The following is a 45,583-nucleotide window of genomic DNA, read 5'->3' on the forward strand; positions in this document are numbered from 1 at the left end:
CTGGAGGTCGTCGGCGAGGCCGCGACCGGCGCGGAGGCCGTGTCCGTCGTCCGTGAGCGGACCCCGGACGTCGTCCTCATGGACGTCCGGATGCCGGAGATCGACGGCATCCGCGCCACCGAGCAGATCCTCGCCACGCTCGCGCACCCGCCCCGGATCGTCGTCGTGACGACGTTCGAGAACGACTCCTACGTGTACGACGCCCTGCGCGCCGGAGCCGCCGGGTTCCTGCTGAAACGGGCCGAAGCCGACGCGCTCGTCCAGGCGGTACGGCTGATCGCGCGCAGCGACACCCTGCTGTTCCCGGCGGCCGTACGCACCCTCGCGACCGAGCACGCGCGGTCCCATCCCGCCCCACCGCCCTGGGTGGCGCGGCTCACCGGCCGGGAGAGCGAGGTACTGCGGCTGATGGCGGGCGGGCTGACCAACGCGGAGATCGCCGGGCGCATGGAGGTCGGTCCGGCCACCGTGAAGTCGCATGTGGCGGCGGTCCTGGCGAAGACGGGCACGCGGGACCGCACGCAGGCCGTGATCGCCGCCTACGAGGCGGGCTTCATGAACACTCGATGAGAAAAGCCCCGCGAGGGAACGATTCACTCCGGTCCGCTCGTCCTGCCGGTGGGATGAACAAGACGATCAGGCGCGCATCGGTCTTCACGCTGCTCCTCGTGTTCGCTCTGCTGGTGAGGGCGACCTGGGTGCAGTTCTACGAGGGCCGGGCACTCGCGGACGACACGGACAACCGGCGGAACGCGATTCAGACGTACGCGGCACCGCTCGGGAACATCATCGTGGCCGGTGAGTCGATCACCGGCTCGGTACGGACGAAGGGCGGCGATCTCGCGTACAAGCGCACGTACACCGACGGCGAGCTGTACGCGGCGGTGACGGGCTATGCCTCCCAGGCGTACGCGCCGACCCAGCTGGAGGGCGTCTACCAGGACGTTCTCAACGGCACGGACAACCGGCTGAAGACCGTGATGGACACGGTCACCGACACGCGGGCCGATCCGGGCAACGTGATCACGACGATCGACCCCGGGGTGCAGAAGGCGGCGTACGAGGCGCTCGGCGACAAGAAGGGCGCGGCGGTCGCGATCGACCCGACGACCGGTCAGATCCTGGCGGTCGTGTCGACCCCCTCGTACGACCCCTCGTCGCTGACGGACGCGAACACGGCCGGGACGGCCTGGAAGAAGCTCACCGAGGACTCCGACAAGCCGCTGACCAACCGCGCGCTGCGGCAGCCGGTGGCGCCGGGTTCGACGTTCAAGCTGGTCGTGGCGGCGGCCGCGCTGGAGGAAGGGCTGTACTCCTCGGTGGACGAGAAGACGAAGAGCCCGGACCCGTACACGCTGCCGGGCACCGTCACGGTGCTGGAGAACGAGAACAAGTCGGCGCCCTGCGAGAACGCCTCGATCCGGGTCGCGCTGCAGTACTCCTGCAACAACGTCTTCGCGAAGATGGCCCATGACCTCGGCCAGGACGAGGTGAGGGCGATGGCCGAGAAGTTCGGCTTCAACGACGACGAGCAGGACGTCCCGGTCCGCGCCTACCCGAGCGTGTACCCCTCCGGCATGGACGAGGCGCAGACCGCGCTGACCGGCATCGGCCAGTTCGACGTCACGGCGACGCCGTTGCAGATGGCCATGGTGTCGGCGACCATCGCCAACGGCGGCAGGCAGGTGTCGCCGCACATGGTGTCGCAGGTGACCGACGGCGGCGGCGATGTCCTCCAGGACCACGACTCCGACGCGGACACCACGCAGGTCGTCAGCTCCACGACGGCCGAACAGCTTCAGTCGGCGATGGAGACGGTCGTCGAGGACGGCACCGGCACGAACGCGCGGCTCTCCGGTGCGACCGTGGGCGGCAAGACCGGCACCGCCCAGCACGGCGAGAACAACAGCGAGACGCCGTACGCCTGGTTCACCTCCTACGCGAAGTCCGACACGAGCGGCGAGGAGGTGGCGGTCGCGGTCCTGGTCGAGCAGTCCGACGCCGCCCGCTCCGAGGTCAGTGGCAACGGGCTGGCGGCGCCGGTGGCGAAGGCGATGATGCAGGCGGCGCTGGCGGACTGAGGGCTACTTGACGCCCAGCACCTGCTCGATCGGGTCGATGGCGAAGTACACCAGGAACAGCGCCGAGGTGCCCCACAGCAGCCAGTGGACCTCCTTCGCCTTGCCGAGCACGGACTTGATGAGGACGTAGGCGACGAAGCCCGCCCCGATGCCGTTCGTGATGGAGTACGTGAACGGCATCACGGCGATGGTCAGGAAGGCCGGGATGGCGATCTCGTACCTGTCCCAGTCGATGTGCTTGACCTGGGTCATCATCAGGAAGCCGACGGCGACGAGGGCGGGCGCCGCGGCCTGGAGCGGGACGATGGTGAGCAGCGGACCGAGGAAGAGGGCGAGGGCGAACAGGCCGCCGGTGACCAGGTTGGAGAAGCCCGTGCGCGAGCCCTCGCCGACGCCCGCCGCCGACTCGATGTAGGAGGTCGCGGAGGACGAGGAGGCCGCACCGCCCGCGACCGCCGCGGCGCCGTCGATGAGCAGCACCCGACCGAGGTTCGGGACCTTGCCCTCCTCGTCCAGCAGGTTCGCCTCGGCGGTGATGCCGACGACCGTGCCCATGGTGTCGAAGAAGTCGGACAGCACGAGCGTGAAGACGAGCAGCACGACCGTGATGACCGTGGTCTCGCCGAACGCGCCGAACAGGCTGAACTGGCCGATGAGTCCGAAGTCGGGGGTGTCGACCAGCTGGTCGGGCCACTCCGGCGTGGTCAGGCCCCAGCTCTTGATGTCGGCGACCGAGTTGATGACGAGCGCGACGACCGTCATGACGACGATGCTGATCAGGATCGCGCCCTTCACCTTGCGCGCGAGCAGCCCGATCGTCAGCAGCACCCCGAGACAGAACACGAGGATCGGCCAGCCGGTGAGGGTGCCGGTGCCCCCGAGCTGCACCGGAACCGTGGTGTTCGCCGCGTCCGGGATGCGGCTGACGAAGCCGGCGTCGACGAAGCCGATGAAGGCGATGAACAGGCCGATGCCGACGCTGATCGCCTGCTTCAGGGGTTGCGGGATGGCGTGCATGACGGCCTCGCGCAGGCCGGTGACGACCAGGACGCAGATCAGCAGGCCTTCCAGGACGACCAGGCCCATCGCGTCGTCCCAGCTCATCAGCGGGGCGATCTGGAAGGCGACGACGGCGTTCAGGCCGAGGCCCGCGGCGAGCGCGAGCGGGAGGTTGCCGCCGACGCCCATGATGACCGTCATCACGGCGGCCACCAGGGCGGTGGCGGTGGTGAGTTGGACCGGATCGAGCGTCTCGCCGAACTTGTCCTTCGCGCTGCCCAGGATGATGGGATTCAGGACAAGGATGTAGGCCATGGTGAAGAACGTGGCGAAGCCGCCGCGTATCTCGCGGCCGAAGGTGGACCCTCGTTCGGAGATCTTGAAGAAGCGGTCGACGCTGTTCGCGGCGGGCGGTGGGCTCCCTGGCCGGTCGACGGTCTTCTGGGTCTCGGACATGGCTGCGGCTCCTTGATGCCTGACTGCTCGATGTGCGGATGCTGGCTGGATTGTTCCCCTGTTGAACCGGGTTCAGGTTTTCCCCGTGTTACGGAATCAGCGCTGTTCACGTGCGATGGACCACACGTCGTTCGAATCCCCGTACACGTCAGGTGTTCGATCACTGCTACGCTTCCGCACCTCGACCGGATGATCTCCGTAACACCCCCACCCCCTCGCATGTCATTCACATGTCACTCACAGGCAGGAGAGGTCGCCCGTGGGCACAGTCGTCGACGACGCGGCCGCCGTGGAGTTCCATGCCTTCTTCGAACGCCACTACGCCGAACTCTCCCGGCTGGCGCATCTGTTGACGGGCGAGGCGGACGCCGCCGACGACCTGGCCGCGGACGCCCTGCTGGCGCTGTGGCATCGCTGGGACCGGGTCCGCGCGGCCGACCACCCCGTCGCCTACGCCCGGGGCGTGGTCGCCAACCTGGCCCGCACCCGGGTCCGCGGCGCGGTGCGCGAGCGGCGCCGGATCGCCCTGTTCTGGTCGCAGCGCGAGGAGAAGACCGAGAACCCGGACGTGGCCGGAGTGGTCGACGTCCAGGAGGCGCTGCGTAGACTGCCGTTCCGCAAACGGGCCTGTGTGGTGCTCCGGCACGCCTTCGACCTCTCGGAGAAGGACACCGCGCTCACCCTCGGGGTCTCCGTCGGTACGGTCAAGAGCCAGACCTCGAAGGGGATGGCGGAGCTGCAACGGCTGCTCGGCTCCCAGGGGGCATCGCGCAAGGTGCACGCGGCGATGGCGCGCACCGGCGACACCGCGGAAGGGGACCGATGACGATGCGGCGGGACGTGCACGACGAACTGCGCGCCCGGCTGCACGAGGCGGCCGAGGCGCACGAGCCGAACCGCGCGCGCATCCTCGCCCGGATCGAGCGCGGTATGGAGACTCCGGGGCGGATCCGTTCCGACCACCGATCGACCCGCCCGCCGGTGTTCGGCTGGGTGCGCGTGGTCGGCGCCACCGCCGCGGTCGCGGGCGTGCTGGCGATCGGCGGGTACGCGGTGGCGTCGGCCGTGAAGGAGGACACCCCGCAGCAGACGGTGGCCACGTCGCCGACGCCCACCCCCTCGCCGGACGCGACCAGCCGCGCGCCGGTCCGGCCCGCTCCCCCGGCCGACCCCAGCCCGGAGTCGTCGAAGGAGGCCACCCGCGAGCCGAGCGGCTCGCCGACCACGGCGGGGCCGACGCACACCGGGACGCCGCCCGCCGCCGGTGCGGAGGACGGTCCGCTGTGGTCGGACGGCTCGGTCGACCCGCACAGCAACGAGTTCTGGGCGCAGAGCAATGTGACCCTGAAGACCGACGAGCAACTCAGCGAGCTGACAGTGAAGTTGAAGGTCGCGCAGACCGGCGGGGTGACCTCCTCCGGCGCCTGGCGCTCGCTGCCCGAGGGCGACTTCACGCTGACGGTCGACGAGCGGGACGGCTTCCTCGTCTACACCTGGGTCCTCAAGGACGGCCGGACGGTCCCGGCGGGCGAGTGGGTGTTCGCGGGGCAGTACGACCATGACCGCGGTGGCCGGGACGCCCAGGCCGACGGCTACTCGGCGACGGCCCACGCGGGCGACGAAGAACTGTCCGTGGCGGGCGACTTCGCTCCCCACGAGGACGACGAGGCGGACGCCGAAGGCGGCTCGTAGGAAATTCCCGAAGCAGCGGCAACCCATTCCCGACCGGCGGCGACCAGGTAGCGCAAGGAACAACTCCCCACGCAAGGAATGGGCATGACTGCACCAGCTGAACAGCGCGTCCGCCACCGCCGCCGGGTCACCAAGCGGCGGGCCGTGATCGCCTCAGCCTCGGCCCTCGGCATCACCGGCGCGGCGATCGTCACCACGACGATGCTGTCCTCCGCGGGCGCCGCCTCCTCCTGGCCGACCGCCAAGGGCAGCCAGGCCGTGACCAGCACCATCAAGGTGTCGGGCACCTACGACGGCGGCTACAAGAAGTTCTACGGCAGCGGCGCGCTCGGCGGCGACAGCCAGGACGAGGGCCAGGACCCGGTCTTCCAGCTGGCCGACGGCGCGGTCCTGAAAAACGTGATCATCGGCACCCCGGCCGCGGACGGCGTGCACTGCCTGGGTTCCTGCACGCTCCAGAACGTGTGGTGGCTGGACGTCGGCGAGGACGCGGCGACCTTCAAGGGCAAGTCCGCCGGCTCCGTGTACACGGTCTACGGCGGCGGCGCGAAGAACGGCTCGGACAAGGTCCTGCAGTTCAACGGCGCGGGCAAGCTGGTCGTGAGCAAGTTCCAGGTCGCCAACTCCGGCAAACTGGTCCGCAGTTGCGGCAACTGCTCCACGCAGTACAAGCGCACGGTCATCATCAACGACGTGGATGTCACCGCGCCGATGAACTCGATCGTGGGCATCAACTCCAACTACGGGGACACCGCCTCGCTGCGCAAGGTCCGTGTCCACGGGGACAGCGGCAAGAAGATCAAGACGTGCGTCCGGTTCAAGGGCAACAACACCGGCGCCGAGCCGACGCAGCTCGGTGTGGGCCCGGACGGAACGTCATGCCGCTTCACCGCGTCTGACATCACGTACCAGTAACCCCAAGGGCCTGCTGACCTGAGCCCCCCTCGGTCAGCAGAAGAAGCGCCCCCCACCGGTGACGACCGGTGGGGGGCGCTGCGCTCCGACGCGCGGAACCCGATCAGCAGTCCTCCTTCCAGGGCTGCCAGTCCCCGAGATACGAAGCCCGCGTCACCGACTCCGCCTGCTCGGGCGTGAGTTGGGGGCGGTTCTCCGGGACCGTGATCTCGGCGCCGGGGCCGAGGTTGCGGTGTTCGGCGAACCGCTGCCGCTGCCACGGGTAGGCGTCCGACATGTTGGCGTAGGGCGCGACCGCGTCGACACCGGGGCCGAGCCAGGTCTCGCGGACGGTGAGCATCGGGCTCGCGGTCCGGTCGGAGCTGGGCACCCAGGGGCGGGCCAGTTTGTAGTAGGCGTCCGGGGCCTCGCTGGTGACACGGCTCCTGGTGACCAGGTAGCCGCGCGGGTTGGCGCCCGCCGTCGAGGGCGCGAAGACGAAGCCGTACGGGGCGGCGGTCAGGTCGGTGCGGGTCAGCGTGCGGAAGTGGCAGTGCTCGAAGACGGCCGTGGCCCGCCCGAACACGAAGTCGACATCGCCCTCGGCATAGCAGTGCGCGAAGTACTGCCGGGCGAAGACGGTGAGCGCGCCGGTGTCGGCGTACAGGGTGTCCTGGTGGCCGAGGAAGCGGCAGTGGTGGAAGGCGGAGCGGTCGCCCATGACCTTGAGGGCGACGGCCTGCGTGCCGCTGATCCGGGGGTGATCGGCGCGCAGCCAGTCATTGGCGAACGTGATCCGGTGGGCGGTGAAGCCGTCGGCGCGCACGGTCGTGGTGGCCGAGCCGGTGGTGCCGTAAGGGCCGGAGCCGTCGGGCTTGGGGGTGCCGGCGGCGTTGTCGTAGACGATGACCACCTCACGGGGGCCGTCTCCGGCGCCGAGCCAGGTCATCTCGGTACGGGAGAGGTCGACGGTGACCGTCTCCCGGTAGGTGCCGGGCGCGAGGACCAGCGTCCAGCCGCTGCCGGTGGTGGCGTTCACCGCGGACTGCACGGTGGTGTGGTCACCGCGCCCGTGCGGGTCGACGTAGAGCGTGGTCGGGGTGAGCCGGGCGGCGGGCGAGCCGTACCGGCCGAACGGGCGGGGGCCGGGGGCGGCCGGTGCGGGGGTGGCGCCGAGGGCGACGGCCGCGCCCGCGCTCGCCACCAGGAAACCCCTTCTGGACAGGGGGACATGCATGCGCGTGCTCTCCTTTCCGGGAGCGGCCGGGGCGAGTGCGGGCGCCCCGGCCGTGGCGCGGGTCAGCAGATGCGGCCGGCTCCGGCGCGGTGGTCGACGATGCCCGGGACGGCCCGCGGGTGATCGACCCTGGTGCGCAGCGTGGGCGTCCAGCCGACGCCGGACTGGAGGGTCTCGGCGGGGATCTCCGCGTTGTGGACGGCGATCAGATCGGTGAGCCTGCCGTTGACGTAGTTGTTCTCGGCGGTCAGCGGAGCCTCGTTCCACTTCTTCAGCAGCTTGCCGGTGCTGATCCCGGAGGCCAGCGAGAAGGCGTTGTCGGTGGCGTGCAGCTGCGAGGAGGCGCCGATGCCGAAGACGTAGCCGAACTTCTGGCCGCCGGTCACCACGAAGTGGTTGTTGTACACGTCGACCTGCCCGAACCGCACGCGCGGCGCCCGCTCCACGATGCCCTCGAAGCGGTTGTGGTGCAGGGTGACCCTGAGCTTGCCGGAGTCGGTCGAGCCCGCGCCGTCGCTGTTGCCGATCAGCATGGTCTTGTCGTGATCCCGGAAGGAGTTCCAGGACACGGTCACGTGGTCGGCACCGCGCACCACGTCCACCAGCCCGTCGTGCTGCTGGTAGACCTTGCCGAAGTACTCCGGCAGGGAGCTGTCGGGATACCGGCCGTCGGTCAGGGTGTTGTGGTCGATCCACACATGGGTGGACCCGTAGACGACGACCCCGTCGTACTCGGAGTTCCAGGCGCCGGTCTTGTTGTCGTCGGTCGGGTCCCACTGCGGGAAGCAGTCGAGAGGGGCCTCGATGGTGAGGTTCCGGACGATCACGTTGTCGACACCCCGGATCTGCAGGCTGCCGCCGCGGATCCCGGAGTCGCGCCCGACGCCCACGATCGTCGTGTTCGCGGGCACGCTCGCCTTGATCATCTTGTCCTGGTTCGCGGCGGACGCGGCCCGCAGATCCTCCTGCTCCCCGCTGACCGGGGTGTCGTGCCCCCACACCGCGGGGTCGTAGTCGGCGAGGTACCGCTGGAAGTCGTACCCCTCGGCGGCGAGCGAGTCACACCCCTCCGAGACGGCGTCGATCACGCCCTTGACCGCGATGATCCGGGGCGCGGTCCCGCCGTCGGCGAGGGCGGCCCTGAACTCGGCCCAGGTGGAGACGGTGTGCACGTGCGCGGCGTCGGCGGCGGCGCCCCCGGTGGTCCCGGCCCCCTCCGAGGCCCATCCGTCCCCGGCGGCGAGCACCTCACGGCCCAGGTCACGGGAGGAACCGGCCTGGGCGGCCCCGGTCACCCCGAGCACGAGCGCGGTACAGCCGATCAGCACGGCGCCTCTGGTAATGGCATGCCCATGCCACTTCTCTGTGTTCATGGTGCGGCTCTCTTCTCTCACGTGGTCAGTGGTTCAGGCGGCGGCCTCGGGCCAGGTGATCCAGGCGTCCGGGATCACCTCGTCGAGCCGCCGCAGATCCCGCGGGCGCAGCACCCGCGTACGCAGCAGCTCCCGCGCCACGAGCCGGGCCACCTCGATGGCCCCCGGCGGATTGAAGTGCGTGTTGTCCTGCTCGGTGGCGGTCCAGTTGAAGTACTTCTTCGTCTCCTCGACCCCGAGCGACTGCCACAACGCGAGTGACAGCGCCTGAACGTCGAGCAGGGCCACCCCTTCCTCCTCGGCGAGCGAACGCATCGCCGCCGGGTAGTCGCCGTGGCTCGGCGAAGCGTTGCCGTCGGCGTCGAACCTCCGCCGCTCGACGGCGGTGGCCAGCACGGGCCGGGCCCCACGGGTCCGGGCCCCTTCGACGTACCGCCGCAGACAGTCCTTGTACGTCGTCCAGGGCTCGGTGTACCGGGTCGGGTCCGTGGCCTTCTCGTCGTTGTGGGCGAACTGGATCAGCAGGAAGTCCCCGGGCCGAATGGCCCCGAGAATGACCTCCAGCCGCCCTTCGTCGACGAAGCTTTTGGAACTGCGCCCGTTCACAGCGTGATTGGAGACGACGAGCGCCTTCCGGAGGAAGAAGGGAAGGGCCATCCCCCACCCGGTCTCAGGAGCGGCGTCGGCGTATTTCTGAGCGGCGGTGGAATCCCCGGCGATGAAGACGGTGCGCGAGCGCTGCTCACCGGCGTGGGCAGTACCGAAGGTGACAGGCAAAGCAGCGGCGAAGGCGGCGACCTGTCTACGGGACATCGACAACTGACGTGACCTTCCTTCCCTGGGGGCGCGGGGCTGCGTCGATGTGCGGCTCTGCCGCGTGGGCGCGACCAGCCACGACAGGCCGGCAGCCCCCCACGCGACAACAGCCCTCGAATGCTCAGGAACTCTGTTCCTTCCACTCGGCCTGTGCCTCATTGAGCTGCTCGGCCAGGGTGTCGAGGAACTCCTTCGCGTCCAGGTCCCCGAGCAGCACCTTCTGGAAGTTCGGCTCGTTGTCGGCCTTGGAGATGGTGTTCCAGTCCGGCAGGTAGTACGGCAGCTGGACGATGGTCGTGGAACCGTCGGTCAGCGCCTGCGCCGCCAGCTTCGTGGGCTCGGCAGTGGAGACCCACGCGTCCTTCGCCGCGTCATTGTTCGCCGGCACCTGCCCCGCGGACTCGTTGAACTTCGAGTTCTCCTCGTGCGACACGGCGAACTCGATGAACTTCCAGGCCGCTTCCTTGTTCTTGGAGCTCTGGAACACCCCGAGACCGTCGACGGGGTTGGACACCTGGACCCGCTTGCCGCCGGCACCCACCGGCTGCGGAATCCCCCGGAACTTGTCGGTGCCGAACGCCTTCACATGGTCCTGGTACGAACCCAGGTTGTGGTTCAGCATCCCGATGGTGCCGGAGTCCCACTGCGCGACCATCTTGGTGAAGTCGTTGTTGAGGTCGGCGGCGGGGGTGACCTTCTTGTAGAGCGCCGCGTACTTCTCCAGCGCCTCCACGTTCTTCGGGTCGTTCACGGTGGTCTTGTCGCCGTTCCAGAACGAGGTGATCCCGCTCTGCCCGTACATCGCGTCCAGCGCCTGGGCGATGGATCCGGCGCCGCCCCGGATCGTGTAACCGAACTCGTTCTTCTTGGAGTTCGTCAGCTTCTCCGCGGCCTCGTAGAAGGCGTCCCAGGTCGACGGCTCGTCCAGACCCGCCTTCTCGAACAGGTCGGTCCGGTAGTAGAGGACACCGTTGTTCGCGGAGGTCGGAATGGAGTACAGCGCATCGTCGCCGCCCCCGGCCGCCTTCAGCGAGGTGACCATGTCCTCGTTGAGCTTGCCGTTCAGGGCGGACCCGGCGAGCCGGTCGTCCAGCGGCTCCAGGGCGTTCTGCGCGGAGAACCCGGCGAGCATGGCGGCGCCCACACCGCCGACGTCCGGCAGGCCGCCGCCCTGGATGGCCGTGTCGACCTTGGACTGGTACTCGGTGGAGGCGATCCCGACGTACTCGACCTCGATGTCCGGGTTCGCCTTCTCGAAGTCGGCGATGATCTCCTTCCAGATGTCGGTGCGCACACCGCCGTTGTTGTCCCAGAAGACGATCTTGCCCGTGCCGGAACCCTCGGATCCCTTATCCCCGCCGCCGCCACTGCCGTCGTCGCCGCAGGCGGTGACGGTGAGGGCGAGCACGGAGCCCAGGGCGACGGCCATGGCAGCGCGCCTGCTTCTACTGATGCTGATCTTCATTGGTCGGCTCTCTTCTTCTGGATCCAGCGAGATGTGGAGTGGTGGGGGGCAGTGGCGGACATACAGGGTGAGGGAGGTGAAACCGGTCAGGCGCTTGTCACGGAGGTGCGTCATTGCGGCTCCCAACAGGCCTACGGGGACGGCGAGTTACGAGGGAACGACCCGGAAGTGCGTGAAGCTCGCCGCACCGGCGTGTCCCTGACCGGTGGGTGCGAGGGCGAACAGACCGAGCAGGGCGCCGACCCAGCGCCAGGGGGTGGCCGCGAAGACGGGCCCTGACGGGGTCCAGCCGTCGCCGACGTCGTGGAAGAAGCGGCAGCGGGCCCCGGATCCGATCTCGATGCGCAGCCGCGCCCGCCCCTCGGGGGCGAGGCGGGGATGCGAGGCGTCCCGCTCCTGCTCGGCGACGGCTTCCGCGAACCGGTGGACCAGGTGGACCGTGCCGTCGGTGCCCCGCTGGAGCCCGATCCAGGAGAAGGCGTCCCCGAGGACGGCGAGCCCGGCCCGCGCTCCCGGTTCCGTGGTGTCCAGGCGCAGTTCGGTCTCGACGGCGGCCGGCGTCCCGGGCAGCCGCTGGGTGAGGACGTTCGGCATCCTGCGCAGGTCGTGCGCGTCGGCGGTGCGGACGCAGGTCAGCCGGAGCCCGTCGGCGGAGTGCTGGGTGGACCAGCCCTCGCGCGGGTTGGCGGTCCACTGCCACTGCCGGCCGTACCGTCCGCCGGGGAAGTCGTCGTCGGTGGCGGGCGCGGCGGGCGGCTGCGGCGGCAGGGCGGGCTTGCGATGTACGGCGACGGGGGCGCCCGCGTCGCCGAGGACCGGCCAGCCGTCGGCGCCCCAGCGCATCGGCTGGAGGTGCACGACCCGGCCGTAGGCGCCCCGCTGCTGGAAGTGGAGGAACCAGTCCTCACCCGCCGGGGTGCGCACCCAACCGCCCTGGTGGGGACCGTTGACCTCGGTGTCCTTCTGTTCGAGGACGATCCTCTCCTCGTACGGGCCGAAGAAGGCGCGTGAGCGGAAGGCGCCCTGCCAGCCGGTCTCCACTCCCCCGGCGGGGGCGAGGATCCAGAACAAGCCGTCGTGCCGGTAGAGCTTGGGGCCTTCCAGGGTGAACCAGCCGGGGATCCGGTCGCCGTCGACGATCACCTTGCCGTCGTCGAGGAGTTCGGTGCCGTCGGGGCGCATCCGGTGCCCGGTGAGGCGGTTCTTGACGCCGGAGCGGGACTTGGCCCAGGCGTGCACCAGGTAGGCCTCGCCGGTCTCCTCGTCCCACAGCGGGCAGGGGTCGATCAGCCCCTTGCCGGACTTCAGCAGGTGCGGCCGGGTCCACGGCCCCCGGATCGCAGGGGCGTTGACCTGGTAGATGCCCTGGTCCGGGTCGCCCCAGAAAATCCAGAAGCGGTCGTCGTGATGGCGCAGGGAAGGGGCCCAGACCCCGCAGTCGTGCCGGGGCGTCCTGAACTCGGCGGCCGGTTCCAGGCGTTCGAGGGCGTGGCCGACCAGGGTCCAGTTGACGAGGTCGCGGGAGTGCAGCAGGGGCAGCCCGGGGGCGCGGCCGAAGCTGGAGGCGGTGAGGAAGAAGTCGTCGCCGACGCACAGGACGTCCGGGTCGGACCAGTCCGCGTTCAGGACCGGGTTGGTGTAGGTCGTCACTGGCTCACCGCCTTCCTGATGAGCGCCGTCGCCGCGTCCCGGTCGAGGCGTCCGTCGGCGACGACGGTGACGATCCTGCGGACGACGGTGTCGCCGGGGGCGATCGGCAGCCGGTCCTCGTACGCCAGGGAGGAACCCACCCCCGGGTACTCGGCCGCCCGCACGAACCACGGGTCCCGGCGGGTGCGTTCGGTCGCCCCGGCGAACACCAGCGTCCAGGTGGAGCCGACCAGGGCGACCCAGTCGGCGCGGCTGCCGTGCGCCGCCTCCTCGCCCTCCGCGGCGGGGGTGAGGACGTCCGGGGCCGAGGCCTCCTTGCGGGCCCGCCAGAAGAAGCCGCCGTAGGCCGCGCCGGGGCGCCCGTTGGTGGCGGGGCTGCCGATGGACAGCACGCCGGCCGTGAGGTTGGTGAGCGCGAAGGTGAAATCCAACGCCCAGGCGGAGTCGGTCAGTTCGGTCGCGGCGACGGTACGGCGCTCGCGCAGCAGCTCGGCGCCCGCCGCCATCCAGCGCAGCTCCTGCACGAAGCCGTCCGGGTCACGCAGCTGGAAGCCCGCGTGGCGCTGGGCGCCGTGGTTGTCCAGCTCGGTCGGGCCCTGGTCGCGGACGAAGGTGCGCCCGCCCCAGAAGTTGTGCCCCTCGACGTCGGGAACGGCGACACCGACGCCGAGGTGGTGGAGGTGGTCGGCGGGGCTCAGCTCGGTGACCGCCGTACCGGACAGGGTGGTGACCGGGTGCAGATAGGGGCGCGGGGAGAGCCGGTCCGGCAGTTCGGGCCGGGTGGCGTACCGGCCGACCGGGCGGCCCGCGACCCGCAGGACCGGGGTGTCGTGGGGTGTCATGTGCTCACCTCTTTGCGGAGTCCGTGGGGCAGCGCCCAGGGGGCGCCCAGCTCGGAGTAGAGGGCGAGGGAGTCGGCGGCGGCCGCGACCAGGCCGTCGATGCCGGGCACGACCCGGCGCTGTTCCCCGGGGAGTTGCTGCCAGACCCCGGCGGGCAGCGGGTCGGGGTCCGGGGCGAGCCGGATCGCCTCGACGACCTTCATGAAGGCGCCGGTCGCCTCGGGGGTGACGAGCAGCTCGGCGCCGTCGTTGAGATGCCGTACGAGGTTCTCCAGCAGGTCGGTACGGCCGTACTCGGACTCCTCGGGGCCGTGGCCCGCGCGCTGCAGCAGGACCCGGTCCTGCTTGTACCAGAAGGTGATCCGGCCGCGGCTGCCGTGCACCACGGCATACGGCTCGTCGGGATGCTCCGCGCACAGGGTGGCGGCGACGGCGACCGGGTGACCCTGGGAGGTGGAGACACGGACGCAGGAGGTGTCGTCGGACTCGATGTCGTTGGCGCGCAGCAGCTCGGTCTCGACGTCGGTGACGTCCTCGGCGCGGCTGGATCCGCCGAGCGCGAGCGCGGTGGCGACGGCGTGCGCGAGCGGGTTGGTCAGCGCCCCGTCGATCACGTCGACGCCGTTCAGGCGTCGCTTGCCGGCCCAGGGTGCGCGCCGGTAGTAGGCCTCGGGACGGGCCCAGGCGCCGGCCCCGCCGATGCCGACGAGTCGGCCGATGGTGCCCTCGGCGATCATCCGCCGGATCGCGGGCACCGCGAGCGAGCCGAGCGACTGGAAGCCGATCTGGCAGGCGACGCCCGCCGCAGCGACCCCGTCCGCCATGCGCCGGAACTCGGCGAAGGAGGGAGCGGGGGGCTTCTCCAGCAGCAGGTGCACACCGCGGGCCGCCGCCTGGAGCGCCAGGTCCGTGTGGGTCGGGATCGGGGTGCAGATCACCGCGACACGGGCGCCGGTGGAGTCCAGGAGCGCGCCGAGGTCGGCGGACTGCTCGGGCGTGCCGAGGCCCGCGGGGATCTCCGCCTCGGTCAGGGGCGTCAGCTCGCAGATTCCGGCCAGCCGTACGACGCCCTTGTCCTGGAGCCGTCGGATGTTCTCCAGATGCCAGCGACCGTGGCCGCGCGCGCCCGCCAGGACGATGTCGGTGCCGCTCATGGGATCCTCCCCGCGCCCGTGCCGCGTGTAGGTGTCCAGCCCACGTCGCCCGTGAGACCGCACTCGGCCCGCCGCCGCGCCGAGGCCCGGCGGGCCTCCTCCTGAGGTCCGCTCGGCCTGGCGGAGCCCCAGGCGCGGGGGTCGTGGGCGGCGAGGTGCTTCCTCAGCACGCCCAGGAGGGCGCGCGGGACGGGGAACCGGTGGTGTCTCATCCCTTCACCGCCCCCGCGCTGAAGCCGGTGATCAGCCACTTCTGGATGAAGGCGAACACGAGCACGACGGGTACGGCGGCGATGATGCCGCCCGCCGCGAGCGCGCCGAGGTCGACGCTGTCCGCGCTCATCAGGGTGTTCAGGCCGACCGGGATGGTCTGCTTGTCCTGGTTGTTGAGGAACATCAGCGCGAACAGGAAGTGGTTCCAGGAGTGCACGAAGGCGAAGGAGCCGACCGCGATCAGCCCGGGCCGCAGCAACGGCAGGACGACGACCCGGAAGGCCCGCAGCCGCCCGCACCCGTCGACCCAGGCGGCCTCCTCCAGGGAGTACGGCACGTTCTTGATGAAGTTGCTGATCAGGATCATCGACAGCGGGAGCTGGAAGACCGTCTCCGCGAGGATGACGCTGCCCAGCGAGTTGATCATCTGCAGTTCGGCGAAGATCTCGAACAGCGGCACCAGCAGCAGCGCGCCGGGCACGAACTGCGAGCAGAGCAGGCCGAGCATGAAGGCCCGCTTGATCTTGAAGTCGAACCGGGCGAGGGCGTAGCCGCCGGCCAGGGCGACCAGGGTCGTCATCACCAGGGTGGCGACGCCGACCAGGACGCTGTTCTGGAAGTAGGTGCCGAAACTGCGCTCGTTCCAGACCTTCTCGAAGTGGTCGAAGGTCATCGGCCAGGGCACGAGCGAGGTGGAGCCGGCCGGGCGGAGCGCGAAGAGCAGGATCCAGTAGAACGGGATCAGGGTGAAGAGCAGATAGATGCCGAGCGGGAGGTAGATGTGCCAACGCGGGACCTCGTCCCAGGCGCGGTGCCTGCCCGAAGGGCGCGGCGGCGGCGGGTTCCGCCGGGCGGCGGGCACGACGGGGACGGCTTCCTTGACGCTCACTTGCTCTCACCTCCGAACTTGCTCAGCCGCAGATAGACCATCGAGCAGAAGAGCAGGATCACGAACGCCACGGTCGTCAGGGCCGACGCGTAGCCGAAGTTGTGGGCGTCGACGCTGGTGTTGGCGATGTACAGCGGGAGTGTCGTCGTCTCCCCCGCGGGCCCGCCCCCGGTGAGGGTGTAGAGCAGGTCGACGTTGTTGAACTCCCACACCGCGCGCAGCAGCGTGGACAGGATGATGGCGTCCTTCAGATGGGGCAGCGTGATGTGCCAGAACTGCTTGAACCGGCTGGCCCCGTCGACCTCGGCGGCCTCGTACAGGTCCTTCGAGACGGACTGGAGGTCGGCGAGGATGAGGATCGCGAAGAAGGGCACTCCGCGCCACAGGTCGGCGACGATCGCCGCCGGGAAGACGGTGGAGGTGTCCGACAGCCAGCTGGTGCCGTAGGAGCCGATGCCCATGTCCGCGAGGTAACGGGTGAGGCCGGTCTGGGAGTTGTAGAGCAGCACCCAGATCGCGGAGGTCAGCACACCGGAGACGGCCCAGGGCGAGAAGACCAGCGCGCGGCCGAGCCCCCGTCCCACGAAGGTCTGGTTGACGATGAGGGCCAGCGCCAGACCGAAGAGCAGTTGGAGTCCGACCTCGACGAAGACCCACTTGGCGCTGAAGACGAGGGTGTCCCAGAACAGCGGGTCGTCGGTGAAGGCGTGGACGAAGTTGTCGAAGCCCGCGAAGCCGTTCCGCCAGGGCTTGGTGGGGTTGTAGTCCTGGAGGCTGTAGTAGAAGACGCTGATGACCGGGTAGGCGATGAAGCCCAGCATCAGCAGGGCGGCCGGGGCGATCAGCAGGTACGGCAGTCTGCGGGGGGTGGCGGAGGCACGGCGCCGCCTCGGTGGCGCGGGCGGTTTCGCCACGGCTGCGGCTTGGGCCATGACTGTTTCTCCGATCTCTTGCGTCGTGCGGGAAGCGCTTTCTCCATGGACACGGCTGTGCTGGTCGTGCTGTTCGCTGTGGTTCAGCCCGCGTAGGGGTCCGCCACCCTGCCCGGGCGGGCGAGGAACTCGAAGTCGCAGCCGGTGTCGGCCTGCGTGATCTGCTCGTTGTAGAGCGCGCCGTAGCCGCGCTCGTAGCGAACGGGCGGCGGGGTCCACTCCGCCCTGCGTCGCTCCAACTCCTGCTCTCCGACGTGGAGATGGAGGCTGCGCGCCTCGACGTCCAGCGTGATCGGGTCGCCCGTGCGGACGAGGGCGAGCGGTCCGCCGATGTACGACTCGGGCGCCACGTGCAGCGCGCAGGCGCCGTAACTGGTGCCGCTCATCCGGGCGTCGGAGATCCGGACCATGTCACGGACGCCTTGCTTGAGCAGGTGCTCGGGGATGGGGAGCATGCCGTACTCGGGCATGCCGGGGCCGCCCTTGGGGCCGGCGTTGCGCAGCACCAGCACACTGTCGGCGGTGATGCCCAGCGAGAGGTCGTTGATGGTGCGCTGCATGGTCTTGTAGTCGTCGAAGACGACCGCGGGACCGGTGTGCTTGAGCAGGTGCGGCTCGGCGGAGATGTGCTTGATGACGGCGCCGTCCGGGCAGAGGTTGCCGCGCAGTACGGCGACCCCGCCCTCGCTCGCGACGGGGTTGTCGCGGGGCCGGATGACGTCGGCGTCGTGCACCTGGGCGCCGGCGATCTGCTCGCCCAGGGTGCCGTTGACCGTGGGCCGGTCCAGGTGCAGCAGGTCGGTGATGCGGGAGAGGAAGGCGGGGAGGCCACCGGCGAAGTGGAAGTCCTCCATGAGGTAGGTCTGTCCGCCGGGCCGGACGTTGGCGAGCACGGGGACCGTACGGGCGATGCGGTCGAAGTCGTCGAGGGTGAGCTCGATCCCCGCCCGCCCCGCCATGGCGATCAGATGGATGACCGCGTTGGTGGAGCCACCGAGCCCGAGCACGGTGGTGACGGCGTCCTCGAAGGCCTCCCGGGTGAGGATCCCGGACGGCTTGAGCCCGCTCCAGGCCAGGTCCACCGCCCGGCGCCCGGAGGCGGCGGCCATCCGCTCGTGCCCGGAGTCGACGGCCGGGATCGAGGAGGCGCCGGGCAGCGTCATGCCGAGGGCCTCCGCCGCCGCGGTCATCGTGGACGCGGTGCCCATGGTCATGCAGTGACCGGGACTCCTGGCCAACCCGCCCTGCAGCTCTCGCAGTTCACAGTCGGTCAGATTGCCGGCGCGGTGCTCGTCCCAGTACTTCCACATGTCGGTACCGGACCCGAGGGTCGCACCCCGCCAGTGCCCCGGCAGCATCGGTCCGGCCGGCACGAAGAGCGAGGGGACGTCGGCCGAGGCCGCGCCCATGAGCAGGGCGGGCGTCGACTTGTCGCAGCCGCCGAGCAGTACCGCCGCGTCGACGGGATACGAGCGCAGCAGCTCCTCGGTCTCCATCGCGAGGAGGTTGCGGTAGAGCATCGGGGTCGGTTTCTGGTAGGTCTCCGAGAGGGTGGAGACCGGGAACTCGAGCGGGAAGCCCCCGGCCTGCCACACGCCCCGCTTGACCGCCTGTGCGCGCTCGCGCAGGTGGACGTGACAGGGGTTGATGTCGGACCAGGTGTTGAGGACGGCGATCACCGGACGGCCCCGGTACTCCTCGTCCTCGTACCCCAGTTGACGCATCCGGGCGTTGTGCGACCAGGTGCGCAGCTGGCCCTCGGTGCCGTACCACTGATGGCTTCTGAGCTCTTGCGGCGCCTTCACAGGGACCATCCGGCGGCTATCGCGGCGACCTCGGCGCGGTCGTCCTCGGGCAGCGGCTTGCTCGGCGGGCGGACGTCGCGGCGGCACAGGCCGAGGGAGGCGAGGGCCTCCTTGACGACGGTGACGTTGTTGGCGGAGCCGTTGGCGGCACGCAGTTCCTCGAAGCGGCGGATCTGCTCCCAGACCTTCATGGCGGCCGGGTAGTCCCCCGATCGAAGCGCTTCGATCATGTTCAGCGAAACGGCCGGGGCGACGTTCACCAGCCCCGAGGTGAAGCCGGTGGCGCCCGCGGAGAAGTAGGAGGGGGCGTAGGGCTCGGCGAGCCCGGCCACCCAGACGAACCGCTCCAGGCCCGCGTCCCGGGCGAAGGCGGCGAACTTGGCGGCGTCCGGCACGGCGTACTTGACGCCGACGACGTTCGGGCAGGAGTCGGCGAGTTCGGCGAGCCGCCCGCCGGTGAGCTGCGCGTTGCGGATGTACGGGACGACGCCCAGCTCGGGCACGGCCGCGGCGATGGCGCGGTGGTAGTCGACCCAGCCGTCCTGCGAGACGTAGGGGTGGACGGGCTGATGGACCATCACCATCGCGGCGCCCAGCTCACGGGCATGCTGGGCGGAGGCGACGGCGGTGGGCAGGTCGTGGCCGACGCCGACGAGGATCACGGCGCGGTCGCCGGCCTCGTCGACGGTCAGCTCGGTGACGAGCCGGCGTTCCTGGGGCGTGAGGGCGTAGAACTCGCCGGTGTTGCCGTTGGGGGTGAGGGTCCGGATCCCCCCGTCGAGCAGCCGGCGCAACAGGGCCCGGTGGACGTCCTGGTCGACGCTGCCGTCCTCGGCGAAGGGGGTCACCGGGATCGACACCACGTCGGCCAGGGCCGCCCGCTGGGTCTCGAACGTCACGCCGCTCATTCCTGACCTTCCTGTTCCGGCGCCTCGGGGAACGCCCGCTCGACGAAGGACGCGATGTGCGCGTGCAGCGCGGAGGCGGCCCCGTCCGCGTCGCCCTCGAGGGCGAGCCGCAGGATCTCGCGGTGCTCCGCGGCCTCCCGCTCCCAGGAGGGCGAGGCGGCCCAGGCGACGGCGGAGACGAGGGCGGCCTGGTCACGGACCTCGTCGAGCATCCGGCCGAGCAGCGGGTTGCCGCAGGGCAGGTACAGGGCGCGGTGGAACTCCCGGTTGGCCAGGGAGCGTTCGGCGGTGTCGGTGGCGACGTCGGCCCGGGTGAGGGCGTCGCGGGCGGCGTCCAGCGAGGCGCCCCGCCGGACGGCCCGCTTCAGCGCCTCGGGTTCGAGGAGCAGCCGCACGTCGTAGACCTCGCGCGCCATGTCCGCGTCCACCATGCGCACCGTGACGCCCTTGTACTGGCTCATCACGACGAGCCCGGTCCCGGCGAGCGTCTTGAGCGCCTCGCGCACCGGGGTCTTGGACACCCCGAACTGCGCGGCGAGCTCGGCCTCCACCAAGGCCTGGCCCGGCGTCAACCGGCCGGTGAGGATACGGCGTTTGATCTCCTCCAGCACGAACTGCGTGCGGGAGGGGATCGGCGTGGGCACAGAGGTCATGCGCGCCTCTCGGATCTCACATATCGCGTCTCATATATGACGTACGAAGTACGACGCGATGAAAGTAGGAGCGTCCCCGTGTTTTCGTCAATGCTTCTGACAAAGGAAGTTCGGACGGCGTGGACCTCTCGCACGCGGGAATCGCACCTTCGCGCACGTCCCCGTACGGGCGCCCCCCCCACACACGGCGGCGCCCCCGCCCCGGAGGAGAGGTCCGGAGCAGGGGCGGTCGGGCGGGGTGGCCCGCTACGGCTTCCACTGCGGGTCCCGCCCGCTCAGTCCCACCGCCCGGTCCAGCAGGGACGCGCTGTCGGGGACAGGGACGACGGGGCCGAAGATCTCGCCGCGGCCGGGATCGTCCACCGAGGCGAGGAGGAAGGCGTGGCAGGCCTGGAGCGCGGCCGGGTCGGGGACGTAGGGAAGGCCCGTGGCGCGGGCCAGATCCCAGCCGTGAACGACCAGTTCGTCGATCGCCACGGCACCGGCGACCTCGCCGGGCAGGTCCACCCCGCCCGCGCGGGTCATCCCGGTCCAGGCGGCCGGGTCCCGCCAGGCCTCGGCGAGTTCGGCGAGGACCTCGGGCAGTTCCTCGCGCCAGCCGGGACCGATGTCCGGGACGGACTCGCCGGGGCTGGTGTCGGTCGTGGGGCCGAACCGCTTGCGCCCGGCGTCACGGAAGGCGACGGACAGCTGCAGCAGGTGCGCCAGCAGGTTGCGTACGGCAAGCTCCGGGCACGGCGTCGGGTCCGCCAGCTGCTCGTCGCTCACCTCGCCGGCGAGGTGAGCCAGGACGTGGGTCTGGGGTCCGAGATCGATGGTCGAGTCCGTCATCCGTCGCTCCTCAGCGTTTCCGGGGTGGCCGTGAAGGCCGGGGTGTTCGTGAAGGCCGGGTGGTCCTGAGGGGTGGACCGCTCGCACCCCGGAAACTCATCGCCGGGAGCGTGGGGGGTCAGCAGCCCGTGGCCCAGGTGTGGGAGTCCCCGTCGTCGTTGGCGGCGCCGTTGTAGTTCACCTCCTGGCCGGGGGCGAGGCAGAGGGTCATGTGTCCGCCCTGGTTGGCCGAGGAGTAGACCTTGACGTAGCTGGGGATGCCCGGGCCCTCGATCCCGTGGTTCGCCCAGGAGGAGTCCTCGTCGGCGATGTAGCTCTCCCACCAGTCGTCGTCGCCCGACCAGTTGGCGCGCTGCCCCTGGTAGTCGGCGTTCTCCCAGGCGCAGAAGTTGCCGCTGGGGCAGTCGGCGGCCGAGGCCGTGGCGGAGGTGGCGAGGGGGGTGCCGGCGGCGAGGAGCAGCGCGGCGGCCAGCAGGACGGGCTTCTTCATCGGGACGTGCCTTTCTCGTGGGCGGACTTCAGGAGGGACCGGGCGGTGCGGACTGCGTGCGCCCGCAGCTCCCGGTAGGCGTTCCGTTCGGTTTCCGGCGCCTTGGCTCTGAGGTTGTTGACGGTGGTGGACGCGCGGAACCAGCGCTCCTGGTCGCCGTAGAGCCGCTGCTGGGCCCGGGCGAGGCAGCCGTCGGTGTGCTGGCCGATCTGGTGGCCGCTGGGCAGCGTGAGCGTGAGTTCGGCGCGTCCGGTGCCGAACAGCGCGTCGCTGACCCGGCGTTGCTCGTCGGCGTCGGCCGGGCGTCGGTCCGGGCGGGGCGGGGTGAGGCCCTGGGCGGTCAGGCAGCGGTCGGTGAGCAGCAGTTGCGCGGTTCTGACGGTGTCGTCCGGGGTGAGCGGTGCGGCCCGCGGGGCCGCGCAGGCGGTGAGGGCGCACAGGGCGGTGAGCAGGACGACGGCGCGCATGATCATCCCAACCGCGGCAAAGGCCGCAGGTCACGGCGGGGGCCGGCCGTTCACCCGGGTGAGCGACAGGGGCATCCGGGCGCCGTACGGCCCGTTCCGGAAGGCCGTTGATCTCGCGCCGCTTCTAAGGCACCTGCCCGATCCCGACCTGACCGCCTTAGAGCCACGCTGAGCAGGCATGACGACGCGATGGACCCTGTTCCCCGTCCTGCGCGACCGCATCGCGGGGCGCTGTCTCGCCGGGGTCGTGATCTCCGGCTTCGGGACCTCGGCGCTGTGGCTGGTGTCGGGAGTGTGGGTGAAGGACCTCACCGGCTCGGACGCTCTCGCCGCGCTGTGCGTGCTCGCGATGTGGGCCCCCACCCTGGCGGGCCCGCTGCTCGGCACCCTCGCCGACCGCACCCGCCGCGCACCCCTGCTGATCACCACGAACCTGCTGCTCGCGATCCTTCTGCTCACCCTTCTCGCCGTGGACGCCCCCGCCGACCTGTGGCTGCTGTTCACGGTCCTTTTCGTGTACGGCGCCGCGGGCGTCGTCCAGGACGCGACCGAGTCGGCCCTCGTCGCCTCCGCCGTGCCGGGGCCCCTGCTCGGCGACTTCAACGGCCTGCGCATGACGGCGAACGAGGGCATGAAGATCCTCGCCCCGCCCGCCGGCGCCGCCCTCTACGCGCTCCACGGCGGCGCGAGCGTCGCCGTGCTGGACGCCCTCACCTTCCTGGCCGCCGCCGGCCTGTACGCCTCCCTGCGCGTCCGGGAGCCCCGGCCGGAACCGTCCACCACGGACCGGCGTACCGGCGCCCGGTACCTCTGGTCCCGCCCCCGGATGCGCCTGCTGACCCTGACCGGCGGCGCCACCATGTTCTTCGCCGGGGTCGGCGGTGCCCTGATCTGGTCGGTCGTCGAGGCGCTCGGCCACTCCCCCGCCTACGCGGGTGTGCTGTACGCCGCCCAGGGCGCCGGCTCGGTGGCGGTGGGCGTGGTGTCGGGCCCCGCACTGCGCCGGCTGGGCACGCACCGGTTCGGCGCGTACGGTGTCGCGCTGTTCGGCGTCGCGGTGGCCCTGCGCGCGGTCCCCTCCGACCCGCTGGCCCTGGTGTGCAGCGCGGCGATCGGCGCGGGGCTGCCCGCTGTGCTGATCGCCGCGCTCACCCACGTCCAGCAGGAGACTCCGGGCCCGCTGCTGGGCCGGGTCACCGCGACCGCCAACACGCTGGTGTTCACCCCGAACGTGATCGGCCTCGCCGCGGGCGCCGCGCTCGTCGGACCGGTGGACCACCGGCTGCTGCTGGCCGTGACGGGCGCGGCCCTGCTGGTCACGGCCGTACCCCTGCTTCAGTCCCCGGCGAGCGCCGAGCGCACCAGCTCCAGGTCCCGGTCGGACGCCAACCCAACGTGATACAGCCGCAGTTCGGTCGCCCCGAGGTCACGGGCGCGTGCCGCGTCCGCCGCCAGGGTGCCCGGACTGCCGCCCATCCCGGAGACCACCGTGAAGTTGGCGGCGAGCACCCCGCGCCCTTGGTCCGCGAACGGCCTCAGCAGTTCGGGACCGCCCGTGCAGGGCACCACCACGCCGTCCGCGACGGACAGTACGCGGGCCGGATCCACGCCGGCGTTGGCCCCGCAGTGGTACGGCACCGGATCGGCGTGCAGCAGCACCTGGAAGCCGGCCGGGGCGGCGGCGCGTACGGCGGAGACGGCCGCCTCCTGGAGCGTACGGGCGGTCTCGTCGCGCCACGCGCGCGTGGCCGTCGCGGTGTCCTCCCCGAGCAGCTTCTCGACGCCGGCCCACCCCTCGTCGGCTGCCGTGCCCTGCCACTGCGGCTCCAGCGCGGCCCGTACGAGGGCCGCCAGTTCGTCCGCGTCCAGGCCCTGGGCGCCGTACCCCTGTCGGCAGACCGGGCAGAAGCACAGGGACATGAGGTACTGCCCGGCCTCGCCGAGTCCGACTCCGCCGGTCTTGTCGTGGGCGTGCAGGTGGGCGAGGCCGTACCAGCCGAGGGACTCCAGTTCGGTGCCCCGCGCCCCGGGCCGTACGGCGGCCTCCGCGGCCAGGTCCGTCAGATAGGCGCGCGTGGCGGGCTGCGCGATGCACGGCGCCCACGGGTAGCGGTCCCCGTAGGCGTTGACGACGGAGGTGTCCGGATGCTCGGCGCCCAGGCGGGAGTTGTGGGCGAGCACGACCCAGGTGTGCACCTCGAGACCGGCCTGCGCGAGCGCGTCCGCCGCCTCGCCGTAGGCGTCGCCGGGCGCCCAGTCACCGGCCGCGTAGGGGCTCAGTTCCCGCCCCTGCCACCGCTCGTCCGCCGGGTACAGCACGGCCGCGTGTTCGGCGGTGACGATGCGGTGGCGCGGGTGGCGGGGGGTCAGCGCGCGCGTGGAGTGGTAGGCGGCGGCCAGGGTCACCTGCCGTACTCCGAGGGCGGCGATCCGCCCGGGCGCCGCGGGGTCGCCGTTGACGTCCCAGGGGTAGACGAATGCCGACGCCTTCACTGGCCGTCCTCCTCCAGGAGCGCGTGGCCGCGCTCGATCAGCAGAGCGAGTTGCTTGACATGGTCCTCGGTCGGCTCCTGCAGCGGCGGGCGGACCTCCCCGACGTCCAGGCCGCGCAGCCGGACGCCCGCCTTGACCAGCGCCACGGCGTAACCCCGGCCCTGGGCGCGCAGTTCGACGAACGGCCGGTAGAAGCCGTCCAGCAGGCGGCGCACGGTGGCGTCGTCGCCGTGCCGCAGAGCCTGGTGGAAGGCGAGGGCCAGTTCGGGGGCGAAGCAGAACACGGCAGACGAGTAGAGGGTGATGCCGAGGGCGCGGTAGGCGGGCTGGGTCTGTTCGGCGGTCGGCAGCCCGTTGAAGTAGAGGAAGTCGCCGGGGACCTCGGTGCGGACGGTGCTGACGATGCGCTGCATGAGGTCCAGGTCGCCGAGGCCGTCCTTGAACCCGACGATCCCGTCCGTGCGGGCCAGTTCGACGACCGTCCGCGGGGTGAACACGGCGTTGTCGCGCTGGTAGACGATCACGGGCAGGGCGGTGGCGGCGGCGACCTCGCGGTAGTGCCGCAGCAGCCCCTCCTGCGCGGCGAGCACCAGGTACGGGGGCATGGCGAGCAGCCCGTCGGCTCCGGCGGACTCGGCGAGCCGCGCGTACCGCACGGCCAGCGCGGTCCCGTACCCGGCGCCCGCCACGACCGGCACCCGGCCCGCTGTCTCCTCCACGGCCGCGCGGACGCAGCGCTCGTACTCCTCGGGGGTCAGCGCGTGGAACTCCCCGGTGCCGCAGCAGGCGAAGACGGCGGCGGCACCGGCGTCGACGCCGCGGCGGACATGCTCGCGGTAGACGTCGAGATCGATGGCGCCCTCGGCGTCGTAGGCGGTGACGGGGAAGAACAGCGGCCCGCTGGGGATGCCCAGTCGAGCGGCGAGGTCGGCTGGCGTCACAGGCACTCCCTAGAACGGGTCCATCACGGCGGCGTGCACGAGCGATGTGCAGGTCTCTGATCAGAGTTTATGTTTATGAACGCAAGGTTCGCCACCCTTGACGAGTCAGGATGATGATCCATAGCTTGTCCATGAATGTGAATACCGTGCAGTCATACGGCCGTCCACTCTCGTCTACCCAAGGAGACCGAGGATGCCAGCGCCCCGCACCGTTCTGCTCACCGGCGCAGCCGGCGGACTCGGCACCCTGATGCGGGACCTGCTTCCCGCGTACGGCTACGCACTGCGCCTGCTCGATCTGCGCCCGATCGAGGGCGAGCCCGACGCGATCGTCGCGGACCTCGCCGACAAGGAGGCGCTGCGCGAGGCCGTCCGGGGGGTGGACGCGATCATCCATCTCGCGGGCATCTCCCTGGAAGCCCCGTTCGAGAAGATCCTCAGGGCCAACATCGAGGGCACGTACAACCTGTACGAGGCCGCTCGCGAGGAGGGTGTCGCCCGTGTCGTCTTCGCCTCCTCCAACCACGCGGTCGGCTTCACACCCCGCCCCCGGGGCGGGGACCCGCTGATCCCGATCGACACCCCGCGCCGCCCGGACACCTTCTACGGCCTGTCCAAGTCCTTCGGCGAGGATCTGGCCCAGTTCTACTGGGACAAGTACGGCCTGGAGACCGTGTCGGTCCGCATCGGCTCCTGCTTCGCCGAGCCGACCAGCGTCCGCATGCTGTCGGTGTGGATGAGCCCCGCCGACGGCGCCCGCCTCCTGCACGCGGCCCTGACCGCCGAGGAGGTCGGCCACACGGTCGTCTACGGCTCCTCCGCCAACACCCGCCTGTGGTGGGACCTCACCACGGCCCGCGCCCTCGGCTACGACCCCCAGGACGACTCCGAACCCTACGCCGAGAAGCTGATCGCGGAACAGGGCGACCTGGACCCGGCCAACGAGTCCCAGGCCTACCTGGGCGGCCACTTCGTGAACGACCCCCCGATCTGGCCGTACTGACCGAAAAGAGCGCGCGGGAAGGGCGGACGGGCGGAGAACGGGCCCGTCCGCCCACCCATTCGGGCACGGAGGAAGGACCGGCCGATCCTTCCGGCGTACGGCGGGGCAGTACCGGTGAAGGGGCGCGGGGAACCGCGCGACCAGCTACGACGAACCAGCGGCCGAGAGCCGGGCGCACCCCCCGAGCCCATAGTCGCCCCAAGACCGAACGGGCACACCCGGTCAGCAATCGGCCCGCAACAGACCTGGTCACCGCCACACGCCCGCTGTAGAACTTCCTGCATGAGCCCGAACGGGCACTCACACAGGAAGGCGGGTGACGAGAAGATGACCAGAACCGCGGAAGAACGCCAGCGAGAAATCATCCGCGCCGCCCGCACCCACGGCTCCGTCGACGTCAACGCCCTCGCCGAGGAACTGGGCGTGGCCAGGGAGACCGTACGCCGAGACCTCCGCGCCCTCGAGGACCACGGCCTCGTCCGCCGCACCCACGGCGGCGCCTACCCCGTGGAGAGCGCCGGTTTCGAGACCACGCTCGCCTTCCGCGCCACCAGCCACGTCCCCGAGAAGCGCAGGATCGCGGCCGCCGCGGCCGAACTGCTCGGGGACGCCGAGACCGTCTTCGTCGACGAGGGCTTCACCCCCCAGCTCATCGCCGAGGCGCTCCCCCGGGACCGGCCGCTGACCGTGGTCACCGCGTCCCTGCCGGTCGCGGGCACGCTGGCGGAGGCGGAGAACGTCTCGGTGCTGCTGCTGGGCGGCCGGGTCCGGTCCGGCACGCTGGCGACCGTGGACCACTGGACGACGAAGATGCTGGCCGGGTTCGTCATCGACCTGGCGTTCATCGGCGCCAACGGCATCTCCCGCGAACACGGGCTGACCACCCCCGACCCCGCGGTCAGCGAGGTCAAGGCGCAGGCCGTACGCGCCTCCCGGCGGACCGTGTTCGCGGGCGTGCACACCAAGTTCGGCGCGGTCAGCTTCTGCCGCTTCACGGACGTCGGCGCGCTGGAGGCGATCGTGACGAGCACGCTGCTGCCGTCGGCGGAGGCGCACCGCTACTCCCTGCTGGGCCCGCAGGTCATCCGGGTCTGAGATTCCCCGGACCCCTGCATCCGACATTCAAACTGACACCCGCAAGGGGCCTCGCCACACCCAGAGGCACCCCTTATATCCCCATACGTCCAGGAGCGATCCATGCGAACCCAGAGCCGACGGAGGCCGCGAGCCACGCTCGCCACGGCCGCCGCAGGGACGCTGCTCACCCCGCTGCTCGCCGGCTGCTGGGCGGGCGCGGGCGGGGCCGGATCGGGCGGTGACTCGATCAACGTCCTGATGGTCAACAACCCCCAGATGGTGGAGCTGCAAAAGCTCGCGCCCCACTTCACCGAAGAGACCGGCATCAAGGTCAACTTCACCGTCCTGCCCGAGAACGACGTCCGCGACAAGATCAGCCAGGACTTCGCCAACCAGGCCGGCCAGTACGACGTCGCCACCCTCTCCAACTACGAGATACCGATCTACGCCCGCAACGACTGGCTCAAGGAGATGGACTCCTACGTCGCAAAGGACCCCGAGTACGACGAACAGGACGTGCTGGGGCCGATGCGCGAGTCGCTGACCGGCGACGACGGAAAGCTCTACGGCCAGCCCTTCTACGGCGAGTCGTCCTTCCTGATGTACCGCAAGGACGTCTTCGAGAAGGAGGGCCTGACCATGCCCGCGCACCCCACCTGGCAACAGGTCGCCGACCTGGCCGCGAAGGTGGACGGCGCCGAGCCGGGCATGAAGGGCATCTGTCTGCGCGGCCTGCCCGGCTGGGGCGAGGTCATGGCACCGCTCACCACGGTCGTGAACACCTTCGGCGGCACCTGGTTCGACGAGAACTGGAAGGCCCGTCTCGACTCCCCGGAATGGGAAAAGGCGACGAAGTTCTATGTCGACCTGGTCCGTGAGCACGGCGAGTCCGGCGCAGCCCAGTCCGGCTTCGCCGAGTGCCTCAACAACATGACCCAGGGCAAGGTCGCCATGTGGTACGACGCCACCTCCGCGGCCGGTTCCCTGGAGTCCGCCGACTCCCCGGTCAAGGGCAAGGTCGGCTACGCGCCCGCCCCGGTCGAGAAGACCGACTCCTCGGGCTGGCTCTACACCTGGGCCTGGGGCATCCAGGACGCCTCCCGCAACCCCGACAAGGCCTGGGAGTTCGTCTCCTGGGCGTCGAGCAAGCAGTACGAGCAACTCGTCGGCGACGAGATCGGCTGGTCGAACGTACCGGCGGGCAAGCGCGCCTCCACCTACGCCAACCCGGCGTACCGCGCGGAGGCCGCCGCCTTCCAGGAGATGACCAAGGAGGCCATCGAGGGCGCCCGCCCGAAGGACCCGGGGGTGCAGCCGCGCCCGGCACCCGGCATCCAGTTCGTCGGCATCCCCGAGTTCACCGATCTCGGCACCAAGGTCTCCCAGGAGATCAGCGCGGCCATCGCCGGACGCCAGTCCGTCGAGTCGGCCCTGAAGAAGGCACAGGAGCTCGCCGAGAAGATCTCCGAGGAGTACGAGGGACGATGACCGCGACGACCACCGCTCCGACAGCCGCGCCTTCCGTGGCGCGCGCCGAGAAACGCCCCTCGGACCGCCTGCGCGCATGGGCCACCCGGGCCCCGCTCCTCCCCGCGCTCATCTTCATGATCGCGGTGACCCAGCTGCCGTTCGTGGCGACGCTGGTGATCTCCTTCTTCGACTGGAACTCCCTCTACCCGGACGCCCGCAGCTTCACCGGCCTCGCCAACTACGAGGAGGTCCTCACCGACCCCGATCTGCGCCGCTCGGTCTGGACGACGGTCCTGCTGACAGTGGCCGTGGTCCTGGCGAGCCTGATCCTGGGCCTGGCCCTCGCCCTGCTGCTGGACCGCAGGTTCAAGGGCAGAGGGGTGGTCCGCACGCTTCTGATCGCGCCCTTCCTGGTGGTCCCGGTGGCGGCGGCCCTGCTCTGGAAGCACGTCCTGTACAACCCCGAATACGGCCTGTTCAACGGCCTGTTGCACTACGTGGGCGGCCCACAGCCGGACTGGATCTCCAACACACCGCTGCTGGCCGTGGAGGCGGCCCTGGTCTGGCAGTGGACCCCGTTCATGATGTTGATCCTGCTGGCGGGGCTGCAGAGCCGGGACCAGCAGCAGATCGAGGCCGCGAGGGTGGACGGCGCGAGCGACTGGCAGATCTTCCGCCATCTGACCCTCCCACACCTGCGCAGATACCTGGAGCTGGGCGCCCTGCTGGGCTCGATCTACATCGTCCAGAACTTCGACGCCGTCTTCACCATCACCTCGGGCGGCCTGGGCACGGCGAACCTGCCGTACACCGTCTACCAGAGCTTCTACCAGGCCCATGAGAACGGCCTCGCCTCGGCGGCCGGCGTCCTGGTGGTCATCGGCTCGATCATCATCGCGACCTTCGCGCTGCGGGTCGTCTCGTCCCTGTTCCGCGAGGAGGCCTCCCGCGCATGAACGCCGTACGCAGAAACGGACTCGGCCTGCTGGCCTGGGCCGTGGGAATCCTGTTCTTCCTGCCCATCGCCTGGATGGCCCTGACGTCCTTCCACTCGGAGGAGGACGCGGCGACGAACCCGCCGTCCTTCGGCGCGGCACTCACCCTGGACGGCTACCGCGAGTTCTTCGGCACGGGCGGCGGGGCGACCCCGTGGCCGTCGCTGATCAACTCGATGGTGGCGTCCGTCGGTTCGACACTCCTGGTCCTGCTGCTCGCCCTCCCCGCGGCCTACGCGCTGTCGATCCGCCCGGTGAAGAAGTGGACGGACGTCCTGTTCTTCTTCCTGTCGACGAAGATGCTCCCGGTGGTGGCGGGTCTGCTGCCGATCTATCTCTTCGCCAAGAACACGGGTCTGCTGGACAACATCTGGCTGCTGGTCCTCCTCTACACCTCGATGAACCTGCCGATCGCGGTCTGGATGATGCAGTCGTTCCTCTCCGAGGTACCGGTGGCGGTGATCGAGGCGGCCCGCGTGGACGGCGCGAAGCTGCCGACGATCCTCGCCCGGGTGGTCGCCCCGATCGCCCTCCCCGGCATCGCCGCGACAGCCCTGATCTGCTTCATCTTCAGCTGGAACGAGCTGCTGTTCGCGAGGGTGCTGACGGGCGTCGTGGCCGAGACCGCCCCCGTCTTCCTGACCGGCTTCATCACCAGCCAGGGCCTGTTCCTGGCGAAGGTGTGCGCCGCCTCGCTCGTCATCTCCCTGCCGGTGCTCGCCGCGGGGTTCGCCGCCCAGGACAAACTGGTCCAGGGCCTGTCGTTGGGAGCCGTGAAATGAAGGCCGCCGTCATCGAGTCCGTGGGCAAGGCCGTGGTCGCCGAGGTCCCGGATCCGACGCCGGGCCCGCGCCAGGTCGTCGTGGAGGTCGCCGCCTGCGGCCTGTGCGGCACGGATCTGCACATCCTCCAGGGCGAGTTCGCCCCGAAGCTGCCGATCGTGCCCGGGCACGAGTTCGCCGGCGAGGTGGTGGGCCTGGGCACCGAGGTCACGGAGCTCAGGGTCGGCGACCGGGTGGCGGTGGACCCGTCCCTCTACTGCCACGAGTGCCGCTACTGCCGTACGGGGCACAACAACCTCTGCGAACGCTGGGCGGCCATCGGCGTGACGACGGCGGGCGGTGCGGCCCGCTACGCGGTGGCCCCCGTGGCGAACTGCGTGAAGCTCCCCGACCACGTCCGCACGCAGGACGCGGCACTGGTGGAACCGCTGTCGTGCGCGGTGCGCGGTTACGACGTCCTCCAGTCCCGCCTCGGCGCGCACGTCCTGATCTACGGCTCGGGCACGATGGGCCTGATGATGCTGGAGCTGGCGAAGCGGACGGGGGCGGCGAGCGTGGACGTGGTGGACGTGAACCCGCGGCGACTGGAAACGGCCCGGCACCTCGGCGTCTCGGCGGCGGCGGCGAACCCGGACGAACTGGACCGTCCGCAGGGCTGGGACCTGGTGGTGGACGCAACGGGCAACGCGGCGGCGATCCAGGACGGCCTGGGCAGGGTGGCGAAGGCGGGCACGTTTCTGCAGTTCGGTGTGGCCGACTACGCGACCCGGGTCGAGATCGACCCCTACCGCATCTACAACCAGGAGATCACCATCACCGGCTCCATGGCGGTCCTCCACAGCTTCGAACGAGCGGCGGAACTCTTCGCGAACGGCGTGCTGAACCCCGACATCTTCATCAGCGACCGCATCCCCCTGGACCGGTACCCGGAGGCACTGGACCAGTTCGCTGCCGGGGTGGGCCGAAAGATCGTGGTGGTCCCGTAGGTTCCGCGGCCCCTCGGGGTGCCCCCGAAAACCATTCGGGCGCACCCCCGACCCGCGCCTACCATCCCCCCATGCCCCGACCCCGCGGCTTCGACTACGCCGCCCACCCCGACGGCACCGTCCGCATCACCCACGCCGGACACCCCGCGACCACCCTCCGCGGCGCGCGAGCCCAGCAGTTCCTCGACGAGGTCACGACCTCCGACCCCCAGCTCGTCATGGCCCGCTGGACCGGGAACTACAAGCGCGGCAACGAGCGAACCGCCCGCAACCACCCCCGCAACCGCCGATGACCCGATCGGTCCCCTGGTAAGGGAACGGTAAAGCGCCCCCGCTCGTTCACTGGGGCATGACAGCTATGACCCCCGGCTCGAACATCCCTCTCTCCACCGCGCGCGTGACGGTGGACGTCGCCGCCCCGGTGCGGCTCGACGTATCGGGCCTGCTGCTCACCGCCGACGGCAAGGTGCGCTCGGACGAGGACTTCATCTTCTACAACCAGCCGAACGGCCCGGGTGTCACCTACCGCTCGGGCGGCGGCTCCGCCCCCGACGCGATCACGGTCGACACCACCACCGTGCCCCCCGGCATCGAGAAGATCGTCGTCACCGCCAGCCCGGACGCCGCCGGCCAGACCTTCCAGGGCATCGAACCCACGGCGACCATCCGCAACGCCGACGACAACAGCGTCCTCGCCACCTTCACCCCGCCCCAGCTCGGCACCGAGACCGCCCTGGTCATCGTCGAGATCTACCTCCGCAACGGCGCCTGGAAGGCCCGAGCCGTCGGCCAGGGCTACGCCAACGGCCTGGCCGGCATCGCCACCGACTTCGGCGTGACGGTCGAGGAGCCCGCCCCGGCACCGGCGAGCGCCCCCGTCGCCCCGCCCCAGCCCACCATGCAGCCCCCGGTCGCCCCGCCCACGCAGCCCGCCCCGCAGATGGCGACCCCGCCGCCCCCGGCCGCACCCCCCGCTCCCGCCCCGGGCGCCGGGAAGATCAACCTCGACAAGGGCCGGGTCAGCCTCCAGAAGAACCAGACCGTCTCCCTCGTCAAGGGCGGCCGCCCGCTGCTCTCCCAGGTCAAGATGGGCCTCGGCTGGGAGCCCGCGTACCGCGGCAAGGACATCGACCTGGACGCCTCGGTCATCGCCTACGGCCCGCAGCGCAACCACATCGACAGCTGCTACTTCGGCAAGCTGCAGATCGTGAACGGCGCGATCCGCCACTCGGGCGACAACCTCACCGGCGAGGGCGGCGGCGACGACGAGGTCATCACCGTGGACCTGGGCCGCCTCCCGCAGGACGTCACCGGCCTGGTCTTCACCGTGAACTCCTTCTCCGGCCAGAAGTTCACCGAGGTCGCCAAGGCCTACTGCCGCCTCATGGACGCCACGACCGGCGAGGAGCTGGTCCGCTTCGACCTCACCTCCGCCGAACCCCAGACCGGGGTGATGATGGCCAAGCTCATCCGCCAGTTCTCGGGCGAGTGGGAGATGACGGCCATGGGCGACTTCGTGAAGTCCCGCACGGTCCGCGGCATGGTCAAGCCCGCGGCCCAGGCGCTCTGACGACATTCCGGGCGCCCTCTGCAGCGGGGGCGCCCGGCGGCGAAGTGGCCCGCACCCCCGTGAAGTGCGGGCCACGCTCATGCGGCTCGGGCCTCAGACAGCCCAGGGCCAGTCCGCGTCCCGGGCGGCCTCCAGCAGCGGCACCATCCGGAAACCGGCGTCCGAGAGGCCGCCGAAGGTGTGCCGGTTTCCCTCGCCCGACGGGCCGTGGCCCGCGCGGTAGCCGGCGAGGTTCCAGGTGTACACCGGGATGTGCGCCGGGACCTGCTCGGTCGGGCCGCCGTGGCGGTTGTGCGCGTACTGCTCGTCCGTGACGATCAGCACCCGGTCGTGCTTGCGGTAGTGCCGGCGCACCGCGCCCGTGGTGTCGGTGCCGCCCAGGTCCCCGAAGCGCTCCAGGATCCTCAGCACCGACTCGCCCTTGCGGTACTTCACCCGGTTGCTCGTCGTGCCGAACTCGACGAGATCCGCGTCCGCCGCCCGCAGCGCGAGCGCCGTGCCGAAGATCGCCGCCGCGTCGGCCCGGTTGAGCTCCGAGCGGTCCGAGAGCCGCGAGTAGAACATCGAGCCCGAGCGGTCGACGAGCACCAGGGTCCGCCCGGCCAGCGCGGGCACCTGGGCCAGCGAGTGGCCGAGCGCCTGCTCCAGCGGGTACGACCAACGCAGCGACGGCGCGTGCCGGTACGCGGCGAGGTAGCGGAAGGGGAACTGCCGCGACCGTGCGACCTCCGCCGGGTCGCTGATCCGGGCGGCGACCTGGGCCGCCACCTCGTCCGAGACACCGGCCTCGTCGAAGTTGCGCAGGTTCCGCACGAGCGCCATCGGGCCCATCGACTGGATGACGGCCTCCCAGGCCGCCTTGTCCATCGGGCCCTGGAGCCAGCCGGCCAGCGCTTCCCACGTCATCCCGGCCGCCGCGAGCCGCTCGGCACCGCCGTCCGAGGTCAGGACCGCGCGCCGGTCCGCCACGGGCAGCGCCATCAGCTCGCGGTGGGCGACCAGCGTCCTGTTGGACGCGGGAGGCACCGCGGTGTCCGGGTTGTGCCGACGGTCCAGGGCGTACTGGAACAGCTCGCCCTGCCACGCCTTCGCCGGGTCCGGCGCCGCGTGCACGAGGTTGAGGATGTCACCGAAGCGGTAGCCCTTGGACGCGGTGTCGTACTTCAGCAGCGACTTGCCGCTGTACAGACGTCGTACGGCGTCGGCGATGCCCCGCTTCACGGGCTTGGGGACGTTACGGCCGTACCGTGCCGTCCAGTACGCGAGCAGCTCGCCGGGCTCGTCCGGCCGCTGCAGCACCGAGTCGACGACCTGCCGGTTCGACGGTCCCTCGGTCGCGCCGGCCTCGAGGCGTGCCTTCACGTACTCGGCGGCGCCCACGACGGCGGCGGTGCGGAGGTTGCCCTCGCCGCGCAGCCAGCCGAGCAGGCCCGCCGTCCACGCCGGGTCGGTGACGGCCAGCTCCCGGACCAGGGTCTGGAACCGGTCGTCGCGGTCCGCGCCGGACTCGTAGAAGGTCTTCTGCGAGACGAAGTTGGAGACCGCGAGCAGGAAGAGCTCGGAGCGCGGGTCGCGCTCACGGCCGCGGCCGCCCTCGTAGGTCCGCAGCACGCGGCCCGTGGAGGTCACCCGCGAGGTCGGCTGGGCCTTCGCGGTCCGGATGTTGAAGCGGGACATGCTGAATTCCCCCCGAATTCATGATTGTTGTTCCGGAGGAAGGCACAGCGAATGGTGGATGCCCGAGATCAGGAGTCGGCGACGGAACAGTCAGATGCTCTATCCGATTGAGCTACATCGACCCGAAGTCGATGACGGGACTCGAACCCGCAACACTCCGATCCCATGAAGTAACCGTTGCCTGCGCACCGGGCACCCACCATGAGCTGCGCCTCCCGAGATCAAGTCGGCGGCGGCATGGGATTCTTTGACAGAGAAGTAGCCGCTGCCATCGCACCGGGAGGTGCGTGACGTCGTGATCTCACTGTAGGAGGCGCAGCTTCGGTGGGGCGAGCCAATTAATTCCGGGAATTACCGCCCCTGACGCTTCCACGGCCCCGTGATGGCGAGCATGATGCCCGGGTCCTGGATGTTGGCGTACAGGGTGCGGCCCTTGGGCGAGAAGGTGACGCCGGTGAACTCGCTGTACTCGGGCTCCTCCTCGGTGCCGATGTTCAGCTCGTTGCGGGCGATCGGGTAGGTGCGGCCGCGGTCGGTGGCGCCGAAGAGGTGCTGGACGCCCTCGCCGTCCTCGGCGATGATCAGGCCGCCGTACGGGGAGACGGTGATGTTGTCGGGACCGTCCAGGGCGCCGTCCTGGGACGGGTCGGCGTTCACGCCGAGGAGGACCTTCAGGGTCAGGGTGCGGCGCTTGGGGTCGTAGAACCACACCTGGCCGTCGTGCGGCCGGCCGGGGCTCTCGGCGCGGGCGTAGGAGGAGACGATGTACGCGCCGCCGTCGCCCCACCACATGCCCTCCAGCTTGCGGCAGCGGGTGATCCGGCCGGTGGTGAACTGCTTGCGCACGGACGTGGTCCTCGCGTCACGGTCCGGGACGTCGATCCAGTCCACGCCGTACACCGTGCCGATCCTGGTGGCGCGCGAGAGGTCGTCGACGAACTGGCCGCCGGAGTCGAAGCACTTGAAGGCCTGGAGCCTGCCCGCGTCGTCGGCGAGGGTGCGGAACCTGCCGCGGCCGTGCTCGTAACCCGCGGGCGGCGTCCAGCGGTACAGCAGGCCGTTGGGGTTGGAGGCGTCCTCGGTCAGATAGGCGTGGCCGCGCTTGGGGTCGATGACGACGGCCTCGTGGGCGTAGCGGCCGAGGGCCTTGATCGGCTTGGGGTCCCTGTTGGCGCGCCGGTCGATCGGGTCGACCTCGAAGACGTAGCCGTGGTCCTTGGTCATGCCCCGGGCGCCGGCCTTGTCCTCGGTCTCCTCGCAGGTGAGCCAGGTGTCCCAAGGGGTGCTGCCACCGGCGCAGTTGGTGGAGGTGCCGGCGATGCCGACCCACTCGGCGACCTTGCCGCCGGGGCGCACCTCGACGACCGTGCAACCGCCTGCGGCGGCCGGGTCGTAGACCAGGCCCTCGGCGAGCGGGACGGGATGGTCCGCGTCGGCGTAGGCACCGCCGATCTCGTGGTTGTTGACCAGCAGGGTGGTCCCGCGCGGGCCCGCGAAGGCGGCGGTGCCGTCGTGGTGGGAGGGCGTGGACTCGCCCGACTCCAGCGTCGTCCTGCCGGTGTGGGTGATGACGCGGTACGAGAACCCGGCGGGCAGCGCGAGGATGCCGTCCGGGTCGGGGAGCAGGGGCCCGTACCCGATGCCGATGTGCCGGCTCGCCTCGTCCGCGCCCTCGGTGACGGGCTCGGTGGAGGCGAGGGCGTTCGGGGCGGTGGCGAGGGCGCCGACACTGCCCGCCAGTGCCACACCGGCTCCGGTGATCGCGGACGTTCTGGCGAAGTCCCTGCGGGTGAGCGACATGCTGTCTCCTGTGACGGTGGGTGTGCCGTGGAGGGTGGCGGACCTCGGTTCCGCGTCACCGTCCCGCCCCCGCCTGAACGGCGGTTGAACACCGGGCGACCGCACCGGACCGGGTTCCCGCCATCCGGCCGGAGCGGCGGCGCACCCGACGACCGCTGCCTCACATGCCCAGCACCGCCACCGCCACCCCGCAGCACAGCATCACGCCCGTCCAGGGCATGGCCCGCAGCAGATGGCGGTTCTTGGCGTGCGCGATGACGCCCAGCAGGCGTGCCATGTCCCAGAGTTGGGCGCACAGCTCGCGCGGGTCGGCGGCCGGCGGGATGTCCAGGCCCATGAAGCCGAACGGGCTGAGCGGCAGCGGTACGCGCAGCCGGGGCCGCATGGCCCGGGCGAGGTGGTAGCCGGACACCACGAAGGTGACGGCGAACAGGGCCAGTGCCGCGTCCGTGAGCGGCCCCTGCCGGTGCCGGTCGCCGTTGCCGAGGGTGGTCACCACGGCGACCACGCCTCCGGTGTGCACCACCAGCATGCTGTTGATCTTCGCGTCGGCCTCCTGGACGTAGCCCTGGAAGGCCGACAGCGCCCCGAGCCCCGCGGCCACGGCGATCTCCATCGCCCGCCCACCCCCGTACTCCGACATCGACGCCCCCTGCCCGGCTCCCGTGCCACCAGGGTGCGGCGCCCGCGATGCCGAGGCGGTATCGCCCGTCAGGTGACGGGGTGGCTCCGGGGTGCGGGGGTGGACAGGGGCGCGTTTTCGGGAGCGGCTCGCGGGGTTTCTCAGTGGCCTCGCGTGCGAGGGCCGGTCACCTTGCCGTCCACTCCTGCATCCGGTCCCCCGGCCGGCAGGCCTCCAGCACCGGCGCACCACCCTCGACGCGCGCCGTGAGGCAGTCGTCCGGCCGTGCCCCGTTGTGGAGCCGGAAGGAGCCCTCGCCGCCGGGCACGGGTACGGCCCACCACTCCTGGGCGGCCACGTCCGCGTGCGCGCGGAGCAACACCCGCCCGGTGGCAGGGTCGAGGGTGAGCGCCAGTTCGTCGCCCGTCGTCAGCCGCAGCCCTCCGCCGCCCGCCCGGCCCCACCGCCAGCTCCGCCCGGCGTCGTCCCGGTCGTCCACCAGCCGTACCCCCGTGGCATCGGCGGCCAGGACGCCGCCGTGACCCACATTGCCGACGGCCCCCCGCTCGTCCTCGGCGGCCTCGGGCGGCGGCACGGACAGGGCGGGCCGCCCGGTCTCCGAGCGCGAGGTGGCGGGGCCGGGGCGGTCGGGGGCGGGGGACGCCGTCTCCGCCGTCCAGACCGAGGCGTCGACGGTCCCGGCATCGCCGTACGACCGGCCGAAGGACAGGGTGCCGACGAGCGCGGCCACCGTGATGGCCGCCACGGCGGGGGCGACCAGGGAGGTGAGCACCAGCCTCGGCGTCCACCTGATCGCCCGCAGGATGCGACGGCTCCGGGGTGCAACGGTTCTGCCGACCCGGCGCCGCAACCTGGCGAACAGCGAGGAGTTGACCGCCCTGCGCACCTCTTCGGCGGTTCGGCCGGGGGCGGTGATGTAGGCGTTTCGCTTCTTCTTGTGCTTGTCGAGCACCTCGACGGGCTGGAAGCTGGCCGGATCGACTCCGGCCGCCCACCCTCCGCCCACGGTCTGGTCGTACACGTACTGACTGACGATGACGACGAGCTGCTGTTCGGTGAACTCCCGCTGGATCCACTTGGCCTGTCGGCTGTCGACCAGACGCTTCGTCTCGACGGCCCCCTCGCCGGCGGTGCCGAGCGCGCTGTCCACCGCGAGGGCGGTGGCGACCGCCAGGCGGACCCGGAGCAGCATCCCGGGCTCCCGGCCGACGTTCTGCTTGGCCAGGGTGTCCTGGAAGGCCGCGACGAACCTGGAGAGCACGAGGCTCATCCGCCGGCTGGGCCACAGGACCAGGAAGCCGTCTCCGTCCTTCTGGAATCCCTTCCACTCCTCGCGCAGCACTTCGGGCATCTGTGCGAGCGCCTCCACGTACGCCCCGTAGAGCGCCGCTTGCGCCTTGCGCATCTCGGGGCCGGCGAAGTTGCTGTAGTCGCCCAGATCGGCGCGCACGAATACGGCGTCGAAGACATCGTCGTCGTCTGGATCTGACCCGAATCCGTCACCGGAACCGGACGCGTTGCCTTGCAAGTGCGTGTGACCTCTCCTGACGGAGGACGAAGTCCCATGAGGTGGTGACAGGAGGTGAATATCACACCCGAACGAAGGGTCGCCACCTGCTTCCCGCCCCCCTCGCGCCTCCGCCTTCACTCCCCTTCGGCCACCGCCCGAAGCCCCGTCAGATCCGTGACGATCAGGCGCCGGTGATGAGCGTCCACGAGATCACGCAGCTCCCGCAGGGCCCGGTACGCGGTGCTCTCCGAGACCCCGATCAGCTCGCCCCACTCCATGTGCTTGAGGTCCATCGGAAGGATTACCTCACGACCGCGCACCGACTGCCCGAAGTCGTCGGCCATCTCCACCAGGACCCGGGCGAGCCGGACAGTGGGGCTACGGCGGTGGAAGTCGACGCGCCGCCGGGTCGCTGCCGCCAGCTTCCGGCTGACGGACTCCTGCAGCCGCAGCAGCACCTCGGGATGCTCGGCCTTGACCCGCTCGAAGTCCTCCCATCCGAGCCGAAGCGCGGTGACGGGCTCACTTCCGCAGGCGATCACGGAGGCACTGCGGGGAGCCCCGCTCATCCCGGCCAGCTCCCCCACCAGATCCCCGGACATACGTACGGCGACGAGGGTCCACCCCCCACCGGCGAGGGAGGCGATGACTTTGACGTAGGAGGAGAGCAGGACGAAGACATCGGATCCGGATTCGCCCTCGGAGACGAGCAGGGAGCCGCGGGAAAAGGAAACGACCTCCCCCCGCTCGGACAGGGCCTGCCGGGCCGCGGGACTCAACCCCCCGAGAAAACTGGAGACCCGCACTCCAACTCCCTCGAGGAAGGCGGGGAAGTGCGCGACCAGCCGCAACGAACCGTCAGCCGCGCGAACACAGCACCCCCAACCCTTTCAGGCCTGCGACCGGGCCTTGAACGCGGCCTTCCGCGCCTCCTTGGCGATCCGCTTGTCCGGATGCAACCGCCCCATCGCCTCCAACACCTCCGCGGTGGCGGGATGCTCCACCCGCCAAGCGGCCGCGAAGAACCCACTGTGCTGCTGAGCCAGCCCCTCCACAAGGGCCTGGAGCTCGTCGGAGTTGCCCTCGGCCGCGAGCTGGGCGGCAAGCGTGTCGATGGTCAGCCAGAACACCATGGCCTCGGACGGTACGGGCACGTCCGGCAACCCGCGCTCGGTCAGCCACACCCGGGCCAGCCCGCCCAGCTCGGCGTCGTCGAGCACCTCCCGAAGCGCCGGCTCGGCCTCCGCCCCGACCAGTGACAACGCCTGCTGGCACCGCAGCCTCCGCAGCGGCCCCCCGGCATCGGACCCCCGGGCGGCGGCCAGCAACTCCCGTGCCGCGGGCAGGGGCTGACGCGCCGTCAGCCACTGCTCCGTCTCGGCCTGCGCGGCGCCCGGCGGATACGAGGCCGTACCGTCCAGCAACGCGTCGGCTCCCTTGTCCGCGAGCTCACCGACGGCGGGCGCCACGAACCCCGCCTCCAGCAGCCGCGCCCGCAGGCCGTACAGACCGAGCGGCGTCAGCCGCACCATGCCGTACCGGGACACGTCGGTCTCGTCGACCGGTGCCGCGGGCTCCTCGGCGGCGTCCGCCATCAGCGCCTCGTCGACCGGCTGGTACTCCACGAGCCCGACCGGCTCCAGCATCCGGAACTGGTCGTCCAGCCGCATCATCGCGTCGGAGACCTGCTCCAGGACGTCGTTGGTCGGCTCCCCCATGTCACTGGGCACGATCACCGAGGCGGCGAGCGCGGGCAGCGGCACCGGGGCCTCGCCGGGCCCGTCCTCGCTGGTGGTCAGCAGGTACAGGTTCCCCAGCACTCCGTCGAGGAAGTCCGCCTCGGCCTCGGGGTCCCAGTCGAGCTGGGAGAGGTCGATCTCGCCGCCCTCACCCATGGCGTCGACGAGGTCGTCGAGGTCGGGTACGGAGGCGTCGGCGAGCACCGTCTCCAGGGCCGCCAGCCACACCGCGAGCACATCGTGCGGGGAGCCGCCGGTGAGCAGGGCCAGGTCCGCGCCCGCGGTGACGGTGCCCTCCTCCTCGTCGGCGATCTCGACGAGCCCCGCGTCGACGGCGACCCGCCAGGCCTCGCTCGCGCAGGCGGCGGCCTCGTCGCCGGTCAGACCGAGCAGCTCGGCGGCCGCGGGAAGCTGTTCCTCCGCGAGCCCGCCGCCGGCGTCGACCCGGGTGTCCGGTCCGGCCCAGCGGGCCAGCCGGGCGGCCCGGGAGAGCAGGGGCGTGGACAGCGCGTACCGCGCCAGCTCCGCTTCGGGATGCAGCCGCACGGGCGGCAGGGAGGAGCTGTCTGACATCGGCTGGTTCTCCTAGGGCGCGTCGTACCACTCAGCCGCTCAGCCTAGACCGCTTTGGCCCCATGCCGCCCGGTTCATCTACCCGTTGGCCTGTGTACATGGCCGAAACCTTGACAAGTGGCCTGAGCAGGCAGGAGATTACGCGCGTAGAAATTCATAGGACACCTGTTCACCGAATCTCTACGCGCGTCGCACCAGCCTCGTCGGTCGCGGCGCGTTCCGTGTGCCACGACGGCCCCACCGGTCGCGGCGCCCGGAGTGCCGCGGCGCCCCACCGCCACGGCTCCCACACTCTCAGCGTCACCGCACCACGGCGTCATCAAGACGCCACCGCACCACCCTCGTCCCGGCACCCACGCATGTCCCCGGAGGGATCCCGTTGCCGAGCAAGTCGTCCTCGCGCCTCGCCGCGCTCACCGTCGCCGCCGTCTGTTCCGCGGCGTCCACCATCGCCCTGACCACCCCGGCGCACGCCGACTCGGTCCGCATCCATGACATCCAGGGCAGCACCCGCATATCCCCGTACGCCGGCCGGCAGGTCACCGACGTGACCGGCATCGTCACCGGTGTGCGCACCTACGGCTCGTCCCGCGGCTTCTGGATCCAGGATCCGAACCCCGACGCCGACGCGGCCACCAGTGAGGGCGTCTTCGTCTTCACCAGCTCCACGCCCAAGGGCGTGGCCGTCGGCGACCTGGTCACGGTCTCGGGCACGGTCTCCGAGTTCGTCCCGGGCGGCACCTCCTCCGGGAACCAGGCGCTGACCGAGATCACCAAGCCGACGACCACCGTCGTCTCCAGCGGCAACGCCCTCCCGGCCGCGACCGTCATCGACGCCGAGTCGGTGCCCAGCGCCTACGTCCCGGAGGGCGACAGCGCCGCGGGCAACTCGATCAACGGCCTGACGCTGCAGCCGTCGAAGTACGCGCTGGACCTGTACGAGTCCCTGGAGGGCATGAACGTCCAGGTCTCCGACACCCGTGTCGTCGGCGCCACCGACCCGTACACCGAGCTGTGGGTCACGGTGAAGCCGTGGGAGCACCGCAACCGCCGCGGCGGCACGGTGTACGGCTCCTACGAGTCGCAGAACACCGGCCGGCTGCAGATCCAGTCGCTCGGCGCGGTCGCGGACTTCCCGAAGGCGAACGTCGGTGACACCCTCGCCGGTACGACCGCGGGCCCGCTGGACTACAACCAGTTCGGGGGCTACACCCTGGTCGCGAGCCGGCTCGGCACCCTGGAGAGCGCCGGACTCGAGCGGGAGACCACCGAGAAGCAGAAGAACGGCGAGCTGGCGGTCGCGACGTACAACGTCGAGAACCTCGACCCGTCCGACGCCACGTTCGAGGCGCACGCCTCCGCGATCGTGAACAACCTTCAGTCGCCCGACATCGTGTCCCTGGAGGAGATCCAGGACAACAACGGCGCGAAGAACGACGGCACGGTCGCCGCCGACCAGACGATGCAGAAGCTGATCGACGCGATCGTCGCGGCGGGCGGCCCCCGCTACGACTGGCGCTCGATCGACCCCGCGAACAACACCGACGGCGGCGAGCCGGGCGGCAACATCCGCCAGGCCTTCCTGTTCAACCCGGAGCGGGTCTCCTTCACGGACCGCGCGGGCGGCGACGCCACGACGTCCGTCGGGGTCACCGAGGTGCGGGGCAAGGCCGCGCTGACGGTCTCGCCCGGCCGTATCGACCCGGCGAACACGGCGTTCGCCAACAGCCGCAAGCCGCTGGCGGGTGAGTTCGTCTTCCGTGGCCGCACGGTCTTCGTGATCGCCAACCACTTCAACTCCAAGGGCGGCGACCACGGTCTGACCGGGCAGTACCAGCCGGTCCCGCGCAGCTCGGAGACCCAGCGGCACCAGCAGGCGACCCTGGTGAACGCCTTCGTCAAGGACATCCTCGACACCCAGAAGAACGCGGACGTCGTCACGCTCGGCGACATCAACGACTTCGAGTTCTCCGAGACCACCAAGATCCTGGAGAGCGACGGCGCCCTGTGGTCGGCGGTCAAGTCGCTGCCGCGCAGCGAGCGTTACTCGTACGTCTACCAGGGCAACAGCCAGGTCCTGGACCAGATCCTGGTGAGCCCGTCGATCCGGCGCGGCTGTGACCTCGAGTACGACAGCGTGCACATCAACGCGGAGTTCAACGACCAGATCAGCGACCACGACCCGCAGGTGCTGCGCTTCAAGCCGTAACTCCGGAACTCCGGTTCGATCAGGGCTGGTTGAACACTCCGTTCAGCCAGCCCTGCCACTCGCTCTCGCACTCCGCGATCTCGGCCTCCGCGCCCTGCGCGAAGTCGTGCAGGGAGATGCCGACGGGGTAGCCCCAGTGGTTGCGCCCGAAGATCCGGGTGAGCGCGCGGTCCGTGCGCAGCCCGATGAAGTAGGGGTTGCGGAAGTCGACGACGGCGTCGAAGGTGTCGGGCCCGTGGACCGTCACCTCGGCGCCGGCGGTGACCCCCTCCCCCAACCCGAGCGCCCGCGCGACGACCTCCAGCGCGTCGGCGGCCTTGGACGCCTCGGGCCCGTCGAAGGTGGCGAAGGCGGCCTGGCGGGGCGCGAAGTGGGTCAGGTACTCGCGCAGGGTGTGCAGGTAGAAGTCGGTGTGCTTGGCGGCACCGTCGTACTGGTTGTCCCAGTCGTCGACGAAGATCCCGCTGTGCACGTACCGCACCCAGGCCCGCTTGCCGTCGTCACGCGGCTCGACGGTGTAGTCGAGCTGGTTGACGGTCTGCTCGGAGATGCCCTCGACGTCCTCGACCCGGTTGGTGTAGCGGTGCGGCGGGTCCCAGGCGGTGACGGTGGACCCGAAGGGCCCCTTGCCGCCCTCCCGGGGCTCCGGCGGCTCCATGGGCCACAGATACCCGCTGGTGCCGGCCGTGACCGCGGTCCACACCTCCGCCGGGGTCGCGTCGACCTCGAACTCCCGGACGATCTCGAATTCCTTGGACATGATCTACTCCAACTCGGTCCGCTTGAGGGTGGGGTGGACGGCCACGACGATCCGGTGGTCCCGGCCGCCCTCGGCGTCCGGCGCGTCGTACTTCCGGATCAGGCCGGTGACACCGGCCGTCAGCTCCTCGATGAACGCGGCCCGGTCGGCGGCCGAGGCGAAGCGCACCTCACCGTCCAGCGCGTACGTGGCGAGCCGCTTGCGCGCCTTCGTCGCGCCGGTGATCAGCGCGCCGACGTCACGCACCAGCCGGGCGCCGAGCGCCAGCAGCCAGCGCGCCGACAGCTGGTCCCGGAACCGCTCCGGGTCCGGCTGCACGGCGGCCAGGGCGAGCGGCGAGATGACGTACGACGCGGCGGTCGCGCGCATCAGCCGCTCGGTGACATTGCCCTTGCGGCGCTCCCCGGCCAGCTCGACCAGGCCGTGCCGCTCCAGCGCCTTCAGGTGGTAGTTCACCTTCTGCCGGGGCAGCCCGACCTTGCCGGCCAGCATGGCGGCCGAGGCGGGCCCCGCCGCGAGCTCGGCAAGCAGCCCGGCTCGGACGGGGTCCAGCGAAACAGCCGCGGCCTCGGGGTCCTCGATCACGGTCACGTCCAACATGACTCCACGATCCCACCGAAAACTTTTTTTGTCCAGGAGGATCAAGTTGTCGGTGAGTCGGGGCTCAGGGAACCAGCCCCAGCGCGTGCCGGTAGCGGCTGCCGCTGAACCCCTTGACGCCCGGGTACGTGCGCACCCGCGCCCACCCGGGGGTTTCGGGCGCCTCGATGGCGGCGTCGTAGGACTGATCGTTCTCCCACTCGGCGTAGTTGAGGACGTGGCTGCCGTCGGTACTGAGGTGGAAGTGGGCGGAGATGAGGCCGGGGTCGCCTATGGGGCCGCCCAGGGCGGTGAGGACGGTGTCGACCCAGTCGCCCCGCTTGTCGGCGGCTTCGGGCTCGAAGTCGATCCGGACGGTGACGATCAGACCGGGCACCCGGGTGTCACCGGCGGCGCGAAGGCGGCTGCGGTAGAGCCGGTACCGGTCCAGGCGCAACCGCTCGATCCCGGGCACTGCGGTGTCGATCTCGTCGTTGCGCTCCTGCCGGCGCGTCTTGAAGAAGGCCTCGTAGCCCTGCTCGTCGCGCCACTGGGAGTAGTGCATGAGCGTGCTGCCGTCGTGCCCGGCGTAGACGTGGTAGCCGAGCAGATCGGCACTGCCCCAGGGCCGCCCCTCCCAGGTGCCGGCGATGGCCTCGACGGTCCGCTCCTGGCGCTCGGGGGTCCCCACCCGCCAGGTGCTGAAGAAGGGCGCCCCGACCTCGGGGCGGGTGGGGTCGGGGTGGACATCGGTACGGCGGGTCATGGCCGGCCTCCAGTACGTCGGTGATCGGTACGGTGACCAGCCTCCGACCTCAAGTTTGGTTGAGGTCAAGTGGCGGAAAAGGGGGGCGTGTTGGCCGCGCACCACGGGCGGGGCGTGTTGGCCGCGCACGACGACGGGCGGCGTGGTTCCGGTCGCCCGGAAC

Annotated in this window: 42 protein-coding genes (1 of these 42 running past the window's edge); 15 read left to right on the forward strand and 27 right to left on the reverse strand. The window is 70.8% G+C overall.

The window, feature by feature from the left end:
* Both ACWDRW_RS19095 and ACWDRW_RS19100 read left to right on the forward strand, forming a co-directional pair.
* Nucleotides 1-570, forward strand: the 3' portion of a protein-coding gene (locus tag ACWDRW_RS19095; protein ID WP_451724597.1) for a response regulator. 81 nt of this gene lie to the left of the window's left edge; 570 of the gene's 651 nt are visible here — the last part of the coding sequence; the start codon falls outside the window, past its left edge; it ends in the stop codon at nucleotides 568-570.
* Nucleotides 571-623: 53 nt separating this feature from the next.
* Nucleotides 624-2,081, forward strand: coding sequence for a peptidoglycan D,D-transpeptidase FtsI family protein (locus ACWDRW_RS19100; protein ID WP_451724599.1), 1,458 nt, complete (start codon nucleotides 624-626; stop codon nucleotides 2,079-2,081).
* 3 nt (nucleotides 2,082-2,084) lie between these two features.
* Here ACWDRW_RS19100 and ACWDRW_RS19105 read toward each other — a convergent pair whose 3' ends face one another.
* Complete coding sequence (locus ACWDRW_RS19105; RefSeq protein ID WP_451724601.1) at nucleotides 2,085-3,536, reverse strand: NCS2 family permease; 1,452 nt, start codon at nucleotides 3,534-3,536, stop codon at nucleotides 2,085-2,087.
* Nucleotides 3,537-3,795: 259 nt separating this feature from the next.
* On the opposite strand from ACWDRW_RS19105, the gene ACWDRW_RS19110 reads away from it, so the two are divergent.
* From ACWDRW_RS19110 to ACWDRW_RS19120, 3 genes are all read left to right on the forward strand, one after another.
* Nucleotides 3,796-4,362 (forward strand): SigE family RNA polymerase sigma factor, encoded by a 567-nt coding sequence (locus ACWDRW_RS19110; RefSeq protein WP_451724603.1) that lies wholly within the window; start codon nucleotides 3,796-3,798, stop codon nucleotides 4,360-4,362.
* On the forward strand, nucleotides 4,359-5,228 hold the full coding sequence (locus ACWDRW_RS19115; RefSeq protein WP_451724605.1) for a hypothetical protein: 870 nt from the start codon (nucleotides 4,359-4,361) through the stop codon (nucleotides 5,226-5,228). Before ACWDRW_RS19110 ends, ACWDRW_RS19115 begins: the two co-directional genes overlap by 4 nt.
* Before the next feature lie 84 nt (nucleotides 5,229-5,312).
* Nucleotides 5,313-6,143: a pectate lyase gene (locus ACWDRW_RS19120; protein ID WP_451724607.1), complete on the forward strand. Its 831-nt coding sequence runs from the start codon at nucleotides 5,313-5,315 to the stop codon at nucleotides 6,141-6,143.
* A 103-nt stretch (nucleotides 6,144-6,246) separates the two neighbouring features.
* On the opposite strand, the gene ACWDRW_RS19125 is transcribed toward ACWDRW_RS19120, so the two are convergent.
* The 15 genes from ACWDRW_RS19125 to ACWDRW_RS19195 form a co-directional block, all read right to left on the reverse strand.
* Nucleotides 6,247-7,359, reverse strand: coding sequence for a pectinesterase family protein (locus ACWDRW_RS19125; RefSeq protein WP_451724609.1), 1,113 nt, complete (start codon nucleotides 7,357-7,359; stop codon nucleotides 6,247-6,249).
* Nucleotides 7,360-7,421: 62 nt separating this feature from the next.
* The gene (locus ACWDRW_RS19130) at nucleotides 7,422-8,732 is read right to left on the reverse strand and encodes a pectate lyase family protein (protein WP_451724611.1); all 1,311 of its coding nucleotides are present in this window, start codon (nucleotides 8,730-8,732) and stop codon (nucleotides 7,422-7,424) included.
* 33 nt (nucleotides 8,733-8,765) lie between these two features.
* On the reverse strand, nucleotides 8,766-9,551 hold the full coding sequence (locus ACWDRW_RS19135; RefSeq protein WP_451724612.1) for a rhamnogalacturonan acetylesterase: 786 nt from the start codon (nucleotides 9,549-9,551) through the stop codon (nucleotides 8,766-8,768).
* 118 nt (nucleotides 9,552-9,669) lie between these two features.
* Complete coding sequence (locus tag ACWDRW_RS19140) at nucleotides 9,670-11,013, reverse strand: ABC transporter substrate-binding protein (RefSeq protein ID WP_451724613.1); 1,344 nt, start codon at nucleotides 11,011-11,013, stop codon at nucleotides 9,670-9,672.
* A gap of 147 nt (nucleotides 11,014-11,160) precedes the next feature.
* Nucleotides 11,161-12,663, reverse strand: coding sequence for a family 43 glycosylhydrolase (locus ACWDRW_RS19145; RefSeq protein WP_451724615.1), 1,503 nt, complete (start codon nucleotides 12,661-12,663; stop codon nucleotides 11,161-11,163).
* Complete coding sequence (locus ACWDRW_RS19150) at nucleotides 12,660-13,505, reverse strand: DUF6807 domain-containing protein (RefSeq protein ID WP_451724616.1); 846 nt, start codon at nucleotides 13,503-13,505, stop codon at nucleotides 12,660-12,662. The genes ACWDRW_RS19145 and ACWDRW_RS19150 overlap by 4 nt, the downstream gene beginning before the upstream one ends.
* On the reverse strand, nucleotides 13,502-14,659 hold the full coding sequence (locus ACWDRW_RS19155) for a Gfo/Idh/MocA family protein (RefSeq protein WP_451724619.1): 1,158 nt from the start codon (nucleotides 14,657-14,659) through the stop codon (nucleotides 13,502-13,504). The genes ACWDRW_RS19150 and ACWDRW_RS19155 overlap by 4 nt, the downstream gene beginning before the upstream one ends.
* 208 nt (nucleotides 14,660-14,867) lie before the next feature.
* Nucleotides 14,868-15,761 (reverse strand): carbohydrate ABC transporter permease, encoded by an 894-nt coding sequence (locus tag ACWDRW_RS19160; protein ID WP_451724620.1) that lies wholly within the window; start codon nucleotides 15,759-15,761, stop codon nucleotides 14,868-14,870.
* Nucleotides 15,758-16,693 (reverse strand): carbohydrate ABC transporter permease, encoded by a 936-nt coding sequence (locus ACWDRW_RS19165; protein ID WP_451724621.1) that lies wholly within the window; start codon nucleotides 16,691-16,693, stop codon nucleotides 15,758-15,760. Before ACWDRW_RS19165 ends, ACWDRW_RS19160 begins: the two co-directional genes overlap by 4 nt.
* Before the next feature lie 83 nt (nucleotides 16,694-16,776).
* Complete coding sequence (araD, locus tag ACWDRW_RS19170) at nucleotides 16,777-18,507, reverse strand: L-arabinonate dehydratase (RefSeq protein ID WP_451724623.1); 1,731 nt, start codon at nucleotides 18,505-18,507, stop codon at nucleotides 16,777-16,779.
* Nucleotides 18,495-19,406: a dihydrodipicolinate synthase family protein gene (locus tag ACWDRW_RS19175; RefSeq protein WP_451724624.1), complete on the reverse strand. Its 912-nt coding sequence runs from the start codon at nucleotides 19,404-19,406 to the stop codon at nucleotides 18,495-18,497. The genes araD and ACWDRW_RS19175 overlap by 13 nt, the downstream gene beginning before the upstream one ends.
* The gene (locus ACWDRW_RS19180) at nucleotides 19,403-20,059 is read right to left on the reverse strand and encodes a GntR family transcriptional regulator (RefSeq protein ID WP_451724625.1); all 657 of its coding nucleotides are present in this window, start codon (nucleotides 20,057-20,059) and stop codon (nucleotides 19,403-19,405) included. Before ACWDRW_RS19180 ends, ACWDRW_RS19175 begins: the two co-directional genes overlap by 4 nt.
* A 246-nt stretch (nucleotides 20,060-20,305) precedes the next feature.
* The gene (locus ACWDRW_RS19185; protein WP_451724627.1) at nucleotides 20,306-20,890 is read right to left on the reverse strand and encodes a TIGR03086 family metal-binding protein; all 585 of its coding nucleotides are present in this window, start codon (nucleotides 20,888-20,890) and stop codon (nucleotides 20,306-20,308) included.
* 118 nt (nucleotides 20,891-21,008) lie between these two features.
* Entirely contained in the window at nucleotides 21,009-21,380 is a 372-nt protein-coding gene (locus ACWDRW_RS19190; RefSeq protein ID WP_451724628.1) for a peptidase inhibitor family I36 protein, read from the reverse strand.
* Nucleotides 21,377-21,847 (reverse strand): hypothetical protein, encoded by a 471-nt coding sequence (locus tag ACWDRW_RS19195; protein ID WP_451724630.1) that lies wholly within the window; start codon nucleotides 21,845-21,847, stop codon nucleotides 21,377-21,379. Before ACWDRW_RS19195 ends, ACWDRW_RS19190 begins: the two co-directional genes overlap by 4 nt.
* Nucleotides 21,848-22,025: 178 nt before the next feature.
* Between ACWDRW_RS19195 and ACWDRW_RS19200 the strand changes: the two genes are divergently transcribed.
* Nucleotides 22,026-23,246 (forward strand): MFS transporter, encoded by a 1,221-nt coding sequence (locus ACWDRW_RS19200; protein ID WP_451724632.1) that lies wholly within the window; start codon nucleotides 22,026-22,028, stop codon nucleotides 23,244-23,246.
* Here the strand turns inward: ACWDRW_RS19200 and ACWDRW_RS19205 are convergent.
* Together ACWDRW_RS19205 and ACWDRW_RS19210 are read right to left on the reverse strand one after the other, a co-directional pair.
* Nucleotides 23,183-24,340, reverse strand: coding sequence for a hypothetical protein (locus ACWDRW_RS19205; protein ID WP_451724633.1), 1,158 nt, complete (start codon nucleotides 24,338-24,340; stop codon nucleotides 23,183-23,185). The genes ACWDRW_RS19200 and ACWDRW_RS19205 overlap by 64 nt on opposite strands.
* Complete coding sequence (locus ACWDRW_RS19210) at nucleotides 24,337-25,281, reverse strand: 5-dehydro-4-deoxyglucarate dehydratase (protein WP_451724636.1); 945 nt, start codon at nucleotides 25,279-25,281, stop codon at nucleotides 24,337-24,339. The genes ACWDRW_RS19205 and ACWDRW_RS19210 overlap by 4 nt, the downstream gene beginning before the upstream one ends.
* A gap of 193 nt (nucleotides 25,282-25,474) precedes the next feature.
* Between ACWDRW_RS19210 and ACWDRW_RS19215 the strand changes: the two genes are divergently transcribed.
* The 8 genes from ACWDRW_RS19215 to ACWDRW_RS19250 all read left to right on the forward strand — a co-directional run bounded on the left by ACWDRW_RS19215 (nucleotide 25,475) and on the right by ACWDRW_RS19250 (nucleotide 33,164).
* Nucleotides 25,475-26,284 carry an NAD-dependent epimerase/dehydratase family protein gene (locus tag ACWDRW_RS19215; protein ID WP_451724637.1) on the forward strand — a complete coding sequence of 270 codons (810 nt, stop codon included), beginning with the start codon at nucleotides 25,475-25,477 and terminating at the stop codon, nucleotides 26,282-26,284.
* Nucleotides 26,285-26,611: 327 nt separating this feature from the next.
* Complete coding sequence (locus ACWDRW_RS19220; RefSeq protein WP_451724638.1) at nucleotides 26,612-27,379, forward strand: DeoR/GlpR family DNA-binding transcription regulator; 768 nt, start codon at nucleotides 26,612-26,614, stop codon at nucleotides 27,377-27,379.
* 102 nt (nucleotides 27,380-27,481) lie between these two features.
* Nucleotides 27,482-28,849 carry an ABC transporter substrate-binding protein gene (locus ACWDRW_RS19225; RefSeq protein ID WP_451724641.1) on the forward strand — a complete coding sequence of 456 codons (1,368 nt, stop codon included), beginning with the start codon at nucleotides 27,482-27,484 and terminating at the stop codon, nucleotides 28,847-28,849.
* A complete protein-coding gene (locus tag ACWDRW_RS19230; RefSeq protein ID WP_451724642.1) occupies nucleotides 28,846-29,787 on the forward strand; it encodes a carbohydrate ABC transporter permease in 942 nt (313 codons plus the stop codon). The genes ACWDRW_RS19225 and ACWDRW_RS19230 overlap by 4 nt, the downstream gene beginning before the upstream one ends.
* Complete coding sequence (locus tag ACWDRW_RS19235) at nucleotides 29,784-30,608, forward strand: carbohydrate ABC transporter permease (RefSeq protein WP_451724644.1); 825 nt, start codon at nucleotides 29,784-29,786, stop codon at nucleotides 30,606-30,608. The genes ACWDRW_RS19230 and ACWDRW_RS19235 overlap by 4 nt, the downstream gene beginning before the upstream one ends.
* Complete coding sequence (locus tag ACWDRW_RS19240) at nucleotides 30,605-31,594, forward strand: zinc-dependent alcohol dehydrogenase family protein (protein ID WP_451724646.1); 990 nt, start codon at nucleotides 30,605-30,607, stop codon at nucleotides 31,592-31,594. Before ACWDRW_RS19235 ends, ACWDRW_RS19240 begins: the two co-directional genes overlap by 4 nt.
* A 71-nt stretch (nucleotides 31,595-31,665) precedes the next feature.
* On the forward strand, nucleotides 31,666-31,887 hold the full coding sequence (locus ACWDRW_RS19245) for a hypothetical protein (RefSeq protein ID WP_451724648.1): 222 nt from the start codon (nucleotides 31,666-31,668) through the stop codon (nucleotides 31,885-31,887).
* A gap of 65 nt (nucleotides 31,888-31,952) precedes the next feature.
* Nucleotides 31,953-33,164: a TerD family protein gene (locus ACWDRW_RS19250; RefSeq protein ID WP_451724668.1), complete on the forward strand. Its 1,212-nt coding sequence runs from the start codon at nucleotides 31,953-31,955 to the stop codon at nucleotides 33,162-33,164.
* A gap of 93 nt (nucleotides 33,165-33,257) precedes the next feature.
* Here ACWDRW_RS19250 and ACWDRW_RS19255 read toward each other — a convergent pair whose 3' ends face one another.
* The 6 genes from ACWDRW_RS19255 to ACWDRW_RS19280 form a co-directional block, all read right to left on the reverse strand.
* The gene (locus ACWDRW_RS19255) at nucleotides 33,258-34,841 is read right to left on the reverse strand and encodes a TROVE domain-containing protein (RefSeq protein ID WP_451724649.1); all 1,584 of its coding nucleotides are present in this window, start codon (nucleotides 34,839-34,841) and stop codon (nucleotides 33,258-33,260) included.
* Nucleotides 34,842-35,192: 351 nt separating this feature from the next.
* Nucleotides 35,193-36,641: an alkaline phosphatase PhoX gene (locus ACWDRW_RS19260; protein WP_451724650.1), complete on the reverse strand. Its 1,449-nt coding sequence runs from the start codon at nucleotides 36,639-36,641 to the stop codon at nucleotides 35,193-35,195.
* Nucleotides 36,642-36,801: 160 nt separating this feature from the next.
* Complete coding sequence (locus ACWDRW_RS19265; RefSeq protein ID WP_451724651.1) at nucleotides 36,802-37,284, reverse strand: hypothetical protein; 483 nt, start codon at nucleotides 37,282-37,284, stop codon at nucleotides 36,802-36,804.
* A 166-nt stretch (nucleotides 37,285-37,450) separates the two neighbouring features.
* A complete protein-coding gene (locus ACWDRW_RS19270; RefSeq protein WP_451724652.1) occupies nucleotides 37,451-38,734 on the reverse strand; it encodes a hypothetical protein in 1,284 nt (427 codons plus the stop codon).
* A 194-nt stretch (nucleotides 38,735-38,928) separates the two neighbouring features.
* Complete coding sequence (locus ACWDRW_RS19275; RefSeq protein WP_451724653.1) at nucleotides 38,929-39,573, reverse strand: Crp/Fnr family transcriptional regulator; 645 nt, start codon at nucleotides 39,571-39,573, stop codon at nucleotides 38,929-38,931.
* A 111-nt stretch (nucleotides 39,574-39,684) separates the two neighbouring features.
* On the reverse strand, nucleotides 39,685-41,106 hold the full coding sequence (locus tag ACWDRW_RS19280; protein ID WP_451724655.1) for a hypothetical protein: 1,422 nt from the start codon (nucleotides 41,104-41,106) through the stop codon (nucleotides 39,685-39,687).
* A 379-nt stretch (nucleotides 41,107-41,485) separates the two neighbouring features.
* Between ACWDRW_RS19280 and ACWDRW_RS19285 the strand changes: the two genes are divergently transcribed.
* Nucleotides 41,486-43,315, forward strand: a complete 1,830-nt coding sequence (locus ACWDRW_RS19285; RefSeq protein WP_451724657.1) for an endonuclease/exonuclease/phosphatase family protein — start codon at nucleotides 41,486-41,488, stop codon at nucleotides 43,313-43,315.
* A 19-nt stretch (nucleotides 43,316-43,334) separates the two neighbouring features.
* Here ACWDRW_RS19285 and ACWDRW_RS19290 read toward each other — a convergent pair whose 3' ends face one another.
* The 3 genes from ACWDRW_RS19290 to ACWDRW_RS19300 form a co-directional block, all read right to left on the reverse strand.
* Nucleotides 43,335-44,075: an SRPBCC family protein gene (locus ACWDRW_RS19290; RefSeq protein ID WP_451724659.1), complete on the reverse strand. Its 741-nt coding sequence runs from the start codon at nucleotides 44,073-44,075 to the stop codon at nucleotides 43,335-43,337.
* Between the two features lie 3 nt (nucleotides 44,076-44,078).
* On the reverse strand, nucleotides 44,079-44,675 hold the full coding sequence (locus tag ACWDRW_RS19295; protein WP_451724660.1) for an ArsR/SmtB family transcription factor: 597 nt from the start codon (nucleotides 44,673-44,675) through the stop codon (nucleotides 44,079-44,081).
* Nucleotides 44,676-44,739: 64 nt separating this feature from the next.
* Nucleotides 44,740-45,420 carry an antibiotic biosynthesis monooxygenase gene (locus tag ACWDRW_RS19300; protein ID WP_451724661.1) on the reverse strand — a complete coding sequence of 227 codons (681 nt, stop codon included), beginning with the start codon at nucleotides 45,418-45,420 and terminating at the stop codon, nucleotides 44,740-44,742.
* Nucleotides 45,421-45,583 lie beyond the last annotated feature (163 nt).

This window comes from Streptomyces sp. NPDC003635 (assembly GCF_053587635.1).

Bases quoted from the DNA above. Each gene is read 5' to 3' on its own strand.
- ACWDRW_RS19300 (WP_451724661.1), bottom strand. From the start codon at position 45,420: ATGACCCGCCGTACCGATGTCCACCCCGACCCCACCCGCCCCGAGGTC.
- ACWDRW_RS19105 (WP_451724601.1), bottom strand. From the start codon at position 3,536: ATGTCCGAGACCCAGAAGACCGTCGACCGGCCAGGGAGCCCACCGCCC.
- ACWDRW_RS19240 (WP_451724646.1), top strand. From the start codon at position 30,605: ATGAAGGCCGCCGTCATCGAGTCCGTGGGCAAGGCCGTGGTCGCCGAG.
- ACWDRW_RS19190 (WP_451724628.1), bottom strand. From the start codon at position 21,380: ATGAAGAAGCCCGTCCTGCTGGCCGCCGCGCTGCTCCTCGCCGCCGGC.
- ACWDRW_RS19140 (WP_451724613.1), bottom strand. From the start codon at position 11,013: ATGAAGATCAGCATCAGTAGAAGCAGGCGCGCTGCCATGGCCGTCGCC.
- ACWDRW_RS19265 (WP_451724651.1), bottom strand. From the start codon at position 37,284: ATGTCGGAGTACGGGGGTGGGCGGGCGATGGAGATCGCCGTGGCCGCG.
- ACWDRW_RS19175 (WP_451724624.1), bottom strand. From the start codon at position 19,406: ATGAGCGGCGTGACGTTCGAGACCCAGCGGGCGGCCCTGGCCGACGTG.
- ACWDRW_RS19180 (WP_451724625.1), bottom strand. From the start codon at position 20,059: ATGACCTCTGTGCCCACGCCGATCCCCTCCCGCACGCAGTTCGTGCTG.
- araD (WP_451724623.1), bottom strand. From the start codon at position 18,507: ATGGTCCCTGTGAAGGCGCCGCAAGAGCTCAGAAGCCATCAGTGGTAC.
- ACWDRW_RS19195 (WP_451724630.1), bottom strand. From the start codon at position 21,847: ATGCGCGCCGTCGTCCTGCTCACCGCCCTGTGCGCCCTCACCGCCTGC.
- ACWDRW_RS19215 (WP_451724637.1), top strand. From the start codon at position 25,475: ATGCCAGCGCCCCGCACCGTTCTGCTCACCGGCGCAGCCGGCGGACTC.
- ACWDRW_RS19235 (WP_451724644.1), top strand. From the start codon at position 29,784: ATGAACGCCGTACGCAGAAACGGACTCGGCCTGCTGGCCTGGGCCGTG.
- ACWDRW_RS19185 (WP_451724627.1), bottom strand. From the start codon at position 20,890: ATGACGGACTCGACCATCGATCTCGGACCCCAGACCCACGTCCTGGCT.
- ACWDRW_RS19230 (WP_451724642.1), top strand. From the start codon at position 28,846: ATGACCGCGACGACCACCGCTCCGACAGCCGCGCCTTCCGTGGCGCGC.
- ACWDRW_RS19200 (WP_451724632.1), top strand. From the start codon at position 22,026: ATGACGACGCGATGGACCCTGTTCCCCGTCCTGCGCGACCGCATCGCG.
- ACWDRW_RS19165 (WP_451724621.1), bottom strand. From the start codon at position 16,693: ATGGCCCAAGCCGCAGCCGTGGCGAAACCGCCCGCGCCACCGAGGCGG.
- ACWDRW_RS19115 (WP_451724605.1), top strand. From the start codon at position 4,359: ATGACGATGCGGCGGGACGTGCACGACGAACTGCGCGCCCGGCTGCAC.
- ACWDRW_RS19150 (WP_451724616.1), bottom strand. From the start codon at position 13,505: ATGACACCCCACGACACCCCGGTCCTGCGGGTCGCGGGCCGCCCGGTC.
- ACWDRW_RS19155 (WP_451724619.1), bottom strand. From the start codon at position 14,659: ATGAGCGGCACCGACATCGTCCTGGCGGGCGCGCGCGGCCACGGTCGC.
- ACWDRW_RS19245 (WP_451724648.1), top strand. From the start codon at position 31,666: ATGCCCCGACCCCGCGGCTTCGACTACGCCGCCCACCCCGACGGCACC.
- ACWDRW_RS19125 (WP_451724609.1), bottom strand. From the start codon at position 7,359: ATGCATGTCCCCCTGTCCAGAAGGGGTTTCCTGGTGGCGAGCGCGGGC.
- ACWDRW_RS19260 (WP_451724650.1), bottom strand. From the start codon at position 36,641: ATGTCGCTCACCCGCAGGGACTTCGCCAGAACGTCCGCGATCACCGGA.
- ACWDRW_RS19225 (WP_451724641.1), top strand. From the start codon at position 27,482: ATGCGAACCCAGAGCCGACGGAGGCCGCGAGCCACGCTCGCCACGGCC.
- ACWDRW_RS19120 (WP_451724607.1), top strand. From the start codon at position 5,313: ATGACTGCACCAGCTGAACAGCGCGTCCGCCACCGCCGCCGGGTCACC.
- ACWDRW_RS19250 (WP_451724668.1), top strand. From the start codon at position 31,953: ATGACCCCCGGCTCGAACATCCCTCTCTCCACCGCGCGCGTGACGGTG.
- ACWDRW_RS19100 (WP_451724599.1), top strand. From the start codon at position 624: ATGAACAAGACGATCAGGCGCGCATCGGTCTTCACGCTGCTCCTCGTG.
- ACWDRW_RS19220 (WP_451724638.1), top strand. From the start codon at position 26,612: ATGACCAGAACCGCGGAAGAACGCCAGCGAGAAATCATCCGCGCCGCC.
- ACWDRW_RS19290 (WP_451724659.1), bottom strand. From the start codon at position 44,075: ATGTCCAAGGAATTCGAGATCGTCCGGGAGTTCGAGGTCGACGCGACC.
- ACWDRW_RS19280 (WP_451724655.1), bottom strand. From the start codon at position 41,106: ATGTCAGACAGCTCCTCCCTGCCGCCCGTGCGGCTGCATCCCGAAGCG.
- ACWDRW_RS19295 (WP_451724660.1), bottom strand. From the start codon at position 44,675: ATGTTGGACGTGACCGTGATCGAGGACCCCGAGGCCGCGGCTGTTTCG.
- ACWDRW_RS19130 (WP_451724611.1), bottom strand. From the start codon at position 8,732: ATGAACACAGAGAAGTGGCATGGGCATGCCATTACCAGAGGCGCCGTG.
- ACWDRW_RS19255 (WP_451724649.1), bottom strand. From the start codon at position 34,841: ATGTCCCGCTTCAACATCCGGACCGCGAAGGCCCAGCCGACCTCGCGG.